Here is a 41,253-nt window from a genome sequence, read left to right on the forward strand (position 1 = left end):
ACGATGTCCTGCGGGCCGTTGAGCGCGGCGCAGGCCGCCGCCTGGATCGGCGTGAAGGCGCCATAGTCGAGATAGGACTTCACGCGCTTCAGCGCCGCGATCAGCTTGGGATTGCCCACCGCGAAGCCGACGCGCCAGCCCGCCATCGAATATGTCTTCGACATCGACGTGAATTCCACCGCCACGTCCTTGGCGCCCGGCACTTCCAGGATCGAGCGCGTGGGGTTGCCGTCGTAATAGAGCTCGGAATAGGCGAGGTCCGACAGGATCCAGACCTTGTTCTCCTTCGCCCACGCCACGAGGCGCTCGTAGAAGGCCAGGTCCACCGTTTCGGCCGTGGGGTTGGAGGGGTAATTCACGATCAGGATCGACGGGCGCGGCACGGTGAAGGCCATCGCGCGGTCCAGCGATTCCCAATAGCGTTCGTCGGGCGTGGTCGGCACCGAGCGGATCGTCGCACCGGCGATGATGAAGCCGAAGGTGTGGATCGGGTAGCTGGGGTTGGGCGCCAGCACCACGTCGCCGGGCGCGGTGATCGCGGTGGCGAGGCTGCCGAGGCCTTCCTTGGAACCCATCGTCATCACCACTTCGGTCTCGGGGTCGAGATCGACGTTGAAGCGGCGGCCGTAGTAGTTGGCCTGCGCCTTGCGGATGCCGGGAATGCCGCTCGAGGCCGAATAGCCGTGGGCGTCTTCCTTGCGCGCCACTTCGCACAGTTTGTCGATCACGTGCTCCGGCGGCGGCAGGTCCGGGTTGCCCATGCCGAGGTCGATGATGTCCCTGCCCGCCTGGCGTGCCGCATGACGCATCGCGTTGACTTCGGCGATAACGTAGGGCGGCAGGCGCTTGATGCGGTAGAACTCGTCTTCCATGACCTCTGAGAATCCATAAAACACACGGCGAAAGTGCCGCGCGGGTTCCTGTAGGGTATTAACGGCCCAGCGCAAATGGCCGATGCGCAATTGTTGCAGGCGCCTCGGCGTGAAATGCGCAACTTTTGTCCGGTTGGCCTGAGGGCTGGCAATCGATAGGAACAGCAGGCTAGGAATGGACCGGGAGATTCGTCCGGGTCGCCCCACTCGCACCGGAGTTGCACCGCTTATGGCGACCGATGCCACCGAACTGTTCACGAAGATGTTCCGCAATCAGGACGGCAGGTCCGTGGGCGAGGCCTTCGGTCAGATGGCCGGACTTTTCGGCCAGTTCGTTCCCGCCGAAGGGGCGCAGCAGGCCGATAGCACGGTGCAATGGGCGCAAGTCGCCAGCCGGATGCACACGATCTGGACCGACTATCAGGTCGAGCAGCTCAGCAAGGCCAAGGACAGCCCGCCCCACTACGCCGATCCGGTCAAGTGGATCGCCACGGCCGAAAGCGTCGTGCGGCAATTGCCGCTGGCCAGCCCGGAAGTGCAGCAGCGGTTGTGGAACGGTGTCTCCGCATTGATCAATGCCGTGTTGGGCCAATACGGTCTGGGAGCCAATGCCGTCGCCGAGCGGGAAGCAGAGCCCGAACTGCCGCTGCGCGATCGTCGCTTCGCGGATCCGGAATGGCGCCGCCAACCGTTCTTCGCGGTGCTGCACCAGGTCTACCTCCTGCTCTCGGCCGAGATTCTGGGCCTGGCGGAAGCGGCCGAAGGCCTGGAGCCGGCCCGCAAGGCGCAGCTCCTGTTCGCCACGCGCGCGATGGTAGACGCCCTGAGCCCGGCGAACTTCCCGCTGACCAACCCGGTCGCGCTGGAAGCGGCCAACCGCACCCGTGGCGAAAGCCTGGTGCGGGGGTTCGAGAACCTGCTCGACGATCTGCGCAAGGGTCAGCTGACCCACACCCGCCCCGGCGCCTTCGTGCTGGGCGAGAACATCGCGGTCACGCCCGGCAAGGTGGTGTTCGAAACCCCGCTCTATCAGCTCATTCAATATACGCCGACCACCGACAAGGTGCTGAAAACCCCGCTGCTGATCTTCCCGCCGTGGATCAACCGCTTCTACATTCTCGACCTCAACGCCAAGAAAAGCTTCGTGCGCTGGGCCGTGGAGCAGGGGGTTACGGTGTTCATGGTCTCGTGGAAGTCCGCCGACGCCACGATGGCCGATCTCGCCTGGGACGATTATATCGGCGCGCAGATCGAGGCGATCGACGTGGTGCGCGACAGGCTGGACGTGCCCTCGGTCCACACCATCGGCTATTGTGTCGCGGGAACGACCCTGGCGGCGACGCTGGCCGTGCTGGCGCGCAAGGGCGAAGCCGACAAGGCGGCAAGCGCCACCTTCTTCACCGCGCAAGTGGACTTCGAGGAAGCGGGCGACCTGAAGCACTTCGTCGACGATGCGCAGATCGAGACGCTCGGCAAGCTCTCACCCGAGGGTTATCTCGACGGGCGCTATCTGGCGGCCACCTTCAACGTCCTGCGCGGCAACGACCTGATCTGGAACTACGTGGAGAAGAATTATCTCAAGGGGGAGGATTATCCCGCCTTCGACCTGCTCCACTGGAACGGTGACGTCACCAACCTCCCGGCCCGTTGGCACCGCGCCTATCTGCGCGACCTCTACCGCGACAACCGTCTGGTCGTGGCCGATTCCATGCAGGCCTGCGGCGTACCCATCGACCTTCATCGCATCACGACGCCGGCCTATATCCAGGCCGGCCGAGAGGACCACATCGCCCCGCCGGAAAGCGTCTGGAAGCTGACGCACTACCTGGCCGGGCCGTGGACTTTCCTGCTTGCGGGCTCGGGGCACATTGCCGGCGTGGTCAATCCGCCCAGCTCCAACAAGTACCAGTACTGGATCAACGACTCGCAGGCGGACAGCCTTCCGGAGTTCGTCGCGGGCGCACGCGAGCATCCGGGCAGCTGGTGGCCGCATTGGGCCCAGTGGCTTCGCGGTCTGGACAATGCGGAAGTTGCCGCGCGCGGCAAGCGGCGTCCGGGCGGGCGCGGCGACAAGGCGATCGAGGATGCGCCCGGCCGCTATGTGGCGATGCGATAGCAGAGCGCGCGACTCGGCCCGGATAGACCGCGCCGCGCTTGCGGCGGACGGAAAGAAAGACGTCCGCGAAATTACGTCCGTTTTGGCGGCATCTGCGGCTGCATTCCCGGCACCGCAGCATTCGGTTCGACGATGCGTAGCGATGGGGGCGTCGTCGAACAAATTCGCGCGACCCCTTATTTACCCGTATTTCCCGGAACTTCCGCAAGCGCTAAGACGTTGCCTGAAAGGCCTCGCCGTAACTCGAGAGTACCCGATCAACCTGCCTGCAAGCCTTGGGGTGCGGGATTTCTCCCGCGTGTTAGGTTATGTTGCAGTGCAGCATAAGTTGATTGACTTCGCCATTGCACAGCCGTATTGTGCGTCGCAGCAAAGACTTTTTCGAATCGCACTCGGGAGAGGTTGGTCTGAACGCGGATGATGGTCCGCTTGCCCACCTGCCAGCTTGCGATCCGCCCAAGACCAGATTGCACGTAGAAAAGCAGGAAGTGTCAAATGGCCGGTCAGGAAGAGACGAAAGACGACGCGCTGGCTGCAAAGGCTTATGAAGCCGCAGCGGCGAAGACCCCGGTTGCTCCGATCAAGAGTAGTGCGGATCAGGGCGTTCCAGGCAAGCCGGAAGGCACGGATTCGGCTATCGTAAAGCCGGACGCTGCCAAGTCGGAAGCCGCCAAGTCGGTTAAGCCAATCGAAGCGACGCCCGTCGCTCCGAAGCCGGCGGTTTCGAAGATCTCTGAATCCAAGCCGGCGAAGACGCTTCCCGGCCTTCCACAGCCGATAGCCTCGGCGGCGAAGGTTCCGGAAAAGGCTGTGAAGGCGAAAGTCGCCAAGCCGTCGCCCGCGCCGAAGGTTTCGAAGCCGGCGCCTGTTTCAAAAGCGCCCGTCGCGCCTACACCCAAGGTGTCGGCACCCGTGGCGCCTACGAAGGCAGCCGCCAAGAAGGTTCCGGTTCAACCGGTCAAGGCTCCGGTCGCTGCGGCTCAGCCCGCAGTGTCGAAGTCGATCAGCGATGTAGCCAAGGCCGCTTCCGCAGCCGCGGCGCCGTCGCTGTCTGAGAGCAAGGCGGCAGAGACCGCCGAATCCAAGACGAATATGTTTGCAGGATTGTTTACACCCTTCATCCTCGAGGAAAAAACGATGGACATTAGCGCTAACTTCGCCGGTTTCCAGGACACCGTGACCGAAGCTCAGGCCAAGGCCAAGGCCGCTTTCGAGAAGAGCTCGGTTGCGTTCGGCGAAGCCGGCGATTTCGCCAAGGGCAACGTCGAAGCCGTTCTCGAATCGAGCAAGATCTTCGCCGAGGGCCTCCAGGGCTTCGGTTCGGAGCTGGTGGCTGAAAGCCGCTCGGCTTTCGAAACCTTCACCGGCGACATCAAGGAACTCGCTGCCGCCAAGTCGCCCACCGACTTCTTCAAGCTCCAGGGCGACATCCTGCGCAAGAACTTCGACAGCGCCGTGGCTTACGGTTCGAAGAACAGCGAAGCCGCTCTCAAGCTGTTCAGCGACACGATCGCGCCGATCTCCGGCCGCGTCAGCGTTGCCGTCGAGAAGGCCCGCCAGGTCGCAGCCTAAGCCGCGCCGGGCGAACTTACGCCTCTTTTGAACGGTCGGGTGGGCTCTCCCACCCGACCGTTCTGTCGTCATCGGGAATGATCTTGCCGTCAAAATAGGCGGCGCATCTTGTTTCCGGACGCTGCAATACGATATTCTCTCATCATGCTATCCCTCGCCGCTGATTCCAGATTGCCCTTTCCCGCGCCCGCGCATCGCGTTCGTTCGCATGCAGAACCGCCCAAGACGGTCGTTCGTTCGGCAGGCGACGACGATTCCGATGGGCATGACGGCGGCGCCGATGGCGACGATCAGCTCGGCATCGCCACCAAGACGCGTGCCAAGCCGAAAAAGCCAAGCCAGTTCAAGGTCTTGATGCTGAACGACGATTATACTCCAATGGAGTTCGTGGTTCTGGTGCTGAAGCGCTTCTTCCACATGGATCTTGAACAGGCGACGCGGGTGATGCTGCACGTTCATCAGAAGGGTGTGGGCGTCTGCGGGATATTTCCCTACGAAATCGCCGAAACCAAGGTGAATCAGGTGATGGATTTTGCGCGGCAGAACCAGCACCCGCTCCAGTGCACGCTGGAAAAAGCCTGAGCGAGATTCTCGGCGACCCCGCCCTGGCCTTTCACCACTCAGACCGAATCAGAACGCTCGGTTTCCCGAAGTGGCGCGGTTTCCCGAAGTGCTTGGGCGATCGCCTGAAACTGCGCCGCGATTAGCGCGGCGGCAACCGAATGTGCCGTGGCCTCGGTCTGGAAGCCCAGCTCGGCAATGGTGATACTGGCCCAGTCATGCAGCGGGCTCAGCGTTTCCACCTCGTAAGTGACGCCTTGCGGAAGCAAGGTCACGGCCGCGCGTCCGCAGATGCCGTCTTGCAGCAGCCGTGCGGCGCGTTCCTCCCGTTCCCGCCAGCAGACCGCGTCGATCTCCCGCGCCCATCGTCCCATGACGAGCATGGCCTCGCGCACGATCGTGGCCGCTTCGCCGCGCGAGGCGGTGCGGGCACGGCGCGCGAAGCTGAGGAGTTCCTGTTCCAGCAGGGGATCGGCGATATCGGGGAGAGTGCGGCAAGCGGCGACCAGCGCCCGCACGGAGGATTGTTCCACAAGCACGATCTTCAGCAGGGCTTCGGCTTTTCGGGAAAGCCTTCGGCCCTATTCGGGGAGTGGTTCCGGATCGTTGCCGGAACCTTGCGACGTTCCACCGCCATGATCGCAGTGGCGGCGAAAAGACAACCGCTGTAACGGCGATTTAACTGTGACATCGGGCGCGGAACGGCGGGCAGCCGCGCCACGCTTCGGCGCAGGCCGGTTCCGGCTGGTCGTATGGCGGGGGATGAGGGGGCGGGGAGGCGGAACGTCGCAAGACAATTCGCTTTGCCCCTAGGCGCCAAGCCGTTAAGGGCTTGGGGTGCACGGTTTTATGACACACCTCCGGTGAAACTTTCAGCGTGAAATTTCTCAGCGCCATAGATCGCTACATCTTTCGCCTCGTGCTGATGCCGATGCTCGGCATCTTCGTGCTCGCGGCGTCGCTGCTCGTGCTCGACAAGATGCTGCGGCTGTTCGACTTCGTGGCAACGGAAGGCGGGCCGATCGGCGTGGTCTTCAAGATGCTGGCGAATCTTCTGCCCGAATATGCCAGCCTGGCGATTCCGCTGGGCCTGATGCTCGGCATCCTGCTGGCCTTCCGAAAGCTGGCGACATCGAGCGAACTGGACGTCATGCGTGCCGTCGGCCTCAGCTATACGCGGCTGCTGAGGGTTCCCTATATCCTCGCGCTGCTGCTGGCGGCGCTCAACTTCGCCATTGTCGGCTATCTCCAGCCGCTCGCGCGTTATTACTACGAAGAGCTGAATTACGAGCTGAAATCCGGCGCGCTCGGCGCTTCGATAAAAGTCGGCGAATTCAACGCGCTGAAGGATCGCATCGCGCTGCGCGTGGACGAGAGTCGCGACAATGGTCGCCGCCTGATCGGCATCTTCGCGCGGGTCGCCAACCAGAAGGGGCAGGTGCTGTCGATCTCGGCGCGCGAGGGCAAGTTCCTGGCGTTGAAGGGCGCGCCCGACACGATCATCCTGCGGCTGGACCAAGGCCAGATCATCCAGGACATGCCGGGAAAGAGTCCGCGCGTGCTCTCCTTCACGCGGCATGATCTGCCGATCGAGCTTCCGCAGATCGAGAAATTCCGCAAGCGGGGCGGTTCGGATCGCGAGTATCTCCTGCCCGAACTGGCCAAGCTCGGCTGGAACAAGGATCTGCCCAAGGAAGAGCGGATCTCCAGCCAGGCGAACTTCAATTATCGTATGGTCGAAGTGATCATGATGCTGCTGCTGCCTTTGCTTGCGGTGGCGCTGGCTATTCCGCCCAAACGCTCGACTTCGGCCTTGGGACTGTTCGTCTCGATCGTGATGGTCGTGGCCTATCACAAGGTGAACCAATATGCGGCGGACGTGGCCTCGCTGGGCAGGATGAACCCGATCCTGGGCCTGTGGGGGCCGTTCTTCGTCTTTTCCGCGCTGATCCTATGGATGTACTGGCGAGTCGCCTACGTTCCGGGCGGCCAGGCGATCGGCTGGCTCGAAAAGGGCGCGGAGATCGTCGTCAAGCGGCTCAAGTCCCTGCTGAAGCGCACCAAGCGCGGACCGCTCCTTCCCGAACCTGCGGACCCTTCCTGAGATGCAGCTGGAATTCTTCCCCTCGCGCACGCTGACCTGGTATCTCGCGCGCCTGTTCTTCACCCGTATCCTGGCCGTGCTGTTCATGCTGGTGCTGGTGCTCCAGATGCTCGACCTTCTGGGCGAAAGCGGGGATATCCTCGCCTTCCCCGGCAACGGTCAGGAGCAGTTGCTCTACTACGTGACCTTGCGGGTTCCGCAGCTCATCGCCCGCTTCCTGCCTTACTCGGTATTGCTGGCGACGATCATCACGCTGGCCACGCTCAACCAGAACAGCGAAGTCATCTCGATGAAGGCGGCCGGGCTTTCGGCGCACCAGGTGCTGGCACCGCTGATCCTGACGGCGCTGATCATCTCGCTGGGCAGCCTTGCCTTCAACGAGCGGATCGTCACCCGGTCCACCGCCACGCTGAACGCCTGGCAGGCCGTGGACTATGGGCAGATACCCAAGAACCCGGGGGTCAAGGCGAACCTCTACCTGGCCGATGGGCGCGACCTGCTGATGGCGTCCAGCCTGGACGGGCAGGGCGAAGGGATGGTGCTGCACGGCGTCACCTTCTACCGCCGCGATGCGAACGGAATGATCGTCGAGCAATATCGCACCGATCGGGCTGCCTTCGCCAATCCGGGCTGGCGCTTCGAAAATCCGGTCAAGTTCGATGTCGCGACAACCACGACCACGCGGCTGGAGCCGACTGTCCTGGCGCCCGGCATCACGCCGGCCAAGATCGTGATCTCCAAGATCGATGCCGATTCGGAAGACCTGTTCCAGCTTTCCGCTTCAATCGAGGCGATGAAGGTGGCGGGGCGGCGGACCAGCGAGCTGGAGGCCGCATGGTGGCACAAGCTTTCGGGGCCGTTCTCCTCGGTGCTGATGCCGCTGCTCGGCGCGATCGCCGCATTCGGCCTGGCCCGTTCCGGACAGCTCCTCATCCGTGCGATCATCGGCATGGCGCTGGGTTTCGCTTATTTCGTGCTCGACAACGCGGCTCTGGCGATGGGTAATTTCGGTGGCTACCCGCCGCTGATCGCGGCCTGGGCCCCCTTCGTGCTCTTCGCGCTGATCGGCGAGACGGTGCTGATACGAACCGAGGAATAAGAAAAAAGCCCCGCGTTTCGGCGGGGCTTTTTTTATGAGCTGTCAGCGGGTGCCCATGGTGCTTCTGGCGAGTCGTTCGAGCAGCGGCATCAGGCCCGGATAGTTCGCCTTCGCATAAGTCGATCCCGAACCGAACTGTGCGGCGAGCCGGCGGTGTGCCTCGGCCAGTGAGTGGTACGGCATCGACGGCAGAAGGTGGTGAAGCGCATGATAGCGCAGGCCCACCGGAGCCCAGAGTTCCGAAAAACGGGCCGGAGGCGGCACGTTCACCGAATCGAGGTACTGGGCGGTCACCGTCATGGCATCGCCGTCGTTCTCCCACAGGTGGGCGACGAGCGTCCTCACCTGATTGAGGAAGGCGGTCAGCGAGACGACGCAGAGCGCGATCAGCAGCGGGCGCCAGCCGTAGGCATAGCTGGCGACGAGCACTGAGATCGCCCAGACCGAGCACCCCAGTTCCTGCCAGAACACCATGCGCGCGAAGGCGCCTTCGGGGGGGCGGCGGCTGAACTGCGGGTTGATGGCAAGTGCCGAGGCGCGTCCCCACACCAGCTTGCGCAGCGGTGGGATCGCCGCGCCCAGCGGCACTAGCAGGGCCGAGCGGATCAGCAGTGCCACCGGCAGCAGGATCGCGGTAAGCGCGAAGACCGGCAGGCTCCACGGCTTCATCAGCGCGAGGGGCAGGTATTCGGGATCCTCCACGGTGCCGTAGCGGGTGCGGGTGTGGTGGATCGTGTGGACGCCCTCGTACATCAGCGAGGGTATCAGCATCGGAATGCCCACCAGCAGGTTCCACGCGAAGCGGAACCCGGGCAGCGCGTCCCGATGGATATGGGTCAGTTCGTGGATGAACAGCAGCGCGCGGTAGAGCGCGAGGGCCGAAACGATGCCCAGAGCTGCCACTGCCCAGGTATTATCCGCCAGGATAGCGCCCGCGAGCGCGGCATAGCCGACGGCGGTCGAACCCAGCATGTCGGGCCAGTAGATCTCGGGACGGGCAGTCGAGATGTCGCGCGTCAGTTCGACGGCGGCACGCAGCATGGCCTTGTCGTCGGGAATCTCCGAAGATCGCGGGCGTGCGCTTTCACGCGCAGCCGGGGCTTCGCGCAAGGTGGGCGACAGATCGATGGCTTCCTGGGCAATCATACTATTCGAGTCCAAAAGTCTCCGGGCATAACCGGCCCGGCGCGTGTTTTGCAGGCGGCCCTGCCATGCGGTCCTGCTTGACAAGGTGCAGGGACCGACCGCAGGTCGCGATCCAAGCAATTCCCATAAAGCGGAACAAAGGCAGGATCGTGGCCAAAGCCGAACTAGTCATCACACCCGTTTCCAGCAAGGCCGACCGGCTTGCCTTTGTCGATTACGCTTATCGGCACAATGCGACAGATCAAAACTGGGTGCCGAACTTGCGCTCGGAGGAAATCTCCAAGTTCACGCCCGGCAAGAATCCCTTTTGGGATCACGCCCATGGCCAGCTTTTCCTGGCGAAGCGCGGCGGCGAGGTCGTCGGGCGCATATCGGCGCATATCGATGAACTGGCGCTGAAACAGCCTCCCGAACAGGGCATGGGGCCGGGCACCGGCAACTGGGGCGCGATAGAGGCGGAGGACGAGGAAGCGGCCAGCGCGCTGATCGCCGCTGCCGAACAGTGGCTGCGCGAGGAGGGCATGACCCGCGTGCTGGCGCCGATGAACCTGTCGGTATGGGAAGAGCCGGGGCTTCAGGTGCAAGGCTTCGATCACGCGCCGATGGTGATGATGGCGCACCACGACGCGGCTTACCGGCCGTGGATCGAGGGCGCCGGTTACGACCGCGTGAAGACGCTCTATACTTACGAACTCGACGTGACGAATCAGTTCCCGCCGCTGATCCAGCGCATCGTCTCTTCCGGTGAGAAGAACGCCAAGATCCGCATCCGTGAGGTCGATCCCAAGCGATTCGACGAGGAAGCGGCGCTGATCTGCGATATCCTCAACGATGCCTGGTCGGACAATTGGGGCTTCGTGCCCTTCACCGACAAGGAAATCGAATATACCGGCAAGGCGCTGAAGCCGCTGGTCCACCCCAGCCTGATCCGCATCGCCGAATACGAGGGCGAGCCGGTGGCCTTCATGATGACTTGGCCGGACCTCAACCAGGCGCAGAAGCGGCTGAACGGGCCGAAGGGCAAGCCATCGATTCTGAGCCTGCTCAGGCTGCTGCTCTGGCTGCGCAAGCCGAATCCCGCCGACATGCGCGTGCCGCTGATGGGCGTGCGCAAGAAGCTTCAGTCTTCGCGACTCGCCAGCCAGCTTGCCTTCATGATGATCGAATATATCCGCCGCGCGGCTGTCAGCCAGTTCGGCGCCAAGCGCGGGGAGATCGGCTGGGTGCTGGACGACAACCAGGGCATGGTGGCCATCGCCGGCGCCATCGACAGCAAGATCAACCGGGAATACGCGATCTACGAAAAGGCGCTCTGAGCGCCTTACTCCGCCGTTGCCGCCTCGACCTCGGCGGCGGCAGCAGCGGCGGCATCGGCCGCGGTGTCTTCGGGCGCCGCAGCCTCGCTGGCCGATCCGCGCGCGGAAGAACGCGAAGGCGCCGTATTCGCCATGGGGTCGGCGAGCGGCGACTGCGAGCGCACGGTGTCATAGGGCAGCATATCGTCCGCTACCGAGCGCGGCAGGATTTTCGCGCCGGCGGCGGCCTTCTGCGAGGGGCTTTCCTCCTTCTTGCAGCCACCCAGCGCGAGGCAGGTCGAAGCTGCGAGGAACAGGGCCAGCCTGGCGGCTTGCGTTGCGGCGTTCCGGGGCGGGGTCATGCGGGCTTCTCCGGAGGGCAGGGACGGTTCAGCGCGGCCAGGAACGCGGGTGCACGGGCAATGAGGGCCTGGTCCCAGGTGGCGAAATCGATCTCGCGGCCGAGTCGCGTCAGGCTGGTGACGCCGAACTCGTCGATCCCGCAAGGGACGATTCCCGTGAAGTGCGACAGGTCCGGGCGGATGTTCACCGCGAAGCCGTGCATCGTCACCCATTTGCGGATGCGCACGCCGATCGCGCCGATCTTGGCTTCCCGCCCGTCGACATCCTGCGTCCAGATGCCGATGCGGCCTTCGCTGCGAAAGCTCTCCACGCCGAAATCGGTGAGGGTGTCGATCACCCAGCCTTCCAGGCCGTGGACGAAGCCGCGCGCATCGCGCGCCCGCTTGCGCAAGTCCAGCAGGACATAGGCGACGCGCTGGCCGGGGCCGTGGTACGTATAGCGGCCACCGCGTCCGGCCTCGACCACTTCGAATCGGGGGTCGAGCAGTTCTGTGCGGTCGGCGCTGGTGCCGGCGGTGTAGACGGGCGGATGTTCGAGCAGCCAGATCAGTTCGCGCGCTTCTCCTGCGGCGATGGCGGCATTTCGCTCCGTCATTTCCTCAAGCGCGGCGCGGTAGGGCACCGGTTCGGCGCTGATGCGCAGTTCGATATCACCGGGAAGCGTGTCGGGAAAAGTCATGTCGCGTTGCGTGGCGTCATTCCCTGCGGTTATCAAGTGACTTTGAAAGGCCGGCCTGCATCTGCGGGTATTGGTCGGCATCAGGAGCAGTTATGAAGTTCGACAGCAACAGGGCCTGGACCCAGGCATCCCAAGCGGTTTCCGCCAACCGGGAGGTGGTGCTGGCGCTGGCGGGCGTATTCTTCCTGGTGCCGCAACTCGCCTTCGCGATCTTCTATCCGCAGCCCGAGATGGGCACCGGCATGAACGAGCAGCAGGTGATGGCGGCGGTGAAGGCCTATTACACCTCGGTCCTGCCCGTGATGATTCCGCTTGCGCTGCTTCAGGCCGCCGGCACCCTGTCGCTGCTCTGTCTGCTCGATACCGACCGGCGACCGACCGTGGGCGAGGCGATTCGCGCCGGCGTGAAGGGGCTGGTTCCCTATCTGGTGGCGCAAATCCTGCTCGGCCTTGGATTGGGAGCGGTGGTCCTGACGGTGGCGGGCGTATTGGCTGCCGTGGGCGGAAACCTGGGCGCCGCCATCGGGCTGGCCATCGCTCTGGCCGTCGGAGTAGCCGTTTTCGTGCGTTTCTCCGTGACGGCGCCGGTCGTGGCGGTGGAAAAGACCCTCAACCCGATCATGGCGCTTGGCCGTTCGTGGACGCTCACCAAGGGCCACACCGCCCGGCTGCTCGGGTTCTATGCGCTGCTCGGACTGGCGATGGTGGTGCTGATGATCTTCGGCAATATCCTGACCCTGCCGATCGCCTTGCTGGCGCCTGCCGAAGTCGTCCGCGTGGTTGCGGCGATCGTCGAATCGATCATGGCCACGATCATGGCACTCTACTTCGTCGCGGTTATTGCGCAGGTCCACCGCCAGCTTGCCGGACCGAGTGCGGCGCAGGCCACGCGCACATTCGAATAGCGGGCATTCGAATAGCGGCAAACGAAAAAGGCCGGCGCGGGAAGCGCCGGCCTTTTCGGTCAGGCAGTCCGGGAAGCGCCGTTCGGCGCGTTCTCAGTCCTCGTCCTTCCAGCCCCAGAACAGGAAGCAGGGCGGAACGTTGATGGCTTCCATGCCGCTGTCGATCCGCTTGAAGTGGCGCGCCATGAATTCGCGCGCCTTGGGCGTGAACTGGTAGACCAGGAACGCGCCGCCCTGGCGGATGACGCGGTAGGTGGCGGAAGCGATCGCCGGGCCGACGCCATCGGGCAGCGTCGAAAACGGCAGGCCGGACAGCACGTAGTCAGCCTTTTCGTGGCCATGAGCGCGCACGATATCCTCGACATCGGCCGCCGAGCCGAGCACCGCCGTGAAGCGGCTGTCGGTGATGGTGCGGCGCAGATAGTCGATGAACAGCGGGTTGGTGTCGATCACGATCAGGTGACCGTCACGCCCCAGCCGGTCGAGCACCGGGCGGCAGAACGTGCCGACGCCGGGGCCGTATTCGACGAAGAGCTTGCAGTTGGCCCAGTCTACAGGGCCCAGCATGCGATTGATCACGAAGCGCGAGGACGGAACGATCGATCCGACCATCACGGGATTGCGCAGGAAGCCTTCGAGAAACACGCCCCAGGGTCCAAGGCTGTGTTTGATCTTCCGCTTGATCCGCTGGGGCAGCGCCTCTCGGGCAAGCTCGGTACTGGTCATGCTGGAGGAAGCTCTCGCGTTTGTTGTCGTCCGGCGAAGGGCGATTCGGTGACAGATCGAGGACGACTTTGCAAGCAAGCGTCGGCCATTGTTACGCTACGTTTACAGAATCTCGTGGACCTTTTCCTGAGGACGACAAAGCCTGGCGCCCTTTTCGGTTTCCACGAGGGGCCGTTCGATCAGCGCCGGTTCGGCGGCCATGGCGGCCAGCACCGTGGCGTCGTCGGCTTCGGGCAGGCCGCGCTCGGCCGCTTCGGTGCCGCGCAGGCGCAGGCCCTGCTGCGGCGTAATCCCGGCATCGCGATAGAGCTGGCCCAGCTTTTCAGCGGAAGGCGCGGTCTTGAGATACTCGATCACCTCCACTTCGAGGCCGGGGGTTTCCTCAAGGATCGCCAGCGTCTTGCGCGAAGTGCCGCATTTCGGATTGTGCCAGATGGTCGCCTTCACGGGCGTTGCTCCTGTGGTTCGGATGATGTTGTTTTCAGGGGTGCGAGCGCCGGCACCTTGCGGGCGGCGTCCTGCGGCGTGATCCCCGGCGCCGGGGCGGCGCTGATGGTTTCCTCACGCCGCATGACCCGGCCGGCGCGCTGCACGGCGGCGATCAGGCGCGGGTAGACACCGCAGCGGCAGAGATTGGGAAGCGCCTCGCGGATTTCCGCCTCGCTGGGATTCGTATTGCGCGCCAGCAGCGCGGCGCCGCCGATGACGATGCCGGGCGTGCAGAAGCCGCACTGGATCGCCTGTTCGGCGACCATGGCCTGTTGCATCGGATGCGAGCGATCCGCCGACAATCCCTCGATCGTGGTGACGAACCGCCCCTCGCACTCGCTTAGGGTGACGATGCAGGCGCGCAGCGCGGCTCCGTCCACCAGCACCGTGCAGGCGCCGCAGTCGCCCACGCCGCAGCCGTATTTGGTTCCGGTGAGATTCGCCCCATCCCGCAGGCCCCAAAGCAGGGGCGTCTGCGGATCCATGGCGATTTCGACCGGATGATCGTTGACGGTCAGGCGCGGCATCGCGCTTCCTTATGCATGCGCGAGCCCTTGCGCCAGTGCGCGCGCTGCGACGGGACGGTGCTCATGCACGGCCTGTCGTGGTTCAGCGCAGCGCGACGCGCAAGCCGGCCCAGAACGTGCGCGGCGTGCCAAGGTCGATCGATCCGTTCTGGTTGCGGGTGACGATCTCCTCGTCGGTGAGGTTTTCCGCGCGCAGCACCAGCGAGAGCGGCCCGGCGACCGGCACCTGGACATAGCCGTCGAGCGTCGTTGCGGCAGGCAGCACGTAAGTCTGGAGGTCGTCCTCGTACTGCGCGCCGACGTGACGCAAGGTCGCCGCCAAGCGCCAGCCTTCGGCCGGGAGCCAGGCGAGCGTGGCGCTGGCCGCGAACTTCGGCGTTTGCGAGGGGCGTTTCCCGTCCAGATCCGGGCCATTCAAATCCGGGGCGTCTGCGCGGACCTTGGCGTCGGTCCAGGCCAGCGAGCCGTCGAACCGTAGTTTGCCGAGATCGAGCGCAGCGGTCGCTTCCACACCGCGCGCGTGTACGGCGTTCACGTTCTGCCGCTCGCGCGTCGTGCCGCTGAGCGTGACGTTGGCGACCGCGTCCTTCACCTTGTTGTCGAAGGCGGTGAGCGACAGCGTCAGCGCGTCCAACGGACGGATATCGATACCCGCCTCATAGCCGCGCAGGCGCTCGGGCTTGAGGTTGGGATTGGCCTCGGTCGTCACTGGGAACACGACGAAGGGACGATAGAGTTCGTTGAGCGTGGGCAGGCGCATGCCGGTATAGGCGGCGGCGCGCAGGCTTACGGCCTTGCTCGCGTGCCAGACCAGCCCGGCGCGTCCGTTGGCCATCCAGCCGGAGCGATTCGCATAGGCATCGTCCTGCGTCACCACGCCTGCCGGGCTGACCGAACGATAGAAGCCGTTGCGAATCGTCCAGCGACCGGCACGGCCACCGGCGGTGAGCACCAGGTCGCCCAGGGTCCAGTCGTCCTCGACATAGAAGCCGAGGTCGGACTGGTTGCCGCCCGCGCGGCGCACTTCGTCGATCTGGCCTGCTTGATATGGCAATTCCAGCAGGCGGCCGGCGCTGAGGCGCAAGTCGGTGCCGATCCGCAGCACATGGTCCTCGCCGATCGGAGGGCGCAGCTCGGCCTTGCCGCCGATGGCGGTGGTGGGCGTGCGGTGCTGGTCGAGCGTCTTGCGGTACGTGCTCGAACTGATCACCACGTTCGAGAAATCCTGCGCCTGCACATAGCCGAGCACGTCGAACTGCCAGTCGCCCCGGCCGACCAGCCGTAGCGAGGCCTGCTGGCCTTCCGACGTCGAATCGGCGCCCTTGAAGCGCAAGGTGCGCTCGTCCCCATAGGCGAGGACGGCGGCCTGCAATTCCACCGACTCGCTCAGCGGGGCGACGGCGCGCAGCGAGGCCGACCAGCTGTCATAGGCCGCGCGGGCGGAGGCAGGGACGCGCTGTTCCCTGGGCGTCGTCCAGAACCCTTCGCCCCGGTCCCACTGTACGCTGGCGACGAGGAAGCCCGCGCCCAGCTTCGGCGCGATCGTGGCCGAGGTCTGCGTCTCACCGCGGTCGTTGACGAGGGCGCTGCCTTGCAGGGCGCCGATCTGGTCCGGCCCGGCGCTGGTCATCTCGATGGTGCCGGCCACCGCGCCCGAACCGAAGGCCCCCGACCCGCCGCCGCGAGTCACCCGGATCGACGAAAGCCGTTCGGGCGCGATGGCGCTGTAGGGGATGTAGCCGAAGAACGGGTTGGCCACCGGTACGCCGTCGAGCAGGACCAGCGTACGGCTCGACGCATTGCCGCCGAGCGCGCGCAGGGTGGCGCCCTGTGAGGAGGGATTGGCCGAGCGACTGTCCGAACGGCGGAACTGCGAGAAGCCCGCCACCGAATTCAGCACGTCCTCGATCCGGCCCGAGGCGCTGGCGATCACCGCGTCGCGCTCGATCGTCTCGACGTCGTAGGCCGGGGTGGCCGGGCCCGATTCGAGGCCGTGGCCGGTGACGATGATCGGGCCGCTCGGCTCGGCGTTTTCGTCGGCCAGGGCGGGGGTCGCGAAAAAAATGGCGCAACCGGTCAGCAAGGCGGCGCGGGTGTTCAGGCAGATCATGTCAGGCGGCGTCGATCGCCAGCACCACAGGCTCCAGCCCCTCGACGCGGCCTTCCAGGCGGTCGCGCGGCGCCACCGGTCCGACGCCGGCGGGGGTGCCGGTATAGATGAGGTCGCCCGGCGCGAGGTGGTAGAGGCGCGAGAGGTCCGCGATGAGTTCGGGGAGGCTCCAGATCATCTCGGAAAGCGGGGCGTCCTGCTTGATCTCGCCGTTCTTCGCGAGGGTAATGCGCTGCTCGCCCGATGGGCCGAAGGCAGCGGCGTGAGTGATCGGGCCGATCACGGCGCCGTTCTCGAAGTCCTTGCCGGTGTCCCAGGGGTAGCCCTTGGCCTTGGCGGCATTCTGGAGATCGCGCCGGGTCATGTCGAGGCCGCAGGCATAGCCGTAGACAAGGTCCATCGCCTTGTCGGCCGGAACCTGAAAACCCTCTCCGCCCAATGCGACGACGAGTTCCATCTCGTAGTGGCAATCCTCGGTGCCCGGCGGAAAGGCAATCGTCGCGCCCGACAGGCAGAGCGCGGCCGGAGCCTTGGTGAACCAGATCGGCGCCTCGCGATCCACCGCATTGCCCAGTTCGCGGGCGTGGGCGGCATAGTTGCGGCCGACGCAGAAGATGCGGCGCACGCCATAGCGCGCGCTTTCGCCAAGCACGGAGACGGTGGGCGTTTCGGGCAGTTCGAACAACAGGCTCAAGCGAATTTCCTTGGTTGCTTGAAAGCGGCATAGAGCGCGGCGGCAGGGCGGGAAAGCGCAAGCCGCTTGCCGTCCCCGGCGAAGGGGAAGAGTTAGTCAGGAAATTCCCTATGGGCGAATATCGCGGCCGGTGCCGCACCGAAAATGCCTCTGGGCATTTTCCAGACAGACTCTTACATTTGCAATGTGACCGAGAAACAATACTTATCGGGGCGACTCCTCCTGGCGATGCCGGGCATGTTCGATCCCCGCTTCGACCACAGCGTGAGCGTCCTTTGCGTCCATGACGAGAACGGGGCGCTGGCCATCGGCGTCGGTCGGCTGCGAGAAGGAGTGCGCTTTCACGAAATCCTGGAAGAGCTGGGGATCGAGCCCGGCATGGCGCCCGATTGCGAGGTACATGAAGGCGGTCCGGTAGAGCCGGGGCGCGGGTTCGTCCTCCATTCGACCGATTGGGGTGGCAGCGATACCGTTGCGGTGCATCCGCTCTGCGCGCTGTCCGCCTCGATGGACGTCTTGCGCGCCATTGCCGAAGGGCGCGGGCCCGAGCGCTGGCTGATGGCGCTGGGCTACGCCGGCTGGGCACCGGGGCAGCTCGAAGGCGAGATGCGGCAGCACGGCTGGTATGCGGCGGACCCGCACCCGGAAATCCTGTTCGACACCGCCGTCGAGAATCGCTGGACTGCGACATGGCGCGCCGAGGGCATCGATCCCGCGCTGCTATCGAGCCAGACCGGCAGCGCCTGAACCGCGCAGAAGAACGTCGTCCCGGACTTGATCCGGGACCGCTGGCAATTCTTTAGGCGCGACCTGGCGGGAAAGCTCCCTGCCGGGGGGTAAGCTGTTCACGGCCAGCGGTCCCGGATCAAGTCCGGGACGACGTAGCGCTGCCAGTGAGAGCCGAAAGATCCTCCGGGCGATCGATGTCGAGGAGCACGGCCGGATCGTCGCTCTCCACGAAGACCACGTCCGTTCGGCCGCGCAGCAGGCGTCCCGCGCCTTCGTCGCCGGTGAGCGTGGCGATATCGGCGAAAAGGCGCGAGGTGAGCAGCACCGGATGGCCCGGCTTCCCGCCATGGCGCGGCAGGGCCGCGATGCCATCGCCGATAGCGGAACCCAGGCGCGTCGCTTCCTCGTGCGGCACCTTGGGCATGTCGCCCAGGAACACGAACACGCCGTCCACGCCTGCCAGAGCGGCGATCTCGGCCCTGAGCGATACGGAAAGCGCGTCGCTATTCAGGCGCAGTACCTCCACGGACGGCCCGCCATCCCATGTCCCGCAGTCGAGCCCGGGCCGCGCGACCGCGATCACGCGTGAGACCGGAGCGGCGCGGGCGGCGCGAATGGCGTGGAACAGCAGGGGCTCGCCCTCCAGCATGGCCGAGAGCTTGTCGCCGCCGAATCGCCGCGACGCGCCGGCGGCGAGTACCAGCGCGGCCATCTGCCGGAGCGGGGTCATGCTCGTTCGCGCGCCGGGTTCAGCGCCTGCATGATCTCCGCCATGATCCCCGTGGCGACCTCCCAGGGCGATTTGCCGAGCCCGGCTACGCCAGGCGAGAGGTTGAGCCGGGCGCGTTCCTCTGCCGTGGCTCCGGCCGCTTCCAGCGCCCCCAGGCGTGCCGAAGCGCGCGATTTCGCGCCGATCATGCCGACATAGCCCGCCCCGCCGCGCAGCGCGGCCAGGCAGCCGCCGAGATCGTGATGATCCTCATGCGTGGCGCCGAGATAGGCGGTCCAGCGATCGACCCCGAGTTCGGCCAGTGCCTCCGCCGGTTCGCCGCGCATGTAGCGCGCCACCGGGAACGGAGGCGGTTCGACGGGGCCGTCCGGCCTCAGCAGGATGGTCTCGAATTGCGAGAGGGCGCCGAGCTGCGCCACGGCCAGGGCGCCAGGATCGCCGCCGGATACGATCAGGCGGCGGGGCGGATCGTAGCGGCGGGCCATCGCGAAAGGGGCTTCGGCCACATCGAGCAGGGGGCCGTCGTCGGTGGTCACGCGCTGGGTCGTGCCGTCGCTGTGCCAGCGGCAGGCCCGGCGCGCGGCGGCATGGCGCAGCAGTTCGGCGGCTGCGGCGCTGTCCGGCGCGATACGTTCGACAAGCACGTGCAGCGCGCCGCCGCAGCGCAGCCGAATGTCGATCCAGGGACTGCCGGTGCCGTAGTGGAGGCGGCGAGGGCTGCCGTCCGCAAGCACGAGCATGGCATGGCTGGCCACGTCGCCTTCGATGCAATCGCCCGAAAAATAGCCGCTGGCCCGGATTTCCCCGCCGTGCTTCGGTGCAACGAAAAGCATCTGCGCGCCAGGACCGCGCGGCGCGCTGCCTTCCACCTCGAACAGCGTGGCGAGAGCGGCAGCCTGTCCATCGGCCAGCGCTTCTGCCAGCGGTCCGCGAATATCGTCGATCCAGCCGAACAACGGCCAGTCGGCGTGGTCCAATCCGCTCATCGAGGCGCTACGCTGTCGCCCACCAGCGGGGCGATGACCAGGCGGTGGAGGATGCGGGCGAGGTCTTCGGCGCTCTGGTCCTGCCCCTTGGCCAGCCACCAGGCCAGAATGTCGATCGTGGAGCCGGTGCCGTGCACGACGCCCAGATCCTGCGGTAGCCACTGGGCAGGACTGGCGACGCCCTCGATCAAGCCGCGTGCTTGGCGGATGAACTCGTCACGCACGATTCCCGCGGCGCCCCCCGCCAGCAGTGCCGACCAGAGCGCCCGGTGCTGCCCGACGTAGGTGCAGAGCGCCAAGGTGGATTCATAGCTGTTGGCGGCGTGGAGAAGGGGAATGGACAGCGCCAGCAGCCCGGCGATCTCTTCAGAGGCGACGTCGCCCAGCAGCGCTTCCTTGGTGGGATAGTGCCGGAAGAACGTGGCATATCCGGTCCCCGCCCGCGCCGAGATATCGCGGATGGTGATCTGGTCGAAGGCCTTTTCCTCCAGCAGGGAGAGCATGGCCGCGTTCAATGCCTTGCGCGAGCGCACCTGCCGCGCGTCGGTGGGCGCGTCTTTCCTGAATCCCGCGAGATTTCCGTTCATGCCCGATCCGTAACACCCTGTCTGCGGGGTGTCTAATCCACCGGAAGAGGCTTCGGTATGGCGAATTTCGGCATGCGGTGATGAACCGGCTTCAATATTCGCCGATGCGGTCCGCGAACAGCAGGCGCCCACCCGAAAGGTGCCAGAGCGCTTCGTTGAAATCGGCATTGCTCATGGCGAAGCAGCCTTCGCTGCGGCCGAGCTTGCCCCACTTCTCGATCATCGCGGCGTCGACGTACCAGGCCGGATGCATCACGATCGCGCGTTCGAGCGCCATCGAATTGTCGTTGTCCAGACCCTTGAGGCGGATCGAGGTGCCATATTTGCCCGAATACCATTCGCAGGTGAGGAAAGCCCCGCGCGATGTGGCTTCCGAGCCCGGAAGGTTGGAAAAGCTTTGCAGCCAGCCGCTGTGCATCGGGTCCGAACCGCGCCCGTGGGCGAGCAGGAACGAACGCACCGTACCGGATTCAAGATTAGCAAAGTGAAAGCGGGGCTTCCATGAAGGCTGCGCGAAATCGGCGATGCCCACCAGGTCGCGGCGCCAGATCTGCGAGCCTACGCGTTGCAACTGCCGGGAAGCGACATCCAGAACCCGCCGCTGGTAAGGAGTGAGAGCGCTGGGCACCGCGCCAAGGGGGCTCGCGCCCAGGGCGGGCGAGGCGGCCGGTCCGACTTGTCCCGCCGTTGTTCCAAACACATTTTCCGCTGCCAGCACGCGCGACGGCAATGCCAGGCTTGCGCCCGCTGCCAGTCCACCCATGAGGACAGCACGCCGACCCAACGTCTGTTCCATACCGGGAGGTTAACCTAAATCCACGAAGGATTCCATAACGATTGTCAAAGGGTTCCGCTGATGCGGGCAGGTCGCCGCAAAGGTTAACCGGCCTGCCGATCCCACCCGGCCAGCGGGCTCGAGTCGCGGGATAGGCACGGCAGGGGAAGATCACCCCTGCCGTGCAAGCGATTCGTCAGGCTGCGGCTTCCTCCGGCTTCCGGGCGTGCTGGCGCATCCAGTCCTCCAGGATCGGGGCGATGCGGGTGCGCCACTTGCTGCCGTTGAAGATGCCGTAGTGGCCGACGTTTTCCGCCAGATGATACTTCTTGCTGCTATCCGGCAGGTGCGTAGCCAGCTTGAGCGCGGCTTTGGTTTGGCCGATCCCCGAGATATCGTCCCGCTCGCCCTCTACGGCGAGCAGCGCGGTGTCGCGGATTGCGGCCGGATCGATGCGCTCGCCGCGATGGACGAATTCGCCCTTGGGCAGCGAATGCTTCTGGAACACGTGCTCGATGGTCTGAAGATAGTAGTCCGCAGTCATGTCGCAGACCGAGCGGTACTCGTCGTAGAAGGCCTTGGTGGCGCCCGCGCCTTCTCCGTCGCCTTCGACGAGATGCTTGAACATCCCGTAATGGCTCATCATGTGGTTGCCGAGGTTCATCGCCATGAATCCCGCGAGCTGGAGGAAGCCCGGATAGACCTTGCGACCGGCGCCGGGATAGGTGAGCGGCACGGTGGCGATGACGTTGTTTTCGAACCAGGAAAGTGGCTGCTGCATGGCCACGTCGTTGACGCTGGTGGGCGCCTCGCGGGTATCGACGGGGCCGCCCATCATGGTCAGCGTCGCCGGGCGGCAGGGGTGCTGCTGCTTGCCCATGATCGCGGCGGCTGCGAAGGCTGGGACCGAGGGTTGGCACACCGCAAGCATGTGGGTGCCGGGGCCGATATGCTCCACGAAGCCGATCACGTAATCGATGTAATCGTCAAGGTCGAAGCGCCCGGCGTCGGCGGGCACCAGCTTCGCATCGGCCCAATCCGTAATGTAGACTTCGCTGCTTTCCAGCATGCGGGCGACGGTGCCGCGCAGCAGGGTGGCGAAGTGGCCACTCATCGGCGCAACGACCAGCAGCTTCGGCGCGTCCTTGGGCAGGCCGGGGTGGGTGAAGCGCAACAGGTCGCCGAAGGGGCGGCGCAGCACGATCGATTCGGTGACGGGGAAGGACTGGCCGCCGGTGGTGACCGTATCGATACCGAAAGCCGGCTTGCCGCGCGGGGCGGCGGCATGGGCGAAGACGTCCAGGGCCGAGGCCATCACCGGGCCGAACCCGAAGTACCCCATCGGCAGGGCTGGATTGCTGAGAAGTTCGGCACCCACTGAAGCCCATGCGGCGGCGCCGCTGAGCATGGTGCGCTGCAATTCGTAGGCATTGTAAAGCAAAGTGCGTCTCCCGGACGGCGAAACGGTGCCGACCATTCCTGCAAGGTCTATAAAGTCCATTTGAGACTGAATCGTTGCGCGTGCAATGCGGCAAATCCGGGGCGAGGCGGGAAAGGTGCGTGCAATTCGGGCGATCCCGTTGATCGCAAAGACGCTTTTCATATGTCTTTTCCTGAAGCCGGGGACAGGATAAGGCCGCGCACATGGAAGCCAAAGCGGGGCAAGCAGGGATGCCCGAGACAGAGAATGCCGGCGTCGAAGCCAAGGCTGCGCGCTCCAGAAGCCTGGGGGCGCTGCGCATGGTTTGGCGCGAGCTGTTCAACTATCCCGGACGCATGGCCGTGGCCGGTCTCGCGCTGCTGACCACCGCCACGTCGACGCTCGCGATCCCCTACGGTTTCCGCCAGATCGTGGACCAGGGCTTCGCGGAAGGCGCCGATCCTTCGGCGATCCGCTGGTGGTTCGTGATGTTGCTGGGCGTGGTCATCGTGCTCTCGGTGGCGACGGCGGTGCGCTTCTACAGCGTGTCCTGGCTGGGAGAGCGCGTGGTGGCAGACGTGCGCCTGCGCGTGCAGCGCCACCTGCTGACCCTGTCGCCCAGCTTCTTCGAGGAAAACAGCCCCAAGGAAATCGCCTCGCGCATGACCGCGGATACCGCCATCGTCGAGACGGTGGTGAGCACAACGGTCTCGGTCGCGTTGCGCAATGCGATCATGGCGGTGGGCGGCGTGGCCTATCTCTTCGTGCTGGCGCCGCATCTGACGCTGGGACTGGTCGTGGCGATCCCGCTGGTGATCCTGCCGATCGCCGCGTTCGGCCGCCGCCTGCGGGTGGTCGCCCGTCAGAGCCAGGACCGCGTGGCCGACATCGGCGCCACTACCAGCGAAGTTTTCGGCGCCTTGCGCGTGGTCCAGGCGTTCAACCAGGAAGGCCGTGAGCTGGAGCGCTTCTCCGGCGCGGTGGAGCGTACTTTCGAGACCGGCAAGCGCCGCATCGCCCTGCGCGCGGTGATGACGGCGGTGATCATGTTCCTGATCTTCGGGTCGATCACCGTGATCATGTGGCGCGGCGCGATCGGCGTTGCGGAAGGCTCGATCACCGGCGGAACCATCGCGGCCTTCGTGGTGACGGCAGGCATCGTCGCGGGCGCCTTCGGCTCGTTGACCGAAGTCTACGGCGATCTCGTGCGCGGGGCCGGCGCGGCCAGCCGCCTGGCCGAATTGCTGAGCGAGCATCCCACGATCACCGCGCCCGCTCGCCCCCTGGCACTGCCTTCGCCGGGCCGGGGCAAGCTCGCATTCGAGCGGGTGACGTTCCGTTACCCCTCACGCCCCGAACTGGCGGCCCTGCACGACTTCAGCCTTTCGATCGAGCCGGGCGAAACCGTGGCCATCGTCGGCCCTTCCGGCGCGGGCAAGTCCACGCTGTTCCAGTTGGCCGAGCGATTCTACGACCCGCAGGGCGGCGCCATCAAGATCGACGGCGTGCCGCTGACCTCCGCCGATCCTTCCGAAATCCGCCGCCGCATCGCGCTGGTGCCGCAGGAGGGCGTGCTTTTCGCCGCCTCCGCGCGCGACAACTTGCGCTATGGCAACTGGCAAGCCGACGACGAGGCGATCTGGCAGGCGGCCCGCGTCGCCAATGCCGAACGCTTCCTGCGCGAACTGCCGCAGGGCCTCGACACATTCCTGGGCGAGGACGGCGCGCGCCTGTCCGGCGGCCAGCGCCAGCGCCTCGCCATTGCCCGCGCGCTCCTGCGCGATTCCCCGATCCTGCTGCTGGACGAAGCGACGAGTGCGCTCGATGCCGAAAGCGAGCGGCTGGTGCAGGATGCGCTCGAACATCTGATGGAGAACCGCACGACCCTGGTCATCGCGCACCGACTCGCCACCGTGCGCAAGGCGGACCGGATCGTGGTGATGGACGGCGGTCGCATCGTCGAGCAGGGCACGCACGAAAGCCTGAGCCAGGCGGGTGGGCTCTACGCGCGGCTCGCCTCGCTCCAGTTCGACAGCGAGGCGGTTGCCGCGTTTTCTCGTTCGACGAACGCCTGATTCACCCCGACGAACTGCATTTCAGGGCTGGCGTTGCCGAATATGGCAATTATGTTGCGCCGTCATCGACGGGTCGTTCCGACCTGTCGCCAGACCGTTCGTGTCATGCAAATCAGAAAGGGTGGGACCATGACCCGCATTCTCGGCCGGGTGCTCGCTTCGACGGCGCTCGCTACCGCACTCAGCTTATCCGCCGTTCCGGCCAGCGCCCAGACGCCTGCCGCATCGGACCCCATGCAGGTCGATCCGGCCAAGATGGACTGGGGCAAGTCCGGCATCCAGACCCAGTGGCAGGACAAGGCCGCCAAGCCCGGCGCGGACTTCGACAAGTTCGTGAACGGCAAGTGGGAAGCCGCCGTCGTGCTTCCGGCCGACCGCACCAACTGGGGCTCCTTCACCGCACTGCGCGACCTTTCGGAACAGCGCGTCCACACCATCATGGACCAGTTGATCGCTTCCAAGCCGGTCGCCGGCTCCGACGCCGCGCGCGTCGAGGCGGCCTATGCGGCCTTCATGGATGTGGATGCCATCAACAAGGCCGGCCTCGCCCCCGCGCAGCCCTATCTGGCGCGCATCTCCGCGGCGAAGACGCCCGCGGACCTCATGAAGATCTTCGCGGCGCCGGGCTTCGCCTCGCCGCTCGGCGCCTATGTCGGCCCCGACGACAAGCAGAGCGACATCAACGCCCTGCAAGTGGGCATCGGCAGCCTCGGCCTGCCCGACCGCGACTATTACCTGAAGAACGACCAGCGCTCGCAGGACATCCGCGCCAAGTACGTCGACTATCTGACGTTCGTGCTCGGTAAGGCGGGCTATGTCGATGCGCCCACCGCCGCCAAGTCGGTGCTGGCGCTGGAAACGCGCATCGCCCAGGCCGACTGGGACCGTGCCGCCAGCCGCGACCCGGACCTCACCTATAACAAGCTGACGCTGGCAGAGTTCGAGGCGCTCGGCGCGCCGGGTCTGATGCGCGGTTTCGTGGACGCGCTGGGCGCGGGCAAGGCAGGCTACGTGCTGGTGGGCGAGATGCCGCCGACGGCCGAGGAACTGAAGGCCGCCCGCATCGATCCCGCCAAGGCGCAGACGCTGTTCGGCGGCGGCGTGCCGGCCGTGGCCAAGCTGGTTTCGGACGTTCCGGTGGCCACCTGGCAGGCCTGGCTCGCCGCGCATTTCCTGCGCAGCAATGCCGCCGTCCTGCCCAGCGACATCGACGACGCCACTTTCGCCTTCTACGGCAAGGTGATGAGCGGCCAGCCCGAGCAGCGCGCCCGCTGGAAGCGCGGCGTGGCGGCGGTCGAAGGCATGGCCGGTGAACTGGTCGGCAAGATCTACGCCGAGAAGTTCTACCCGCCCGAAGCCAAGGCGGCGATGACGGACCTCGTCTCCAACTTGCGCAAGGCCATGGCGGTGAACCTCAAGGATCTGGCCTGGATGGGCCCGGAAACCCGCAAGGAAGCGCAGGCCAAGCTCGACGCCTTCAACCCGAAGATCGGCGCTCCGGAAAAGTACAAGACCTATGAGGGTCTGACCTTCTCGGCCACCGATCCGCTCGGCAACGCCATCGCTGCCGGTGCCTGGGAGAACGACGACCAGATGAAGCGCATCGGCCAGCCGGTCGACAAGACCGAATGGTTCATGCTGCCCGAAACGGTCAACGCCTACTACAACCCGCCGTTCAACGAGATCGTGTTCCCGGCCGCCATCCTTCAGCCCCCGTTCTTCAACGTCTCGGCCGACCCGGCGGTCAACTACGGCGGCATCGGCGCGGTGATCGGCCACGAAATGGGCCACGGCTTCGACGACCAGGGCGCCAAGTCCGACGGCACCGGCAACTTGCGCGACTGGTGGAGCGCGGCGGACAAGGCCAACTTCCAGAAGCTCCAGGACCGTCTGGAAGCCCAGTACAACAGCTTCTGCCCGTTCGACGACGGCAAGACCTGCGTCAACGGCAAGCTGACAATGGGCGAGAACATCGGCGATCTCGGCGGTCTCAGCCTCGCCTACCGCGCCTACAAGCTCTCGCTCAACGGCAAGGAAGCCCCGGTGATCGACGGCCTGACCGGCGACCAGCGCTTCTTCATGGCCTGGGCGCAGGTGTGGCGCAGCAAGTACCGCGAGGAATCGGTGCGCCAGCAGCTGATCACCGATCCGCACTCGCCCGCGCATTACCGCATCAACGGCATCGTCCGTAACTTCGACGAATGGTACAAGGCGTTCAACGTGAAGCCGGGCGACGCGCTTTACCTCCCGCCCGCCGAGCGCGTGCGGATCTGGTAAGAAAACGGTAAGAAAACAGGGGCTCGGTTCGATATGGACCGGGCCTCTGATCTTTCTGACACGCCCTTTCGATCCAAAACGCGGCCAACCGTATTTTCTGAACGACTATAGGGACTAGGGGGCCTCTGTGCGGGTTGACTTGGCCGGTGCGTCCGGCATGACCTGCGGCCCATGAGCTTGACCCTTACCGCGATCCTCCTCGGCATTGTCGAGGGCCTCACCGAGTTCCTGCCCGTCTCCTCGACCGGCCATCTCATCCTCGCCACCCGCCTGTTCGGCTACGACGCATCACAGTGGGCGACGTTCAACATCGTCATCCAGCTGGGCGCGATCCTGGCGGTGATCGTCCAGTTCTGGCGCACGTTCTGGGCCGTTGGCATGGGACTGCTCAAGCTCCATCCCGCCTCGATCCGTTTCGTGCGCAATGTGCTGCTGGCGTTCATTCCCTCGGCCGTGCTGGGCCTGCTGCTCAACAACTATATCGAGGGCCTCCTGGGCGAACCCGGTGTGGTCGCCTGGGCGCTGATCATCGGCGGCATCGCCATCCTCGGAATCGAGAAGGTGGCCAAGCCCGGTCCGTTGACCGGCGTTTCCGAGCTGCCCGTCGGCAAGTGCATCGGCGTCGGCCTGGCGCAGTGCTTGGCGATGGTTCCGGGCGTCAGCCGTTCGGGCGCGACGATCATGGGCGCGCTGTCGATGGGTATCGAACGCCGGACGGCGGCCGAGTTCAGCTTCTTCCTTGCTGTGCCCACGATGATCGGCGCGACGACGCTGGAACTGCTCAAGCACCACGAGGAGCTGATGGCGGGCACCGGCCCGGTGGGTTGGGGCGAGATCGGGATCGGATTCGTCGTCTCGTTCGTGGTGGCGCTGGTCGTCATCAAGGCGTTCATGGCTTTCGTCAGCCGCTCGGGCTTTGCACCTTTCGCCTGGTATCGTATCGTTGCCGGCGCACTTGCACTTTTCCTGCTTTCGCGGGTCTGATCGGGGAGTTGAGCCATGGCCGAGGGTGACAAGAAGAAACTCGGCCAAAAACTGGGGCGCAAGGACTACGAAAAGTCCCTTGAACCGATGCAGGAGGAACTGGTGGGCATGGCCCGCTGGGCCGCTTCCACCGGCGCCCGAATCGTCGTCCTGTTCGAAGGGCGGGACACGGCGGGCAAGGGCGGGGCGATTAAGGCCGTGGGCGGCCAGCTCAATCCCCGCCAGTGCCGGACCGTTGCGCTCGCCGCGCCCAGCGAGCGCGAAAAGGGGCAATGGTACTTCCAGCGCTACATCGAACACCTGCCGACACGCGGCGAGATCGCGCTGTTCGACCGCAGTTGGTACAACCGCGCGGGCGTCGAAAAGGTCATGGGCTTCGCCACCGGTTCGGAGGTGAAGCGCTTCCTCGAACAGGTGCCCGTGTTCGAGCGCATGCTTGTCGACGACGGCATCCTGCTGTTCAAGTACTGGCTCTCCTGCGATCAGGACAAGCAGGAGGAACGCCTGCATGAGCGACTCGAGGACCCGCTGAAGCGCTGGAAGCTCTCGCCGATCGACGTCGCCGCGCGCGATAGGTACGAGGACTACACCAAGGCACGCGAAGCCATGCTGAAGGCCACGCACAAGAAGCATGCGCCCTGGACCATCGTGGACTTCAACGATCAGCGAATCGGGCGTCTCACTCTGGTGCGCGATCTGCTGGACCGGTTGCCCGATACCAAGGTCGAGCCGCAAACCATCACGATGCCGAAACTCAACCACGCCCCTTACAATGAGAAATTCGGCGTTATCGAGCCGATCGAGCCTTACGAGACGGACTGAATCGCGGTTTTGTGCGGGCCTGCCGCCCGGAAGCGGCACCGGCCCACGCCCCCACCCACCACCCAACGGTAGTATCCTGCGGGTGGTGGGTGGGGGCGTGGGCCGGTGCCGCACAAAACGGCTGACGGTCGTTTTGACCGGGCGCAAGCCCGCCCGAAACGACTCTCACGCTTGACTTTAAGCCGTCACTATCGCATGGGCCGCAACCTTGAGGGGCGGCGTTCGATTGCCGCCCTGAAATTTTCCAACGGAACGCCGGCCGGCCAGGGCGGCTGAAACGAGAGATACAGGAAACCGCCATGGCGAAGCCCGCAACCGTCAAGATCCGTCTTGTCTCGACCGCCGACACCGGCTTCTTCTACGTCACGAAGAAGAACCCGCGCAACACGACCGAGAAGATGAACTTCCGCAAGTACGATCCCGTCGTGCGCAAGCACGTCGAGTTCAAGGAAGCCAAGATCAAGTAAGGTTCTTCGGAACCTTACGATTAAGGGGCGGTTCAAGCCTGCAAACCCAGTGGGAGCACTATGAACCGCACTTTCAAGATCTTTCGCTCTTGCGCTAGCGCGGCCGCTTTGGCCGCGCTTTGCGTTCCTGCCCTCCTTCCGGCGACGCCCGCTTACGCCGCGCCTTCAGGCGATTCGGCGCAGCTGAACCAGGCGGTCGAGGCGCTGCGCGCGATCTCGACGATGAAGGCCGATTTCGTCCAGACGGACCGCAACGGCCAGAGCCTGACCGGCCAGTTGACGCTGATGCGCCCCGGCAAGATCCGCTTCCAGTATGAGAAGAGCGCCCAGTTGCTGATCGTCAGCGATGGCAAGGCGCTGACGATGATCGACTATTCGGTGAAGCAGGTGCAGCGCTGGCCGATCAGCAACAGCCCCCTCGGTGCGCTGCTCGATCCCAAGCGCGACGTGGCGAAGTTCGGTACCGTCAAGCAGAGCGGCAATCCCAACGTCGTCAGCATCGAGGTGCGCGACCGTTCGCATCCCGAATACGGCGTGATCACCCTCATTTTCACGCGCAAGGCTTCCGCGCCGGGGGGGCTGGAACTGAGCTATTGGGTCGCGCTCGATTCGCAGAACAAGCGCACCACCATCTCGCTGTCGAATCAGCGCTATGGCGTTCCGGTTTCCGACAACGACTTCCGCTGGGTCGATCCCCGCCCCCGCACGCGCCGTTAACAGACGCGGTGGCCCCGTCGACGGGACGCAACGTTCTGTCGCGAGATGCCCGCTGGCTGCGACGGAATGCTACACTTTTCTGAATCTCGTTCACTTGGCAGCAAGCCAACAGCGCCTAGATTGAATTTGTCAGAGCGGTTCGAGGCGGGTTTCCCCCCTGTTGCCCACGCCTCCGCAAAGACCCTCTGATTTAGCGTGACGAACGCTTACATGAACCCTCGGTCCTCTGCCCCCGGACCGAGGGTTTTTGTTTTTTGGGTCTGTGGTTCGGCCCATGCCGGGCTGCGAACGCTACCGCTCTGCGCTTCCGGTGCTCACGGCCAGAAGGCCGCTGCGCTCCGATTCTCGATCGGCAGCATTCTCGCTCCGACCTGGACCAAACCACAGACCCAAAAAAAGGCGGGTTCCTTCCCAAAGGGGGAGGGGAGCACTGGCAGTTTTCATCGCCGCCTCTGGCAATTGCGGGATCGGATGCCTATTGGCAGCGGCATGAAGATTGCTACCTGGAACATCAATTCGGTCCGCCTTCGCATCGATCAGGTCGAGCGTTTCCTGACCGAGCAGTCGCCCGACGTTCTCTGCCTTCAGGAAATCAAGGTTGCCGAGCATCTCTTCCCGCACGAGATGTTCGAGCGACTCGGCTATTCGCACCGGGCGATCCACGGGCAGAAGGGGTACCACGGGGTCGCCACCGTCAGCCGCGTGCCCTTCACCGAGTTCAGCCGCTACGATTGGCAGGACAACGGCGAGGCGCGCCATGTGGGCGTGGAGCTGCAAGGCGCCGGGCAGGGCATGATCCTGGAGAACGTCTACATTCCCGCAGGCGGCGACATCGCCGACCGTGAGGTGAACCTGAAGTTCGGACAGAAACTCGATTTCCTCGAACGTATGACGCGCTGGGCGGACAAGTTGGATCGGCCGACCCTGATCGTGGGTGACTTCAACATCGCCCCGCTCGAATCGGACGTCTATAACCACAAGGCCCTGCTCAAGGTCGTCAGTCACACGCCGATCGAGGTGGAAACGCTGGGCCGCTTTCGGGACGCGCATGGCTGGGTCGATCTCGGCCGCGAGTTCATTCCGGCGCCCGAGCGCAACTACTCCTGGTGGTCCTACCGCAGCTACTGGCGCCAGAAGGACCAGGGCCGTCGCCTCGATCACATGTGGGCCTCGCCCGATCTGGCGAAACAGGCGCGTGCCCATCGCTTCGTGGAGGAAACGCGCCGCTGGGATCAGCCGAGCGACCACGTTCCGCTGATCACGGAGTTCGAACTCTGAGCGGCACCCCCCCTGCCGCCGGGCCTGCTGGTTTGCCCGGTGCCGGGCCTCGCCGGGTCGCGCTGGCGCTCGATGCGCTGCGCCATGGCTGGCCGGTGCGTGTGGGAGAGGGGCCGATCCTGCTTCCGGCCGAGACGGGCTTCGCGCCGGGCGCCACGGCGCCGCGCATGTTGATCTCGGCGGCGCGGGCCGTGACGCTCAAGCTCGCCAACCAGCGCGAGGCCGCCATGCCCGAGGCGCCCGTGCTGATTCGCGCCGCCGAAGCCTTCGATCTCGAAACGGCGCGTGCGGTTGCCGATCCCGCACTCGACCTCGCACACCCGATGAAGGGGCCGTTCGCCGCCGAGCACATCGACGACCTGGCGCAGGCGCGCACCGCCATGGAACTCGCCCGACTTGCGGGGATCCTGCCTGCTTTCCTGGTTTCGCCCGAGATCGACGGGGAGGCGCAAGCCGTCTCGCCGGACGATCTGGCGGAGTGGAAGGATACCGGCCGTCTCGTGATCGCCTCGCGCGCGCGGCTGCCGGTGGAGGCTTGCGAGGAGGCGGAGATCGTCGCCTTCCGCTCGCTCGACGACTTGCGCGAGCATGTCGCGCTGGTGATCGGCACGCAGGATGGCGACCGCGCCCCGCTGGTGCGGCTCCACTCGGAATGCCTGACCGGCGACATCCTCGGCAGCCTGAAATGCGACTGCGGGCCACAGCTCGATGCGGCCCTGCGGGCCATGGCGCAGGAGGCCGGGCAGGGCGGCTGGGGCGTGCTGCTCTACCTCCGGCAGGAAGGACGCGGCATCGGCCTCGTCAACAAGCTGCGCGCCTATAGCCTCCAGGATCTCGGCTACGACACGGTGGACGCCAACAACCGCCTCGGCCTGCCCACCGAGGCGCGCGATTTCCCTGTGGCTGCACGGATGCTGGACCTGCTCGGCGTTTCGTCGATCCGGCTGATGACCAACAACCCGGCCAAAGTCGCGGCGCTGGAAGAAGTAGGCGTGGACGTGGTGGAGCGGGTGCCGCACCAGTTGCCGCCAAACCCGCACAACGCCCGCTATCTCGACACCAAGCGGGACCGGACCGGGCATATTCTCTGACCAGGCTCCGGCCTGGGCTTGAGGATAAATCCAAGACCGACGTCATCCTGAACTTGTTTCAGGATCCATCTCGCCACCGATGCGGTGGTTCGTTGAGAAGCATGGATCCTGAAACAAGTTCAGGATGACGGGTGAATGGCCAGAAGGTTGTTCACGAATTGGCGCTTTTTGGACCGCAGCGTGAGTACGCTTCCCTCAGCGCTTCTCGAACCCTGCAATCCCCGCGCCCAGTCTGTTGTTCCCCAGCTTCAGCGGTTCGCCCGACCAGTCCGCCACGAAGGCGCTGCGGCGGTCGACGCCGGGGGCGAAGCGCGCATTGTTGCCTTCCACCGCCAATCCCGCCGAGGGGTGGCTGCGGTGCTCGGCGGCGACGGCGACGAAAGCGGAGTAGTTCTCCTTGTCGCGTCCCTGTACGAACCAGTTGTCGGCGATGGTCCCCGTAGCGCCTTCCGGCAGGTCCACCATGTAGTTCGTGCCGTGACCTGCGGTATCGTCGAAGCTGGAATCGGTCAGTTCGATCCGTGCCGCGCGGCTTTTCACATAGTGGCCGCCGGTGCCCGCTTCGAAACGGCTGCGGGTGATCGCCAGCATGCCGTAGTTGCCGATATAGACCGAATGCGCGCAGCCCGGCCCCTCGCAGGTGCCGAGGCGGGTGAAGGTGGACTTGTCGATCCGGATCGTGCCTTGGGCATCGTCGCCGCTGAGCACCCCCTGTTCGCTGTCGCGAAACCAGGCCTGCGAGACGGAAAGATTGCCGTGCTCCAGTCGGACGCCGGCGCCGTTCTTGTCCGGCACCCGGATGTTGGCGAAGACCAGCCCTTCGATCCGGGCGTTGCGCCCCCGCAGCACCAGCGCGGCCTTGTCCTCGCAGGCCTTGCCGTCCAGCACGGATTGGCCGGGGACCGTAGCCTGGTAGGTAACATCGCCCTGGGCCTGCACGGCGCAGTCGGCGAAGCGCAGCGAAGCGAAGCGGATCGTGCCGCGTCCGTCACCGATGGCATCAACCGCATCTTGCAGGCGCGTGAAGCTGCGCCCGGTTTCAGCGACCGTGTAGGGCGCGGCATCGCCACTCTGGCCCAGGGAGCTGGAGGCGGGCACGGCGGCCAGCAGGGGTAAGCCAAGGGCGAAAGCGAGTCGGGTCGGACGGTTCATACCCCCGGTCTAGCGCCTGCATGCGGAGGCGGTGACACGCGTTTCGCCCTGTCCCGCGCCGGGACATGGGTGCGCGGCGCGCCCGATGTCCGGCAGGGCTTTCAAACAAGCGCAGGAGCAGCCAGGCGAAAGCGAGGCTCATCGGCAGCAGCGGCAGGGGCTAGGCGGCCAGGGCCAGCCAGCCTGCACGGCCGCGCGACTGGCAGTTGAACTTCCAGCCTTTCCGATAGCGGAGGAACAGAGCGTCTTCCTGCATCAGGCTTCGTCCTCCCGACTTTCGGCCCCGATGGGCGGTCGTCCGCGACGTGCCGGGGTGCTGACGTCCACCTTCACCCCCCGTCGAACCAGCGCCTCGCGCAGCAGCACTTCGACCTGGGCATTGACCGAGCGGAAGTCCGCCGCAGCACAGCGCTCCAGCGCTTCGTGCAGCGCCGGGTCCAGCCGCAAGGCGAAGGCCTTCTTGCCGGGGCTCGCCATGCGCCGCGCCGCCTTACTGGTACAGGGTGCCGGTGTTCACGACCGGCTGGGTGTCCCGCTCGCCGCAGAGCACGACCATCAGGTTCGAGACCATCGCCGCGCGGCGCTCGTCGTCGAGTTCGACCACGTTCTTTTCCGAGAGCTGCGCCAGCGCCATCTCCACCATCGACACCGCGCCTTCCACCAGCTTGCGGCGGGCGGCGATCACGGCTTCGGCCTGCTGGCGGCGCAGCATGGCGCCGGCGATCTCGGGCGCATAGGCCAGGTGGGTAAGGCCGCATTCGTCCACGGTGATGCCGGCCACGCGCAGGCGTTCGATCAGTTCGGTGCGCAGTTCGGCGTTCACCTGCTCGTGGCTGCCGCGCAGCGTGATTTCGGCATCCTCGACGTCGTCATAGGCATAGCGGGAGCCGATCGAGCGCACCGCGGCTTCGATCTGTACGTTCACGAAGGCCTTGTAGTCGTCTACGTCGTAGAGGGCCTGGGCCGTGTCGGCGACGCGCCAGACGACATTGGTGGCGATCTCGATCGGGTTGCCGCGCAAGTCGTTCACCTTGAGCTTTTCGGAGACGACGTTGTTAGCCCGCACGGAAATCTTGCGCTTGGCCATCCACGGCCAGACCCAGCGCAACCCCGCCGCACGGTCGGTGCCGCGATAGGAGCCGAACAGGGTGATTGCCGCCGCCTGGTTCGGCTGGATCATGTAGAAGCCCGAGACGATCAGCACTTCGGCGGCAACGGCGGGGATGATGAAGGCGAACATCCCCAGCACCGCGCCGGAGCCGACGCTGCCCAGCGAGAACACGGCCAGCATGATCGCCGCCAGGATGGCCAGGAAGACCAGCAGCATGACGTAACCGCTTATGCTGGAAGCCGAAGCTTCGCGGCTGGAATTGATCGGAAGATGCGCTTCAGCCATCGGACAAGCCCCCTGTGCGTGCCTTATCGGGTTAAAGTGATATCACATTAATATCATAAGTGCACATTTTGTCAAGCGGGGTTGAAAATCGCCGGGCCGATGGCTATGTGCGTCTTGCGGGCCGGGCCCCTCTGGCGCGGCGTTTTCCTTGGAAGGCGCCTCGTGATGTCGGACCGCATCGGGTGAAACCGATGCAGGTTCCGGGGATCCTCCAGTCCCGATAGCTCAGGCAACAGGAACCTTGCTGAGGGTCATCCGATCGAACCACCATATGTTCGATAGGGATATGAAATGACCGACCAGATGTTCCGCCTGCTTGAGCGGCACCAGAAACTCGATGTCCTGTTGCGCTTCGCGCAGGGCCGACGCTTTGCAAATCCCCTTGAGATCGCAAGGCTGAAGAGACTGAAACAGGAGTTCAGGGGCAGACTCGCGCGGCTGCATCCCCCCGCAGCCGTCGCAGGCAGTCTGTAACCCTCGCGCCGGCGCGTTCCCCCCCATTTTCGCGTCGGCGCTTCCTGTTTCATCGGGCTTCGGGCCTAATCGGGAGCTAACCCCGTGGATTTCCTGTTTTATGACCTGTTGGGCACGCCGGCATGGTTCTGGCTGGCTTTCGCCGGCCTCGTTTTCGTTCTGACCGCCTTCGACCTCGGCTTCCTGCACAAGGAGGACCGGGAGATGGGCATTGCCGAATCGCTGAAGCTTTCGGTGTTCTACATCGCTATCGCCATGGCCTTCGGCACATGGGTCTGGTGGGCCAAGGGCTCCGAGGACGGCATCGCCTATTTCACCGGCTACTTCATCGAGAAGGCGCTATCGATCGACAACGTCTTCGTGATCTCGATGATCTTCGGCTTCTTCGCAATTGCGCCCAAGTACCAGTATCGCGCCTTGCTCTGGGGCATCATGGCGGTGATCGTGCTGCGCGGGCTGATGATTGCGGGTGGCGTGGCGCTGGTATCGCAGGCGCACTGGGTGATGTATTTCTTCGCCGCGTTCCTCGTCTACACCGGCGTGAAGATGCTCTTCGCCAAGGAGCACGATCCCGATATCGGCAACAACCCGGTGATCCGCTGGATTTCGCGCCACATGCGAGTGACCAAGGCGCATCACGGCGAGCATTTCTTCGTGCGCGAGCACAATGCCGCCGGCAAGCTGGTCTGGGCCGCGACCCCGCTGTTCCTGGCGCTGGTGGTGATCAACCTGGCCGATCTGGTGTTCGCGGTGGACTCGGTGCCGGCGATCTTCTCGATCACGACCGACACCTTCATCGTCTATACCTCGAACATCATGGCGATCCTGGGCTTGCGCGCGCTTTATTTCGCTTTGGCGGCGATGGTGCATCGCTTCCACTACCTGAAGTATGCGCTGGCGCTGGTGCTGGTGTTCATCGGCGCGAAAATCCTGGTTGCGGACTTCGTGCTGGGCGGAGCGAAGTTCCCGCCGCTGATCAGCCTTGGCGTGACCCTGGCGCTGATCGCGGGCGGCGTGGGCTGGTCCTTGTGGAAGACGCGAGGAGTGGAGGCTTAGTCCGGGGGAGTCGTTTGTCCGGGCTCACGCCCGGGCAAAACGGCCGTCCGGCCGTTTTTGTGTGGGCCGGTGCCGCAAGCCATTCGCGGATGCGAATGGCGCACAAAACAAAGACTCGCGCCGACCGCGCTGCTAGGGCAACCCGATGGCGCGCCTCATCCTGTTCAACAAGCCCTACGATGTCCTCTCGCAGTTCACCGACGCGCGGTCCCCCACGCCGCGCGCGACGCTTTCGGATTTCGTCGACGTGCCCGGCGTCTATCCGGCGGGACGGCTCGATCGCGATAGCGAGGGGCTGCTACTGTTGACCGACGACGGGCGGCTTCAGTCCCGGATTTCGGATCCGCGCTACAAGACGGCCAAGACCTATCTCGCGCAAGTGGAGGGCGAGCCTGACGAGGCCGCGCTGGAGGCGCTGCGCAAGGGGGTCGTCCTCAACGACGGCCCGACCCGGCCCGCCTCGGTCCGCCGAATCGACGATCCGGAACTTTGGCCGCGTAATCCCCCGGTCCGGTTTCGCAAGACCGTTCCGGACTGCTGGATCGAGCTGACCATTTCCGAGGGGCGCAACCGTCAGGTGCGCCGCATGACTGCCGCCGTCGGCCATCCCACCTTGCGTCTCGTGCGCTGGCGTACAGGAGACTGGGCGCTCGACGGTCTATCTCCCGGAGAGTGGCGGGAGGTGACAGTCTGATCGTCGGACTTGCATTTTTCGCGACATGCGCTATATGGGAACCGCTACGTCGCCTGCGACGGGAACTGACGGCTGCGCTGAGCAGCCTTTTCATCCCCATTTCAGCTGCCTGGCCCTCAAGGCCGACGCGCTTTTCGCGCGGCAGCTTTGGGGCAACCCTTTTTCGGACTGGATGCTTTGGCCAAGGAAGAACTGCTGACCATGGAGGGTTTCATCGAAGAAATCCTTCCCGACGGACGTTTCGCTGTCGTGCTCGATAACGAGCACAAGATCATCGCCTACACCGCAGGCAAGATGCGCAAGTTCCGCATCCGCTCCGTGGTTGGCGATCGTGTGCACGTCGAGATGACGCCTTACGATCTGACCAAAGGGCGGATCGTGTTCCGCGAACGTACGCCCGGCCAGGTCGGCGGCCCGCCCAAGCGGCGCAGCAATTTTAGAAGATAAGAGGATGCGGCCAACGCGCCGCGCTTAAGGAAAACATGCATTATCAAAGGCCGGACGCTTTCAAGCGCGTCCACGCAGTATCTCAATCGCTCCCGCTCGCTTCCGCCGATTTCCGGCGCAACGTAGAGCCGGGCGCGCTTTCCAGGCAGGATCTGCGGCGCATCGTCGCCGCGATGGTCGACTGACGAAATTCGGTCGATCGCCTGGCTAGAGCGGTTTCCGATCCGGTTGCACCGGATCAACCGCTCTAAGTTTCTGGTTTGCCGCATTTTCCGGGTCATCAGGTAGTTTCCAGCTGATTAGAAAATGCTCTGAATCCAGAGATCATGAAAAACCCCCGCCGGCTCACGCCTGCGGGGGTTTTTCGTATCTGCCATATGACGAGGGAGGCGAAGGTGGTTCGCCTCCCTCGCGAAATCAGGCCGACTTCAGGTTGACGGCCGAAGCCTTGCCGTTGCGGCCGACTTCGATCTCGTAGGAGAGGCGCTGCTCCTTTTCGAGCGTGTGCATGCCGGCGTTCTGGACGGCCGAAATGTGCACGAAGCTGTCCTGGCCGCCGTCTTCCGGAGCGATGAAGCCGTAACCCTTGTCGGTGTTGAAGAATTTCACGGTGCCGATCGGCATGTTTGTTTCCTTTCAAGAAACGAAATAAGGGTTCGGCGATATTACAGAACCCGGTCGTGCGTCCGTGCGTCAATTGAAAGGAAATCGTCCCAGCCTGTCCATGCGCCGGAAAATTTCCGGTGCGCGAACGAAGACTGGCGATGCCCGTCGCAAATTCGACATCAGCGGCGGAGGACATAACACGCTATGTCACGAATACCTAACGGCAACCGGCTGGGCCTGATCAAGCGCGGTGTTCTGCCGTTTCTCGAATGAATTCCGCCCAATGCAATCGTTGCCCAAACGGGCGACCCAAGTCACGGGCGCGATCTTTTCCGGGGCAGGACCGGGGCGGTGCTCATCCTCACCCCGATTCTGCGCATCGCACCTGTCCTCAGGTGTCTCTTCAGCGAGTCCCGAGATCGCCCTTGCCGACAGTGCCGCTGGCCATGTCGAGCATGCGATCCAGGCTCTTCTTCGCATCCAGGCGAAGTTGCTCGTCGATCTCGATGCGTGGTTCCAGGTCACGCAGCGCAACGTAGAGCTTCTCTAGCGTGTTCAGCGCCATGTAGGGGCAGATGTTGCAATTGCAGTTGCCGTCCGCACCGGGCGCGCCGATGAAGGTCTTGTTCGGAATGGCCAGCTGCATCTGGTGGATGATGTGTGGCTCCGTGGCGACGATCAGCGTGTCGCCTTCCACGGTCTTGGCATATTGCAGGATGCCGCTGGTCGAGCCCACATAATCGGCGTGATCGACGATATGCGGCGGGCATTCGGGATGCGCGGCGATCGGTGCGGTGGGATGTTTCGCCTTCAGCTTGAGCAGCTCGGTCTCGCTGAAAGCCTCGTGAACGATGCAGACGCCCGGCCAGAGCAGCATCTCGCGCCCGAACTTGCGGCTAAGGTAGCCCCCGAGGTGACGGTCCGGACCGAAGATGATCTTCTGGTCGGCCGGGATCTGCTGGAGGATCGTCTCGGCGCTGGAACTGGTGACGATGATGTCGGACAGCGCCTTCACCTCGGTCGAGCAGTTGATGTAGGTCAGCGCGATATGGTCCGGATGCGCGGCGCGGAAGGCGGCGAACTTCTCGGGCGGACAGGAATCTTCCAGGCTGCACCCGGCTTCGAGGTCGGGCAGCACTACGATCTTGTTCGGCGACAGGATCTTGGCGGTTTCGGCCATGAACTTCACGCCGCAGAAGGCGATGACCTCGGCGTCGGTCTCGGCGGCCTTGCGGCTCAGTTCCAGGCTGTCGCCCACGAAATCGGCCAGGTCCTGCAACTCGGGGCGCTGGTAGTAATGCGCGAGGATGACCGCGTTGCGTTCCTTGCGCAGCCGCTCGATTTCGGCGCGCACGTCGATACCGGAAAGGTCGGCGGGCATTACGGTCATGGTATCCCTCTGTCTGGTCGCTCCGGCATTGTGCCGATGTTTCGGCCTGCCGGGATTTGCGGCCTATCTAGGGATGCTTGTCGCAACACCCAAGGAAAATATGGCGGGGTGGGAGGTCGTTTGGAAAATGCCCATGGGGCATTTTCAAGCGGCACCGGCCCACGCCCCCACCCGACCTCCCATCCAGGATACACTGTTGTGGGAGGTCGGGTGGGGGCGTGGGCCGGTGTCGCAAGCCTTCGACGTATGTCGAAGGCGCACCCAGCAAAGACTTTAGGTATCGGGTGCGAGCAGCGACCACTCGTCGCCATGATCCGTAACGAGGCGCCGTCTTTGCAGGTCGAGCAGATGGGCCAGTACCGAGCGGCCCGCGGCGGGCCAGAGGCGCTGGTCCACGCTCCGGTACATCTGCGGCACCATCGCCGCGACGGTGCGATGGCCTGCCTCGATCTGTTTCAGGATCTGACGCTCGCGCTGACGGCGGTGGCCTATCATCCCGCGCACCAGTTGGCGGGGTTTCTCCACTGCGGGGCCGTGAGCGGGGAAATAGACGGTGTCCTGCTCGCGCTCGTAGAGCTTCTGAAGGCTCGCGAGATAGTCGGTCATGTCGCCGTCCGGCGGAGACACGACGCTGGTCGACCAACCCATGACATGATCGCCGGTGAACACCGCGCCGGTTTCGCGCAGGGCAAAGCAGACATGGTTGGACGTATGGCCGGGCGTGGCGACGGCCTCCAGGGTCCAGCCCGTCCCCGAAATCGCCTCGCCGTCGATCAGCACGCGGTCGGGGCGGTAGTCGGGATCGAAGGCGGCGTCGGCGCGGGGGCCGTCGTCTTCCAGCGTCAGCGCCGCGCAGCCGACGATCGGCGCGCCGGTGAGCGCCTTCAGCGGCGCCGCGGCGGGGGAATGGTCGCGATGCGTATGGGTGCAGCAGATCGCCACGACCCGCGCTTCGCCCACGGCCTTCAGGATCGCGTCGACATGTTCGGGATCGGCCGGACCGGGATCGATGACCGCGACGTCGTCGGCGTCGCCCACGACGTAGGTCTGGGTGCCGGTAAAGGTGAACGGAGAGGGGTTGCGCGCCAGCACGCGGCGTACGAGCGGGGCAATCCGCTCAGCCTCGGCATAGGGCTTTTCGATGTCTTTCAGCGCGTCCATGCCGCCGATATGGGCATTCGCAGGAGGCCTGTCGAGCGCTCCCTAACTCGCCAATCGCCGTTGTAGGCGTTCCCGAAGGCGTTCGATCGCGCTCGGCTGCGTTTCGCCGAACAGGCGCCAGCGGGCGTCCAGCCTCAGCAGCCGGTCGTAGAAGTGCTGCGTCGATTCGACGAGATCGACGATTTCCGGTTGGAGGCGCGCAAGCTGCGCCACTTCGGACTGGCGCAAATCCGGGGACAGGCGACCATTGCGGCGAAGCTGGAACTGATTCATCTCGCCGGCGAAATAAGCGCGATGATTGAGCAGCCAGGCGATCGCGTGCATCATCCGCGTCGTCGTGCGCAGGCCCTCGCTCGACAGTGCGATGCGGAGAGGTTCGTCGTTGTCGAAGCCGCAGGGCTGCTCGAAGGCATGGCGCACTTCGTCGGCAAGCAGCAGCGCGTCATGATAGAGCGTCTCGACGATGCGCGGATTTATGGTCGCGGAGTTCGGCATGCGCGCCCGGTATTTCCCATGAAGGAGTCCGGAGCAACTGCCCGTATGGCCGTTTTCGAGGCAAATCCGGGCCTTGTCTCCAATCGGTACGCTTTTTTGTCCGGGCTCACGCCCAGGCAAAACGGGCGTCCGCCCGTTTTGAGCGGCACCGGCCCACGCCCCCACCCGACCTCCCATTCAGTGTAT

The 41,253-nt window shown here is 64.8% G+C and carries 43 protein-coding genes; 21 read left to right on the forward strand and 22 right to left on the reverse strand.

The window, feature by feature from the left end; translation table 11 throughout:
* On the reverse strand, positions 1–872 hold an 872-nt coding region (locus RT424_RS14525), incomplete at its 3' end, for an aminotransferase class I/II-fold pyridoxal phosphate-dependent enzyme (RefSeq protein WP_313439604.1).
* A 229-nt stretch (positions 873–1,101) separates the two neighbouring features.
* Between RT424_RS14525 and RT424_RS14530 the strand changes: the two genes are divergently transcribed.
* The 3 genes from RT424_RS14530 to clpS all read left to right on the forward strand — a co-directional run bounded on the left by RT424_RS14530 (position 1,102) and on the right by clpS (position 5,142).
* Positions 1,102–2,988, forward strand: coding sequence for a class I poly(R)-hydroxyalkanoic acid synthase (locus RT424_RS14530; RefSeq protein ID WP_313439607.1), 1,887 nt, complete (start codon positions 1,102–1,104; stop codon positions 2,986–2,988).
* A gap of 495 nt (positions 2,989–3,483) precedes the next feature.
* Entirely contained in the window at positions 3,484–4,560 is a 1,077-nt protein-coding gene (locus RT424_RS14535; RefSeq protein WP_313439609.1) for a phasin family protein, read from the forward strand.
* A gap of 144 nt (positions 4,561–4,704) precedes the next feature.
* Positions 4,705–5,142 carry an ATP-dependent Clp protease adapter ClpS gene (gene clpS, locus RT424_RS14540; protein WP_313439612.1) on the forward strand — a complete coding sequence of 146 codons (438 nt, stop codon included), beginning with the start codon at positions 4,705–4,707 and terminating at the stop codon, positions 5,140–5,142.
* A 38-nt stretch (positions 5,143–5,180) separates the two neighbouring features.
* Here the strand turns inward: clpS and RT424_RS14545 are convergent, their stop codons facing one another.
* Positions 5,181–5,654 carry a hypothetical protein gene (locus RT424_RS14545; RefSeq protein WP_313439614.1) on the reverse strand — a complete coding sequence of 158 codons (474 nt, stop codon included), beginning with the start codon at positions 5,652–5,654 and terminating at the stop codon, positions 5,181–5,183.
* A gap of 344 nt (positions 5,655–5,998) precedes the next feature.
* On the opposite strand from RT424_RS14545, the gene lptF reads away from it, so the two are divergent.
* The gene (lptF, locus tag RT424_RS14550) at positions 5,999–7,225 is read left to right on the forward strand and encodes an LPS export ABC transporter permease LptF (protein WP_313439617.1); all 1,227 of its coding nucleotides are present in this window, start codon (positions 5,999–6,001) and stop codon (positions 7,223–7,225) included.
* A gap of 1 nt (position 7,226) precedes the next feature.
* Entirely contained in the window at positions 7,227–8,324 is a 1,098-nt protein-coding gene (gene lptG / locus RT424_RS14555) for an LPS export ABC transporter permease LptG (protein ID WP_313439620.1), read from the forward strand.
* Positions 8,325–8,366: 42 nt separating this feature from the next.
* Here the strand turns inward: lptG and RT424_RS14560 are convergent, their stop codons facing one another.
* The gene (locus RT424_RS14560; protein WP_313439623.1) at positions 8,367–9,470 is read right to left on the reverse strand and encodes a fatty acid desaturase; all 1,104 of its coding nucleotides are present in this window, start codon (positions 9,468–9,470) and stop codon (positions 8,367–8,369) included.
* A gap of 149 nt (positions 9,471–9,619) precedes the next feature.
* On the opposite strand from RT424_RS14560, the gene RT424_RS14565 reads away from it, so the two are divergent.
* Positions 9,620–10,786, forward strand: coding sequence for an N-acetyltransferase (locus RT424_RS14565; protein WP_313439626.1), 1,167 nt, complete (start codon positions 9,620–9,622; stop codon positions 10,784–10,786).
* 5 nt (positions 10,787–10,791) lie between these two features.
* Here RT424_RS14565 and RT424_RS14570 read toward each other — a convergent pair whose 3' ends face one another.
* Both RT424_RS14570 and lipB read right to left on the reverse strand, forming a co-directional pair.
* The gene (locus tag RT424_RS14570) at positions 10,792–11,127 is read right to left on the reverse strand and encodes a hypothetical protein (RefSeq protein ID WP_313439629.1); all 336 of its coding nucleotides are present in this window, start codon (positions 11,125–11,127) and stop codon (positions 10,792–10,794) included.
* Positions 11,124–11,807, reverse strand: a complete 684-nt coding sequence (gene lipB, locus RT424_RS14575) for a lipoyl(octanoyl) transferase LipB (RefSeq protein WP_313439632.1) — start codon at positions 11,805–11,807, stop codon at positions 11,124–11,126. The genes RT424_RS14570 and lipB overlap by 4 nt, the downstream gene beginning before the upstream one ends.
* A gap of 92 nt (positions 11,808–11,899) precedes the next feature.
* On the opposite strand from lipB, the gene RT424_RS14580 reads away from it, so the two are divergent.
* Positions 11,900–12,712, forward strand: coding sequence for a hypothetical protein (locus RT424_RS14580; RefSeq protein WP_313439635.1), 813 nt, complete (start codon positions 11,900–11,902; stop codon positions 12,710–12,712).
* Positions 12,713–12,805: 93 nt separating this feature from the next.
* Here RT424_RS14580 and RT424_RS14585 read toward each other — a convergent pair whose 3' ends face one another.
* The 5 genes from RT424_RS14585 to RT424_RS14605 form a co-directional block, all read right to left on the reverse strand.
* Positions 12,806–13,438: a methyltransferase domain-containing protein gene (locus RT424_RS14585; RefSeq protein WP_313439637.1), complete on the reverse strand. Its 633-nt coding sequence runs from the start codon at positions 13,436–13,438 to the stop codon at positions 12,806–12,808.
* Between the two features lie 102 nt (positions 13,439–13,540).
* Complete coding sequence (arsC, locus tag RT424_RS14590; RefSeq protein ID WP_313439640.1) at positions 13,541–13,885, reverse strand: arsenate reductase (glutaredoxin); 345 nt, start codon at positions 13,883–13,885, stop codon at positions 13,541–13,543.
* The gene (locus tag RT424_RS14595) at positions 13,882–14,454 is read right to left on the reverse strand and encodes a (2Fe-2S)-binding protein (RefSeq protein WP_313439643.1); all 573 of its coding nucleotides are present in this window, start codon (positions 14,452–14,454) and stop codon (positions 13,882–13,884) included. Before RT424_RS14595 ends, arsC begins: the two co-directional genes overlap by 4 nt.
* An 82-nt stretch (positions 14,455–14,536) precedes the next feature.
* On the reverse strand, positions 14,537–16,564 hold the full coding sequence (locus tag RT424_RS14600) for a TonB-dependent receptor (RefSeq protein WP_313439646.1): 2,028 nt from the start codon (positions 16,562–16,564) through the stop codon (positions 14,537–14,539).
* Position 16,565: 1 nt separating this feature from the next.
* Positions 16,566–17,258: a fumarylacetoacetate hydrolase family protein gene (locus RT424_RS14605; protein WP_313439648.1), complete on the reverse strand. Its 693-nt coding sequence runs from the start codon at positions 17,256–17,258 to the stop codon at positions 16,566–16,568.
* A 237-nt stretch (positions 17,259–17,495) separates the two neighbouring features.
* On the opposite strand from RT424_RS14605, the gene RT424_RS14610 reads away from it, so the two are divergent.
* Entirely contained in the window at positions 17,496–18,005 is a 510-nt protein-coding gene (locus RT424_RS14610; RefSeq protein ID WP_313439651.1) for a YqgE/AlgH family protein, read from the forward strand.
* A gap of 118 nt (positions 18,006–18,123) precedes the next feature.
* Here RT424_RS14610 and RT424_RS14615 read toward each other — a convergent pair whose 3' ends face one another.
* The 5 genes from RT424_RS14615 to RT424_RS14635 form a co-directional block, all read right to left on the reverse strand.
* Positions 18,124–18,717, reverse strand: a complete 594-nt coding sequence (locus RT424_RS14615; RefSeq protein WP_313439654.1) for a nucleotidyltransferase family protein — start codon at positions 18,715–18,717, stop codon at positions 18,124–18,126.
* Entirely contained in the window at positions 18,714–19,703 is a 990-nt protein-coding gene (locus tag RT424_RS14620; protein WP_313439657.1) for an XdhC family protein, read from the reverse strand. The genes RT424_RS14615 and RT424_RS14620 overlap by 4 nt, the downstream gene beginning before the upstream one ends.
* Complete coding sequence (locus RT424_RS14625) at positions 19,700–20,290, reverse strand: TetR/AcrR family transcriptional regulator (protein WP_313439659.1); 591 nt, start codon at positions 20,288–20,290, stop codon at positions 19,700–19,702. Before RT424_RS14625 ends, RT424_RS14620 begins: the two co-directional genes overlap by 4 nt.
* A 91-nt stretch (positions 20,291–20,381) precedes the next feature.
* Positions 20,382–21,086 carry a murein L,D-transpeptidase catalytic domain-containing protein gene (locus RT424_RS14630; RefSeq protein WP_313439661.1) on the reverse strand — a complete coding sequence of 235 codons (705 nt, stop codon included), beginning with the start codon at positions 21,084–21,086 and terminating at the stop codon, positions 20,382–20,384.
* Positions 21,087–21,261: 175 nt separating this feature from the next.
* Positions 21,262–22,506, reverse strand: a complete 1,245-nt coding sequence (locus tag RT424_RS14635) for a polyhydroxyalkanoate depolymerase (protein WP_313439725.1) — start codon at positions 22,504–22,506, stop codon at positions 21,262–21,264.
* 230 nt (positions 22,507–22,736) lie between these two features.
* On the opposite strand from RT424_RS14635, the gene RT424_RS14640 reads away from it, so the two are divergent.
* The 8 genes from RT424_RS14640 to ribA all read left to right on the forward strand — a co-directional run bounded on the left by RT424_RS14640 (position 22,737) and on the right by ribA (position 32,196).
* A complete protein-coding gene (locus RT424_RS14640; RefSeq protein WP_409521506.1) occupies positions 22,737–24,560 on the forward strand; it encodes an ABC transporter transmembrane domain-containing protein in 1,824 nt (607 codons plus the stop codon).
* Between the two features lie 129 nt (positions 24,561–24,689).
* Positions 24,690–26,837, forward strand: a complete 2,148-nt coding sequence (locus RT424_RS14645; RefSeq protein WP_313439665.1) for a M13 family metallopeptidase — start codon at positions 24,690–24,692, stop codon at positions 26,835–26,837.
* Positions 26,838–27,008: 171 nt separating this feature from the next.
* Positions 27,009–27,821 carry an undecaprenyl-diphosphate phosphatase gene (locus RT424_RS14650; RefSeq protein ID WP_313439667.1) on the forward strand — a complete coding sequence of 271 codons (813 nt, stop codon included), beginning with the start codon at positions 27,009–27,011 and terminating at the stop codon, positions 27,819–27,821.
* 15 nt (positions 27,822–27,836) lie between these two features.
* Positions 27,837–28,643 (forward strand): polyphosphate kinase 2, encoded by an 807-nt coding sequence (gene ppk2 / locus RT424_RS14655; RefSeq protein ID WP_313439669.1) that lies wholly within the window; start codon positions 27,837–27,839, stop codon positions 28,641–28,643.
* Between the two features lie 299 nt (positions 28,644–28,942).
* Positions 28,943–29,110 carry a 50S ribosomal protein L33 gene (gene rpmG / locus RT424_RS14660; RefSeq protein ID WP_039391223.1) on the forward strand — a complete coding sequence of 56 codons (168 nt, stop codon included), beginning with the start codon at positions 28,943–28,945 and terminating at the stop codon, positions 29,108–29,110.
* 60 nt (positions 29,111–29,170) lie between these two features.
* Positions 29,171–29,827 (forward strand): outer membrane lipoprotein carrier protein LolA, encoded by a 657-nt coding sequence (locus tag RT424_RS14665; protein ID WP_313439680.1) that lies wholly within the window; start codon positions 29,171–29,173, stop codon positions 29,825–29,827.
* 489 nt (positions 29,828–30,316) lie between these two features.
* Positions 30,317–31,105 (forward strand): exodeoxyribonuclease III, encoded by a 789-nt coding sequence (gene xth / locus RT424_RS14670; RefSeq protein WP_313439683.1) that lies wholly within the window; start codon positions 30,317–30,319, stop codon positions 31,103–31,105.
* A 32-nt stretch (positions 31,106–31,137) separates the two neighbouring features.
* On the forward strand, positions 31,138–32,196 hold the full coding sequence (gene ribA / locus RT424_RS14675) for a GTP cyclohydrolase II (protein ID WP_313439686.1): 1,059 nt from the start codon (positions 31,138–31,140) through the stop codon (positions 32,194–32,196).
* 195 nt (positions 32,197–32,391) lie between these two features.
* Here ribA and RT424_RS14680 read toward each other — a convergent pair whose 3' ends face one another.
* The 3 genes from RT424_RS14680 to RT424_RS14690 all read right to left on the reverse strand — a co-directional run bounded on the left by RT424_RS14680 (position 32,392) and on the right by RT424_RS14690 (position 34,744).
* Positions 32,392–33,348 carry a right-handed parallel beta-helix repeat-containing protein gene (locus tag RT424_RS14680; protein ID WP_313439688.1) on the reverse strand — a complete coding sequence of 319 codons (957 nt, stop codon included), beginning with the start codon at positions 33,346–33,348 and terminating at the stop codon, positions 32,392–32,394.
* A gap of 255 nt (positions 33,349–33,603) precedes the next feature.
* Positions 33,604–33,825, reverse strand: a complete 222-nt coding sequence (locus RT424_RS14685) for a toxin-antitoxin system HicB family antitoxin (protein WP_313439691.1) — start codon at positions 33,823–33,825, stop codon at positions 33,604–33,606.
* A 13-nt stretch (positions 33,826–33,838) separates the two neighbouring features.
* Positions 33,839–34,744, reverse strand: a complete 906-nt coding sequence (locus RT424_RS14690) for an SPFH domain-containing protein (protein ID WP_313439694.1) — start codon at positions 34,742–34,744, stop codon at positions 33,839–33,841.
* A gap of 291 nt (positions 34,745–35,035) precedes the next feature.
* Between RT424_RS14690 and RT424_RS14695 the strand changes: the two genes are divergently transcribed.
* The 5 genes from RT424_RS14695 to RT424_RS14715 all read left to right on the forward strand — a co-directional run bounded on the left by RT424_RS14695 (position 35,036) and on the right by RT424_RS14715 (position 37,600).
* Entirely contained in the window at positions 35,036–35,218 is a 183-nt protein-coding gene (locus RT424_RS14695; protein ID WP_313439697.1) for a DUF465 domain-containing protein, read from the forward strand.
* 84 nt (positions 35,219–35,302) lie between these two features.
* The gene (locus tag RT424_RS14700) at positions 35,303–36,274 is read left to right on the forward strand and encodes a TerC family protein (RefSeq protein ID WP_313439700.1); all 972 of its coding nucleotides are present in this window, start codon (positions 35,303–35,305) and stop codon (positions 36,272–36,274) included.
* A 145-nt stretch (positions 36,275–36,419) separates the two neighbouring features.
* Entirely contained in the window at positions 36,420–36,968 is a 549-nt protein-coding gene (locus RT424_RS14705; protein WP_313439704.1) for an rRNA large subunit pseudouridine synthase E, read from the forward strand.
* 177 nt (positions 36,969–37,145) lie between these two features.
* Entirely contained in the window at positions 37,146–37,415 is a 270-nt protein-coding gene (gene infA / locus RT424_RS14710) for a translation initiation factor IF-1 (protein ID WP_313439707.1), read from the forward strand.
* 35 nt (positions 37,416–37,450) lie between these two features.
* A complete protein-coding gene (locus RT424_RS14715) occupies positions 37,451–37,600 on the forward strand; it encodes a hypothetical protein (protein WP_313439710.1) in 150 nt (49 codons plus the stop codon).
* A 232-nt stretch (positions 37,601–37,832) separates the two neighbouring features.
* On the opposite strand, the gene RT424_RS14720 is transcribed toward RT424_RS14715, so the two are convergent.
* The 4 genes from RT424_RS14720 to RT424_RS14735 form a co-directional block, all read right to left on the reverse strand.
* Positions 37,833–38,039 carry a cold-shock protein gene (locus RT424_RS14720; RefSeq protein WP_313439713.1) on the reverse strand — a complete coding sequence of 69 codons (207 nt, stop codon included), beginning with the start codon at positions 38,037–38,039 and terminating at the stop codon, positions 37,833–37,835.
* A gap of 385 nt (positions 38,040–38,424) precedes the next feature.
* Positions 38,425–39,411: a quinolinate synthase NadA gene (gene nadA, locus RT424_RS14725; protein WP_313439716.1), complete on the reverse strand. Its 987-nt coding sequence runs from the start codon at positions 39,409–39,411 to the stop codon at positions 38,425–38,427.
* 273 nt (positions 39,412–39,684) lie between these two features.
* Entirely contained in the window at positions 39,685–40,572 is an 888-nt protein-coding gene (locus RT424_RS14730; protein ID WP_313439719.1) for an MBL fold metallo-hydrolase, read from the reverse strand.
* A gap of 42 nt (positions 40,573–40,614) precedes the next feature.
* Positions 40,615–41,067 (reverse strand): DUF1465 family protein, encoded by a 453-nt coding sequence (locus RT424_RS14735; protein ID WP_313439722.1) that lies wholly within the window; start codon positions 41,065–41,067, stop codon positions 40,615–40,617.
* Between the last annotated feature and the right edge of the window lie 186 nt (positions 41,068–41,253).

The organism is Novosphingobium sp., assembly GCF_032093395.1.
Taxonomy (GTDB): Bacteria; Pseudomonadota; Alphaproteobacteria; order Sphingomonadales; family Sphingomonadaceae; genus Novosphingobium.

Bases quoted from the DNA above. Each gene is read 5' to 3' on its own strand.
- RT424_RS14530 (WP_313439607.1), top strand. From the start codon at position 1,102: ATGGCGACCGATGCCACCGAACTGTTCACGAAGATGTTCCGCAATCAG.
- RT424_RS14535 (WP_313439609.1), top strand. From the start codon at position 3,484: ATGGCCGGTCAGGAAGAGACGAAAGACGACGCGCTGGCTGCAAAGGCT.
- clpS (WP_313439612.1), top strand. From the start codon at position 4,705: ATGCTATCCCTCGCCGCTGATTCCAGATTGCCCTTTCCCGCGCCCGCG.
- lptG (WP_313439620.1), top strand. From the start codon at position 7,227: ATGCAGCTGGAATTCTTCCCCTCGCGCACGCTGACCTGGTATCTCGCG.
- RT424_RS14560 (WP_313439623.1), bottom strand. From the start codon at position 9,470: ATGATTGCCCAGGAAGCCATCGATCTGTCGCCCACCTTGCGCGAAGCC.
- RT424_RS14570 (WP_313439629.1), bottom strand. From the start codon at position 11,127: ATGACCCCGCCCCGGAACGCCGCAACGCAAGCCGCCAGGCTGGCCCTG.
- lipB (WP_313439632.1), bottom strand. From the start codon at position 11,807: ATGACTTTTCCCGACACGCTTCCCGGTGATATCGAACTGCGCATCAGC.
- RT424_RS14580 (WP_313439635.1), top strand. From the start codon at position 11,900: ATGAAGTTCGACAGCAACAGGGCCTGGACCCAGGCATCCCAAGCGGTT.
- RT424_RS14585 (WP_313439637.1), bottom strand. From the start codon at position 13,438: ATGACCAGTACCGAGCTTGCCCGAGAGGCGCTGCCCCAGCGGATCAAG.
- RT424_RS14595 (WP_313439643.1), bottom strand. From the start codon at position 14,454: ATGCCGCGCCTGACCGTCAACGATCATCCGGTCGAAATCGCCATGGAT.
- RT424_RS14600 (WP_313439646.1), bottom strand. From the start codon at position 16,564: ATGATCTGCCTGAACACCCGCGCCGCCTTGCTGACCGGTTGCGCCATT.
- RT424_RS14610 (WP_313439651.1), top strand. From the start codon at position 17,496: ATGTTCGATCCCCGCTTCGACCACAGCGTGAGCGTCCTTTGCGTCCAT.
- RT424_RS14615 (WP_313439654.1), bottom strand. From the start codon at position 18,717: ATGACCCCGCTCCGGCAGATGGCCGCGCTGGTACTCGCCGCCGGCGCG.
- RT424_RS14620 (WP_313439657.1), bottom strand. From the start codon at position 19,703: ATGAGCGGATTGGACCACGCCGACTGGCCGTTGTTCGGCTGGATCGAC.
- RT424_RS14625 (WP_313439659.1), bottom strand. From the start codon at position 20,290: ATGAACGGAAATCTCGCGGGATTCAGGAAAGACGCGCCCACCGACGCG.
- RT424_RS14630 (WP_313439661.1), bottom strand. From the start codon at position 21,086: ATGGAACAGACGTTGGGTCGGCGTGCTGTCCTCATGGGTGGACTGGCA.
- RT424_RS14640 (WP_409521506.1), top strand. From the start codon at position 22,737: ATGCCCGAGACAGAGAATGCCGGCGTCGAAGCCAAGGCTGCGCGCTCC.
- RT424_RS14645 (WP_313439665.1), top strand. From the start codon at position 24,690: ATGACCCGCATTCTCGGCCGGGTGCTCGCTTCGACGGCGCTCGCTACC.
- RT424_RS14650 (WP_313439667.1), top strand. From the start codon at position 27,009: ATGAGCTTGACCCTTACCGCGATCCTCCTCGGCATTGTCGAGGGCCTC.
- ppk2 (WP_313439669.1), top strand. From the start codon at position 27,837: ATGGCCGAGGGTGACAAGAAGAAACTCGGCCAAAAACTGGGGCGCAAG.
- rpmG (WP_039391223.1), top strand. From the start codon at position 28,943: ATGGCGAAGCCCGCAACCGTCAAGATCCGTCTTGTCTCGACCGCCGAC.
- RT424_RS14665 (WP_313439680.1), top strand. From the start codon at position 29,171: ATGAACCGCACTTTCAAGATCTTTCGCTCTTGCGCTAGCGCGGCCGCT.
- xth (WP_313439683.1), top strand. From the start codon at position 30,317: ATGAAGATTGCTACCTGGAACATCAATTCGGTCCGCCTTCGCATCGAT.
- RT424_RS14680 (WP_313439688.1), bottom strand. From the start codon at position 33,348: ATGAACCGTCCGACCCGACTCGCTTTCGCCCTTGGCTTACCCCTGCTG.
- RT424_RS14685 (WP_313439691.1), bottom strand. From the start codon at position 33,825: ATGGCGAGCCCCGGCAAGAAGGCCTTCGCCTTGCGGCTGGACCCGGCG.
- RT424_RS14690 (WP_313439694.1), bottom strand. From the start codon at position 34,744: ATGGCTGAAGCGCATCTTCCGATCAATTCCAGCCGCGAAGCTTCGGCT.
- RT424_RS14695 (WP_313439697.1), top strand. From the start codon at position 35,036: ATGACCGACCAGATGTTCCGCCTGCTTGAGCGGCACCAGAAACTCGAT.
- RT424_RS14705 (WP_313439704.1), top strand. From the start codon at position 36,420: ATGGCGCGCCTCATCCTGTTCAACAAGCCCTACGATGTCCTCTCGCAG.
- RT424_RS14715 (WP_313439710.1), top strand. From the start codon at position 37,451: ATGCATTATCAAAGGCCGGACGCTTTCAAGCGCGTCCACGCAGTATCT.
- RT424_RS14720 (WP_313439713.1), bottom strand. From the start codon at position 38,039: ATGCCGATCGGCACCGTGAAATTCTTCAACACCGACAAGGGTTACGGC.
- nadA (WP_313439716.1), bottom strand. From the start codon at position 39,411: ATGACCGTAATGCCCGCCGACCTTTCCGGTATCGACGTGCGCGCCGAA.
- RT424_RS14730 (WP_313439719.1), bottom strand. From the start codon at position 40,572: ATGGACGCGCTGAAAGACATCGAAAAGCCCTATGCCGAGGCTGAGCGG.
- RT424_RS14735 (WP_313439722.1), bottom strand. From the start codon at position 41,067: ATGCCGAACTCCGCGACCATAAATCCGCGCATCGTCGAGACGCTCTAT.